This is a genomic window from Dellaglioa sp. BT-FLS60 (genome assembly GCF_054941065.1).
On sequence record NZ_JBSOLI010000004.1, the window covers coordinates 1 to 42,444 of the forward strand.

Genomic DNA, 42,444 nt, shown 5'->3' on the forward strand with positions numbered 1-42,444 from the left:
TTAAAAATTTTAGCCAGTATCGTTTACGTATTTTGAGTACAATTAAATTTTAAGCAAAAAAAGAAACCTGTTATCAAATAACAGATTTCTCAATGACAATTTCACCAACAACAGTTGACGAAGAGCCGTAATAAAAAAAGCGATTAGACTTTAAGTCTAACCACTTTTCCCAGTTTAAAATTTAACTAATGTTTAACGCACCATAGTAAACAACACCATGCCGCGAATCAATTGTCACAATTTCTTCATTCGTGATTAATTTGGTCGCATTTTTTGCACCAACAATAACAGGAATACCAATAGATACACCCATAATTGCTGCATACGAAACGAGACCACCATCTTCAACGATTAAAGCACTTGCTCTCTCAATTGCTGGTAAGTAATCTTCATTAATCGTTTTCGCGACTAAAACAGAACTCTCAACAATTTTTTGACTGGCATCAACTGCAGAACTTACAATCACTGTTTTACCAATAATTATTGCATCACCAATACCTTGACCGCTAACTAATTTTGATTCAATTGCTTGAATCTCCATGTAATTAGTCTACTAATTGAACTTTCAAACTGTTTGTTGTTCCTTTTTCACCAACTGGAAGACCAGCAGTAATCAAGATAAGGTCGCCTTTTTTAGCAAAACCTAATTCTTTAGCTTTTTCAGTTGCTAAGCTAAACAATGCATCTGTTGATGCTGGTTTTTCAGCGATAATTGGGTGAACACCCCAGTTAACTGATAAACCATGACGTGTTTGTTCGTCAAATGTAATAGCTAAAATATCTGAATCAGGACGGTATTTAGAAATCATACGTGCAGTTTGACCAGATTTTGTAGCAGCGATGATTGTTTTAATACCTAAGCTATCAGCTGTTTCAGCAACAGCACGACCAATAGTTTCAGTAACATCATTTTTGCTAAATTCATTTAAAACAAATGAACCATGTGCACGTAATGCATTTTCAGTTTTTTCATCAATACGAGCCATTGTTGCAACTGATTCTACAGGGTAGTCACCATTAGCACTTTCACCTGAAAGCATTGTTGCATCTGTTCCATCAAATACGGCATTAGCAACATCAGAAGCTTCAGCACGTGTAGGACGTGGGTTTTCTTGCATTGAATCAAGCATTTGAGTAGCAGTAATAACTGGTTTGCCCAAAGCGTTACATTTTTTAATTAAGTCTTTTTGAACTAAAGGAACATTTTCAGCAGGAATTTCAACACCCATATCACCACGGGCAACCATTAAACCTTCAGAAACTTCCATGATGGCATCAATATTATCGATACCTTCTTGTGATTCAATTTTAGGGAAGATTTGAACATGTTCCATCCCTTTTTCTTCAAGTAAAGCACGGATATCTAAAACATCAGCTGGTTTACGTACAAAACTTGCAGCGATGAAATCAATTTTGTGATCTAAACCAAAACGAATATCATCTGAATCTTTTTCAGTAATACCAGGTAAGTTAATTGATACACCAGGAGCGTTAACACCTTTACGTGAACCTAAACGACCGGCATTCATAACAGTTGTTACTAATTCGTTAGCAGCTGTATCGATTTCATCAATTCTCATATCGATAAGACCATCATCAAATAATACATGGCCTCCAACATGAACATCTTCAATCAAACCTGGGTAAGTAACAGCAATCTTTTCATGTGTTCCTTCAAGAGAATCATCCATTGAAATACGAACAACATCGTTAATTTCAAAGCTAATTTTACCTTCTTTTTGAACAGTAGTACGGATTTCTGCACCTTTAGTATCAAGCATGATACCAACCATTTTACCAGTAATTTTTTCTGCTTCATGAACTAATGTCATACGACCTAAATGTTCTTCATGGTCACCATGAGAAAAGTTGAAACGGAAAACATTAGCACCGGCTTCAATTAACTTAACAATTGTGTCAAGGTCTGAACTGGCTGGACCAAGTGTACTTACGATTTTAGTTTTTTTCATTATTATGATCTCCTCTTAGTTTACTTATTATTTATAAAGAACAATAACAGTCTTATATTATCTTGGTGTTGATAGTCGTGCGTTTAAGTCTAAAAGACTTAAATCTGTATGATGTTTATGTTCTTCAAGCGTTGCAATAATATCTTCGGCAACTAATTTGTTGTCTTTGATACCAATAGCTAAACCGCCCTTACCTTCCATAAGAAGCTGAACAGCATAATCACCAAAACGACTTGCTAAGACACGATCTTTGGCAGTTGGTACACCACCACGTTGTGTATGACCCAAAATAGTCACACGTGTTTCGAAATTACCATATGTGTCTAATTCGGCAGCAAAAGCACTAGCACCCATGACACCTTCAGCTAAAACGATAATTCCTGAATCCTTGCCATGCTCACGATTACTGTTAAGTTTATCTGCAATTTCTTGCATATTATACCCTTTTTCAGGAATAACAATAACGTCAGCACCACCAGCAATACCAGCCCATAAAGCAATATCTCCAGCATTTCTACCCATTACTTCAACGATAAATGTCCGTTGATGTGAACGAGCAGTATCGCGAATACGATCAATTGCATCAAGAGCTGTGTTAACAGCTGTATCAAATCCAACTGTGAAATCTGTATCAGGAATATCATTATCAATTGTTCCTGGGATACCAACAGCGTTAAATCCACGTTTTGTGAGTGCTAGAGCACCATGATATGAACCATCCCCACCGATAACAACTAAAGCATCAATACCGAACTTTTTAAGTTGTTCGATACCTTTTAATTGTCCTTCAGCAGTTGCAAATTCAGGATAACGAGCTGAGTATAACATTGTCCCACCACGTTGAATAACATCATCAACGTCAGCGTATTCAATTTTATGAATGTCCCCAGCAACTAAGCCAGCAAAACCATAATTAATACCGTATGCTTCTAATCCTTCACCTATTACACGACGTGCAACGGCACGAACTGAAGCGTTCATACCTGGCGCATCTCCACCACTTGTTAAAATACCAATGCGTTTCATTTCTTCACCTCAATAAGTAATTTAAGTACATATTTCACTCACTATATTAACACTTTTCAGAAAAGTTGTCTTGTTAAATGTGAAAATACTTTCCAGTATTTTCAAGAATAAATTACTTAATGACAACATTTTCAGAACCCAACATACTTGTAAGCGCTGTATGCGTTTCTTCGTCATCCCTTAACCAATAAGTTCTATCCAAACTAATTTTACGATTGTCTTTTTCATAGTACAAAATAACTGGTGTCTGCCCCAAACGCATTTTCATTAGTTGCATTAATTCTTCAATTTTTTCATTAGTTGTTGTTTTAGCAATTTTTAAAAACCATTTTTTGTGTGTCGCTTGTTTAATATAGTCATCTACTAAATCTATTTTTTTAACAATAATTTGTAATCCTCTGCTTGTTTCAACATCCCCTGACACAACAACAATTTTATTTTTTTCAAGCAAAGATTCCTTTTGTCGAAATAAATCAGGAAATAGCGTTAAATCAATCTCACTTGTTTCATCAGAGCCATTCACAAAAGCCATTTGTTGCCCTTTTTTTGTTCGAATAACTTTAACTCTCGTAAGGTTAACCAAAATAGTGACACGTTTTTTTTCAGATATCTCTGAAATTTTTTGTAAGTTACTTTGACTTAATTGTTTACGATATTTTTCAACAGGATGCCCTGACAGGTAAGCTCCCAAATATTGAGCTTCTTTTTCTAAACGAAACATTAATGGAAAATTTGATTGTCTCACAATCTTAGGGGTTAATAATTCAAACAAATTAGTATTATTCCCACTTAAATCAATACTACTAATTAATTCTGGTAAAGCACTAATTAACTCAGCACGATTATATTCAAAATGATCAAAGCAACCGGAATAAATGAGCGCTGATATATTAGCCTCATTCAAATACTTCTTATCTATGCGATGTAAGAAAGCTTGAAAATCTGTAAAAGGTGCTTCTTGTCGTAATGTAATAATATGTTCAATAAAATCTTTTCTAAGTCCTTTTACACTACTTAACCCAAATAAGACAACATTTTTCTTCAAACTAAAGCCAAATTCACTCACGTTTATATCAGGTAATTTAATGGTTACATGATACTGCTTAGCTTCTACCAAATAATCTTTTATTTTTTGTGGATTGTTACCCACAGAATTTAAAATGGCTTCAAAAAATGCGGCCGAAAAATTCGCCTTGATATAAGCCAACTGAAATGCAATCTTACTGTAGGCAACGGCATGTGATCGATTAAATCCATAATTAGCAAATTGTTCAATATAACTATAAACCGTCTTAGCCACATTCTCTTGAATGCCGTTATCCTGTGCCCCATTAATAAACTGTGTTCGCATTTCATCAATAATTACTTTTTTCTTTTTACTCATTGCTCGACGAAGCAAGTCGGCTTCACCCAACGTGAAATTACCCATTTTTGATGCAACTTGCATGACTTGTTCCTGATACACTAATACCCCATAAGTAGGTTCAAGAATTTGTTTCAAGCTATCATCCGGAAATGTTATTTTCTCAAGGCCATGCTTCCGGGCAATAAACGTATCAATATTCTCCATGGGGCCCGGTCGATACAATGCATTGACCGCAGCAACATCCTCGAAAGAGGTCGGTTGCAATTTTTTCAAAACATTTTTAATACCACTTGATTCAAATTGAAAAACGCCAGAAGTATCGCCTGCTCTAAAAAGAGCTAACGTTTTCTCGTCCTCTAAATTAACGAGGGCTGGATTAAAATCGGCTTGATAATTTTTTTTAACTTGGGTTACGGCTTGGTCCAAAATATTTAAATTACGTAACCCTAAAATATCAATTTTTAATAACCCAACATTTTCAACTAAATCTTTAGAATACTGCGTCAGTAAGATATCATCACTCCCATTTTGCAACGGAGCAACTTCACGTAAATCAATTTGACTCAGGACGACTCCCGCAGCATGCGTCGAATAATGTCTCGGAATGCCTTCAATATGTTGCGCAACGGTAAAAATACCTTTATTTTTAGGACTATCATTCACTAAATTACGTAACTTTTGTGATTGCGTTAATGCATCCGTCAATGTAATTTTCAAAACATTAGGAATTGCTTCACTCCAAGCTTTCATTTCAAAAGGCGAAATACCGAATACACGGCCAACATCCCTTAAAGCTTGCTTAGCCGCCATTGTCCCAAAGGTAATAATTTGAGCCATATGATAATGACCATATTTCTGATGTAAGTAATCCAGAATCATCCCTCGTTTATCATCTGGTATATCTAAATCAATATCCGGCATTTGAACACGTTTTGAATTTAAAAAACGCTCAAATAACAAGTTATATTCAATTGGATCGACATCTGTAATAGTCAATGTATAGGCCGTCAGTGAACCAGCTGATGACCCTCGTCCAGGACCAGTAATAATCTGTTGTGAATGGGCATAATTCATAATATCCCAAACAATTAAAAAATAATCTTCAAATCCCATTTTTTGAATCACGCTCAGTTCGAGATTCAATCTTTGCTTATATTCTTCAGAGACACCATTTGGAAATCGTGAATACAATCCAGAAATGCAAAGTTTTCTTAAATAACTATGTGCCGTCTCATTATCTGGCAATGGATACTCGGGCAATTTGGGTTGTGAAAATGTTAATTCTAGTGCCGTTTCGTCGGCTACATTTTGTGTTTCTTGGATAGCCTCTACCATTGATAATTCTTGATATTCTTTTGTTATTTCTTCAGGATTTCTTAACGAATACACGCCCAACGGCTGTTCTGCAAATCTATCAGCTGAAATCGTTGCACCATCATTAATAGCCTGAAGAACCTCCACATCAAATTGGTTTTCAGGTTCCAAATAATTCACTTCATCTAAAGCAATAACTCGCATATCAAAGTCACTTACTAAAGCTTTAATAGACTGTGCCGTAATCGTATCCATCAAGTGAGATAGCCCCACCCGGACATTTTCTGAGCCAATTAAATTTTGGTATTTGGTTAATAATTCTTTAGCATCAGAAATCTGACTTTGTTGAATTAAATAACTAAATTCACTTTTTTCACTGGGAGATAGCATGAATAATCCATCTAAATAGTTTACTAATTTATCCCATGTTAATGTCCCCTCACTTAATGTCATCTTTAACGTTGATAGTTGCATTAAATTCTGGTAACCTTGTTTATTTTTTGCAATAAAAGTTAATTCATATTCATGTTCAGTTTCAACTAAACCGGAAATATCTAATGTCAGTCCGATGATTGGTTTGATTCCAGCTTTTCGACAAGCATTATAAAAATCAATCGCACCGTACAATGTATTATTATCCGTTAAAGCAAGTGCGCTATACCCTTTACTCTTAGCATTTTGCACCAGATCATTAATCTTGGTTGTACTTTGTAGTAAACTAAATGAACTTTTAACCTTTAATGGAACAAACATAATTAACCCCCTCTCAAGTATCTATTAATGCTATTATACAAAACTTTTTACCAATACCCAATAGACGTCAAAAAGCTTTTGCAAAAATAATTATTTGTGCTAAACTTATCTTTGAATGTGAGGTGTTGTTCTATGATGAAACAATTAACAATTCTTTTTTGGGGCTTCATTTTTGGTGAAGTAATCGGTTATATCGTAAGTTCACTAACTGGTACAACATTTGCACCAGTTTTATTAATCGGTATTGTATTCGCAGTCACTGGCTTAATTGCTGTGAACTGCCTTTACGCCATTATCAAAGATCCTAAATCTGACAAATAAAAAAAGATAAACTAAATTAGTTTATCTTTTTTTATTTGTCTTAAAATTTATTATTTGGTTTCTTCAGACACTAATTTGATAATTTCTAGCACAACATCCGTTGCTTTTTCCATTGTTTCAATGGAAACAAACTCAAATCGTGCGTGCATATTTTCTGCACCAGCAAACAAGTTTGGCGTTGGTAGTCCCATAAATGAAATTTTAGAGCCATCAGTCCCACCACGTACTGGATAAATATCTGGTTTAATTGATAAGTTTTCCATGGCTTGCTTAGCAACATTCACAACAGTCATGTCCTTCTCAATCACTTCACGCATATTATAGTATTGATCAGCCATATCAATTGTCACACGTTCAGTATCAAAACCTGCATTCATTTTATCAGCAATTGACAACATAAATTTCTTACGATCTTCAAATTTTTGACGGTCATGATCACGAATAATATAAACCATTTTTGCTTCATCAACGGTTCCATCTAGAGAAACTAAATGATAAAATCCCTCTCGTCCTTCCGTTTTTTCAGGTACTTCATCTTGTGGTAACAAAGCATCAAATTGGTTAGCAAGTTTAATGGCATTAATTAAAACACCTTTAGCGGTCGCTGGATGCACTTCTTTACCTTGAATTGAAATAACTGCTTGAGCAGCATTAAACGTTTCATATTCTAGCTCGCCTAGTGGTCCACCATCAACCGTATAAGCTAAGTCGGCTCCGAAATCTTTTACGTCAAATTTATCAGCCCCAACACCAATTTCTTCATCAGGTCCAATACCAACTTTGATATCACCATGCTTAACTTCAGGATGCGCTACTAAGTAAGCTACAGCTGTTATAATTTCAGCTACACCAGATTTATCATCAGAACCTAATAACGTTGACCCATCTGTTGTAATCAGTGTGTTCCCTTTATAATTCTTTAAATTTGGAAATTCTTTAACGGTTAATTTAAATTTACCTTCATCATCAAGATTAATATCAGATTCACCATCATAATTTTCAACGAATTGTGGCTTAACACCTTCTGCCGTAAATGCAGCTGTATCCATATGTGAAATAAATCCAACCGCTTTAACTTCTTCACCATTTTCTAAATTACTTGGTAACGTTGCTAAAACGTACCCACTTTTTTCAGAAATACGTGCATCAGCTAATCCAATTTCCAAAAGTTCCTTTTTTAATTCTTTTGCAAAATCAACCTGAGTTTGAGTTGAAGGAGTCGTTTTTGAATTTTCATCAGAGCGCGTTTCCGTTTTTACATACTTAATAAAACGTGGAATTAATTCTTCATATTTTGTCATAGCAGCTTATCTCCTAATAGTTTATTTAATATCTCTAATCATACTCTAATTTTGAACTTAAATAAACTGAAATGGATCTGTATTAAGGGTTGAGGCAATTATTTCAATTTGCCATTTATTTTCTACATTCCATTCTTCAAATAACCATTTAAGTTGGCCCTTACAGATACTTTCAATATGATGTCCTGGATCGATAGCTGTTAGGCCTTCAGCCAACATATCATGAGCTGTATGGTAATAAATATCGCCTGTCACATAGACATCTGCTTGATTTTTAATGGCTTCATGATAGAATTTACCACCATCACCTCCTAGGACAGCAATCCGTTGAACTGATTGTGCTAAATCATTCGAAATAATTCGTAAGCCGCTTAAATGAAATTGTTGCTTACAGTAATCAGAAAACTCAGCCACCGTCATTGGATCAGCTAATTTTCCGACACGCCCCATCCCATAATCCGCACTATTTGTATGTACCAATGGTACCGTTTCTTGTAATCCCAATTGTTCTGCCAACCAATCATTCATGCCACCAGAAACATTATCCAAATTAGTATGCGCTGCATAAACAGTTATATTATGGCGTAACAAGTCTGCATACATTTTATTTTGAGGATTTGTGGTGTCCAAATTTTTAGCTGGTCTAAACATTAATGGATGATGCGCAAAAATTAAATCAACCTTATTATCAATCGCTTCTTGAACAACTTCTGGACGGACATCTAACGTTGTCATCACCTTAGTAACATCATTGTTCAAATTCCCCAACTGCAGACCAACTGGATCACCTGTTTCAGCCATACTTTTGGGAGCAAATGCTTCAAACCGATTAATTAAATCAAGTATTTTGGTCATTTAAGCATCTCCTCAATTTCTTTTATTTCAGACTCTAAAACATCTTTTTTAGCCAAGGGAACTTCAGTAGCAGCTGCAAAATGTTTTAAAACTTCCCGTTTCTTTTTCATTTGCTTTTGCCATTTCATTTTAAACACATCACTTTGGTCCATTCTTAATTTTGGCCCATATTTCAAATCTAATGCAGAATAGGTTATTTTATCACTAACTTTTTCGGCCACAATAATCTCATAGACATGATGATCATCTTCAACAATATCCTCATCGATAATTTGATACGAATTATTCATTAACCATTCACGTATTAATGCTTGTCCAACATTAGGTTGAATAATTAATCGCCGTACACCCATTAATTTTTCTAAATCAGCAGTGAAAATCGTTTTAATTAAAGGGCCGCCCATCCCTGCAATTGTAATCGTATCGATATTATCACTTGGTTTAATTGCCTTTAACCCATTCGCCAATCTTGGCATAATCATATGATCTAGCCGCTCTTTATTAATTTCTGTTACGGCATTTTCATAGGGGCCTTTAGCAACTTCACCAGCAACTGCATATGAAATTATTTTATTGATGGCTAAATAAGCAGGTAAATAAGCATGATCTGAGCCAATATCAGCTAATCTTGCATTTTTTGGTACAAATTTTGCAACTTGAACTAATCGATCTGACAAATGTCGTGCATCCATATATTGATCCTCTTCTTTCCATATTATCCTTTCTTATTATAACTAAAAAGAGCACAGTATAAAACAAATTTCGTTTTATACTGTGCTCTCAATTGTTTATTCTAAGAAATCTTTTAGTTGTTTTGAACGAGAAGGATGACGTAATTTACGTAATGCTTTAGCTTCAATTTGACGAATACGTTCACGCGTCACACCAAAGACTTTACCAACTTCTTCAAGCGTTCTTGTGCGACCATCATCAAGACCAAATCGTAAACGTAAGACATTTTCTTCACGATCAGTTAATGTATCAAGCACATTTTCTAATTGTTCCTTCAAGAGCTCATAAGCAGCATGGTCAGCTGGGCTTGTTGCATCTTGATCTTCAATAAAATCACCCAAATGAGAATCATCTTCTTCACCAATAGGTGTTTCTAATGAAACAGGTTCTTGAGCAATTTTTAAAATTTCACGAACTTTTTCAGCGGGCATAGCAGGCATGTCCATTTCAGCACCGATTTCTTCAGGAATAGGTTCACGAACAAGCTCTTGCAATAATTGACGTTGAATTCGAATTAATTTATTAATTGTTTCAACCATATGAACTGGAATTCGAATGGTACGGGCTTGATCAGCAATAGCACGCGTAATTGCTTGTCTAATCCACCATGTTGCATACGTTGAGAACTTGAACCCTTTACGGTAATCAAATTTTTCAACAGCCTTCATTAATCCCATGTTACCTTCTTGGATTAAATCAAGAAATTGCATTCCACGTCCAACATAGCGTTTAGCAATCGAAACAACTAAACGTAGGTTAGCTTCTGCTAATTTTTGTTTAGCCTCTTCATCGCCTTCTTCAATTTTTAAAGCTAAGGCAACTTCTTCCTCTGCTTTTAAAAGGTTAACACGACCAATTTCTTTCAAATACATTCTAACGGGATCATTAATCTTAATACCAGTTGGTGCAGAGGTATCTTTTAAGGCTTTCTTAGTCACTTTTTCAGCAGCTTTTAAACTATGTTCACTTGGGTTTCCCTCTTCATCAACAACAGCAATACCAGCATCTTCAACTTTTTGAAGTAATTTATCCATACGAGTAGCATCTAAATGAAATGGTGTTGCTAGTTCATTCGTTAAATCGTCATACTTAATTTCTTTTTTAACTTTGTAGGCTTTGATTAACTTCGTTTGTGCTTTTTTAAACCCTTTTTCATCAAACTCTGCTTCTTCAACTTTTTCTACTTTTTTTACCATTAATAATTCCTCCCTTAGATGGATGTTCGTGGTACTTGTTGTTTTTGATACAAAGCAATTAATTTAAATGATAGTTCATTAGTCATTTCTTTATTACCCAACCGATTGGCCTCTGCAAGGTCCGAACGAACTTGACTAATAGCGCGTTCAACAGGAGAATCATTCATAATAACTGATACACAATCGTTAAGTTCATCCTCTGAAGCGTTATCCGCAACTGTCATAAGTTCAATTTGCATGACAAAGCGTTTCAAAGGTTCTTCTGGTAAGTAATCTAAGAAACTAGCAATTTCATATTGTTCATGTCCTTCGAAATAGCCTTCAGCTAACGTATATATCAGCTGGTAACCATCATGTACAAAGCTAAACCCATCAATTGCTCGAATCTTTAGCCAAGCAGTATGGTCATGCAATACACGATACAATAATAAGCGTTCAGCCCGTTCCACACGACCCATTTTTTCATCACGCATGATATCTTGGTGTTGTTCAACAGGTGGCTCATCTGTCCGAGCTCTCGAAGGCTGACTCATTTGTTGTTGCGGCACTCTTGGCTGAACAGCGACTAAGTCAACAAGTTGTTGTCTTAGAATTGCTTTATCAATTTTAAAATCATCAGCCAACTGATTAATATAAATGTCTTGTTCAAAAGGCGTTTTAATGGTTGTTAAAACTTGTAAAACCTGTTCAATATAGTCAATTTGCTCACTTTCATTTTTTAAATTTCGATTTCGTTTCAAAAAATTCATTTTAAACGAAATTGCTGTCTCTCGAGCAGAGTGAGCTAACTCAAGAAACTTATCTTTACCATTTTTTGCAACAAATTCATCTGGATCCATGCCATCAGGAATAACCAGCACGCCAACCTTCATTTTTGTTTGATTTGCCAACAAATCTAAAGCACGATTAGTTGCATTTTGACCTGGCTCATCCCCATCATAACAAATGTTTAATTGTGATGTTGACCGTTCCAACAAATAAATTTGTTCATTTGTCAGACTTGTTCCCATAGAGGCAACCCCATTTTTAACACCAGACCGATAAGCTGCTAGAACATCCATGAATCCTTCGAACAGAACAACATTACCTTCCGTCCGAATTTCTTTTTTTGCCAAATCATAATTAAATAAAATATCTCGTTTATTAAAAATGGGCGTCTCAGGACTATTTAAATATTTAGGTAATTCTTTATTTTTCTCAAGTAATCGACCTGAAAAAGCAACAACCTGACCATTTTGATTTCTAATTGGAAACATGACACGGTTAATAAATCGTTCACGCAACTTTCCTTCTTGATTTTCAATAAATAGACCAGATTGTCGTAACAATTGATACTCTATTTTCTTTTCATCTAAAAAAGCCTGTAAAACTGATTTTTCAGGTGCAAATCCAATTTGAAAAGTTGCAATGTCTTCATCAGTCATCCCTCGATGATGCAAATAATCTAACGCTTTTTGACCCATTTCTGTATTCATTAAGATATGTTGATATAACTTAGTCGCATCGTCATGAATTTGTTTTAATTGCCGATTTTCCGTTGATTCCTGCGTTTCAGCTAATTGTGATTGCGCATATTTACTATCCATTTCTATACCAGCAAATTCTGCAACTTTATTAACCGACTCTGGAAAACTAAGACCATCTAATTCGGTTAAAAATTTGAAAACATTCCCACCTCGTCCACAACTAAAACAATGGAAGATTTGTTTCTCTTCGCTTACAGAAAATGAAGGTGTTTTTTCCTCATGGAACGGACACAAACCCATAAAATTATTACCAGATTTTTTTAATCCGACATACTGACTAATCACATCAGTAATATTCACACTTGTTCGAACATGTTCAATGACATTTTCGGGTATTCTCATTCCAGTTATTCACCTCCAAAACTAACAATACGAAGTTAGACATCTTTTTTGAGCACTCATAATAGTAGCATTGATTTGACATAAATACAACAATTAGCTCTGACTAATAGACACTTTTGTCAAATATGCCTATTCCTAATCTTTTACCAAACAAAAAATAGGAGTTATCCTCTCAGATAAGTTCCTATCTCTCTATTATTTAATATTTAATTTATTCAAATTACCTAATTTTGAACTCATTTTAGCAATTAAACTCAATTGATTCAAACGGTTCTTTTTAATTTTTACATCATCTACCATAACCATTGTTTGATCAAAATAATTTTCAATTAATGGTCGAATATCATTTAATGTATTATATAATTCTTCGGGTGTTAAGTCTGCCAAACGACTTTGTATTGTATCAACACGTTCAAACAGTTCTTTTTCAGCAGTATTGTCAAATAAGGTTTGCTCAATTGCTAAATCAGTTGCATTATTTTTATCTGATAACTTCAACACACGGTTAATAGCTTCAATGGTTTCCTTAAAATCACTATCTTTTTTATGAGTTTCAAGAGCGACTGCAGCTTCTGCCATTGTTAATAAATCTGCACCAGCGCTTTCAACGACACTTTCAATAATATCGTAGCTCACTTTTTGATTTGAGAACCATTGCTTCATCCGATCGTTAATAAAGCTCAGAACGTCTGAATCATTTTCACCGACAGACATCTTCGTGAATAATTCTGGATGAAGTGTTGCTAATGCTTTAATATCATTTAATACTTCAAGTGGTGAAAAACGCCATTGACGAGCTTCAACAATTCTAACAACACCGAATGCTTGACGACGCAGCGCATAGGGATCGTTTGAGCCGGTTGGAATTAATCCCACTGAGAAGAAACTTGATATACTATCTAATTTATCAGCGATAGCCAAAACTGCCCCAATTTTTGATTTAGGTAAGGCACCATCAGCACTAATTGGCATATAATGTTCAGAAATTGCTTGCGCAACAGCTGGTTCTTCGCCCATCAATAAGGCATATTTCTCACCCATAATTCCTTGAAGTTCTGAAAATTCACCAACCATACCTGTAACTAAATCAAATTTATAAATCTCACTTGCTCGTTGTAAGAGCGCTAGTTCATGATCATTTAAACCAACACGTTTACCAATAATTTGTGCCATTAATTGCACACGTGCCATTTTTTCATACATCGATCCGATTTTATCATGGAAAGTGACACTTTTTAGTCGTTCCACATAATCATTAATCGTTTGTTTCTGATCTTCTTGATAGAAAAATGCTGCATCTTCCAAGCGTGCCGTAAGAACTTTTTCATTACCTGCTTCTACATTGGCAATATTAGCTTCTGTCCCGTTACGAACTGAGACAAACATGGGTAAGATTTCATCATTTTGACCGCGAACATAAAAGAATCTTTGATGGTCTTTCATTGAAGTCATTAAAACAACATCCGGAATATCCAAGTATTTCTCATCAAAATGACCAGAAAATACAGTTGGAAATTCAACTAAATTGTTAACTTCTTCCAAAAGATCTTCATCTACAATGATATGCCAGTCTTGATTATTTTCAAGCGCAGCAATTTGCGTTCTAATCATTTCTTTTCGTCTATTAGAGTCAACGATGACATATTGTTCTTCTAATTTTCCAACATATTCAGTTGCTGATGCAAGATCAACGGCTTCACCTAAGAATCGATGTCCTTGCGTTTGACGACCAGATTCAATATTTAAAATGCTAAATGGAACAACCTCATCATCAAGTAACGCAACTAGCCAACGAATTGGACGGACATATTTAAAATCATAATTTGCCCAGTGCATCATAGTTGGAAAAGTCATTGCTTCGATTACATTTTTAATTTGACTTAAAATATCTTTAGCTAATTTCCCAGCAATAAATTTATTCACATAAACATATTCGACACCCTTTAATTCTTTGAAGGTGATTTCATCGGTTGTAACCCCTTGCCCACGAACAAATCCTTTAGCAGCATTTGACCAATTACCTTCATCATCTAATGCAATCTTCTTTGCAGGGCCTTTAGCTTCTTCTTGAATATCTTCTTGTTTATCAGCTAAATCAGTCACTTCAATTGCGAGTCGTCTAGGCGTTGAGAAAGCTTTCACTTCACCAAACGATAAACGTTGTTCCGTCAAAAAATCACTCACACGTTTAGCTAATTGATTCTGACTTGGTGTAACAACATGGGCAGGTATCTCTTCTAACCCAATTTCTAATAAAAAGGAATGTGTCATCTTATTTGTCCTCCTTTAATAACTTTGCACGAAGTTTTTCGTCTTTTAATAAGGGATAACCCAGTTTCTTTCGTTCTTGAACAAAGACCTTAGCAATTGATTTTGCCATATTTCTAATTCTTGCTAAATAGCCAGCACGTTCCGTCACTGAAACGGCACCACGAGCATCCAATAAATTAAAGGTGTGACTACATTTTAAAACATAATCATAGGCTGGATGGACTAAGCCATTCGTAATTTGCTTTTTAGCTTCAGTTTCATAGACATCAAATAAATTAAATAACATTTCTTGATTACTTTCTTCGAATGAATATTTAGAATTTTCGTACTCAGGTTCCTTGAAAATATCACCGTACATAACACCGTCAGCCCATTCAAGATCATAGACACTCTCAACATCTTGAATATATGAAGAAAGACGTTCTAACCCATATGTCACTTCACTAGTCACTGGATGAACTTCTAGTCCACCAACTTGTTGGAAGTAAGTAAATTGGGTCACTTCCATACCATCAAGCCAAACTTCCCAACCAACACCAGCACAGCCCATTGATGGATTTTCCCAGTTATCTTCAACAAAGCGGATATCATGTTCAGCAGGATCAATACCTAAGGCACGCAAACTATCTAAATATAAGTCTTGAATATTTGCAGGAGAAGGTTTCATCACAACTTGAAATTGATGATGTTGATATAATCGGTTAGGATTTTCACCATAACGACCATCTGCAGGACGTCTTGAAGGTTCAACGTAGGCAGCATTCCATGGTTCTGGTCCAATTGCGCGCAAGAATGTATAAGGACTCATAGTTCCTGCCCCTTTTTCCGTATCGTATGCTTCCATGAGCATACAACCCTGATCAGCCCAAAATTTTTGTAATGTCATAATAATATCTTGAACAGCTAACTTTTTTGACATGATATTCCTCCTTAGTTTTAGACACAAAAAAACCTATGCAGTCTTATAGACCACATAGGGACGATTTTAATATCGCGGTTCCACCCTACTTCTGGTTAAAGTAACCAGCAGCTTCATTAACAAAGGACTCCGAAAACGCCAATAACAATAATTAATCACTTAGCTCACACCAATCCTAAGTTCGCTTTAATAATTATTCTTACCTTTTTTCATCATAATCCCGCTATTTATTTCTCTATAATCATAGTTTAGAAATCATTATTTGTCAATTACATTTCAGTCTTTTTCTTTAATGAAACGGGCCATGAGTCCATCCCATCAATAAATTTTTTACTTTTTAAATTTAATCCAACACTATTATCATAAATAACATCAATAATTCGCCGTAATTCTTTTTTTGTAGGCTCAGCAACCTTAATTGAATTTAATTTATCGAGATTCACAACAGAAAATTGTCTTAAATAATAAATTGTTTTTTGAGTGGCATGTAATCGATTATTATCAAGGTACCAATGTTTAGAACAAAGTAACCCACCGTAAGATTCTGAATAGTCAAATTCCCCTTGAGTTTCACCACCAACAGTACATCCTTGCAACTGTGGTTGCACACCAAAAACCGTTAATAATTGAATTTCAATAATATTTGTTATAATTTCTGCATCAAACTCTTCATCAATCAATCGAATAGCCGTTGCGACCTTTTGAAACCAAACTGGAATGGGGTCGTTATCTTTAAATGCAGCATCGATCAAACTAAAGATATAAGTTGCATAGGCATTGCTGACGATATCTTGTGAGATAGTTTGAAATTGTTCAAATTCTTTAGCCGCATTGATAAATGAAAGCCCATTATCATTTAAATTACCGCTATAGGTCCCAATTGTAAACGGCAATAAAGCAGACGCCAATTTAAAACCACGTTTTCTTGCACCCTTGATAAAAAACATTTTTTTACCATATCGATCAGTTAAGAATTTAACCAATAAATCACGTTCCTTATATTCTTTACGATAAAGTAAAATTCCTTCAAAATCTGCATTGTTCTGAACGATACCACATTCCCCCTTCCATAACTAAATAAAAATCGGAACAAATATTAACTTTGTTCCGATCATTATATTACTTTTAATAGTCGTCTTCACGATAACCGAATGCTTTCAAATCGGTTTGTTTATCACGCCAATTTTTTTGAACTTTAACCCAAAGTTCCAAATAAACGCGATCTCCAAGCATTGTTTCGATATCTTTTCTAGCTTTAACTCCGATATCCTTTAGCATTTTACCACCTTTACCAATGATAATTCCTTTTTGAGTTGAACGTTCAACGATGATTGTTGCAGAAATATGCAATTTTTCTTCGTCTTCTTTTTTTATGTCTTCAACTAATACAGCAACTGAATGAGGGACTTCTTCTCTTGTTAATTGTAAAACTTTTTCACGAATTAATTCACCCATAACAAATCGTTCTGGATGATCTGTAATTTGATCTTCAGGATAAAATTGAGGACCTTCAGGTAGTTCACTCATTAATGAATCAACTAGCTCATTAACATTATTTCCTTTAAGCGCCGAAATTGGGAAAACTTCTTTATAATCTAATGATTCACGATAAGTCTCCACAATAGCTAATATTTCATCGGGATGAATTTGATCAATTTTATTAATAACCAAGTAAATTGGTTTTTTAGTATCCTTTAAGCGATCAATGATAAAATTATCTCCAGGACCACGTTTTTCTGTTGCATTAACCATAAATAAGATTGCATCAACTTCTCCAAGTGTTGAAAGTGCCGATTTAACCATAAAATCGCCTAAACGACTTTTTGGTTTATGAACACCAGGTGTATCAATAAAGACAATTTGTGCATCATCAGTTGTATAGATACCTTGAATTTTGTTTCTAGTTGTTTGTGCCTTATCACTCATAATTGCAATTTTTTGACCCATAACATTATTTAAAAATGTTGATTTACCAACATTAGGACGTCCTAAAATGGCAACAAATCCTGAATGAAATTTTTTATTTTGCATTAATTAATTCTCCTCTTATTTAAGTATCTTCTCTTATAATTGACTAACCAAACACCAATGCCAACAGTTGTGGGATAAAAATGAGACATCCAACAATCATCGCAAATAGCGCAGAAAGTAAGACGGCTGCTGCTGACATATCTTTCACTTTTTTTGCAATTTCGTTATATTTATTTCCAGTTGTCAAATCAACTAGATTTTCAATAACGGTGTTCCAGACTTCATTAATAATGACCATACTAATACTTAAGGCCAACCACAACCACTCTGTTTCAGAAATCTGAAAAATCGCTGCGCAAATCGAAACTAAAACCATCATTGCCACATGTTTTTTCATATTTCGTTCTTCTTTAAAAACCGTAACAAGGCCATCTAATGAATGTCCTAATGATGACAAAAATGTTCGATTTTTTTTAACCTGGCGCTTATCGTTTAAGGCCATAAGCATCTAATATTTCAGTTTGTAAGCCAAACATTTCTTTTTCATCTTCAGGTTCCATGTGATCATAACCATTTAGATGTAAGAAACCATGCACTGTTAAAAAACCAAGTTCACGTTCATAAGAATGACCATAATCAATTGCTTGTTCAGCCACTTTTTCAGTTGAAATCATGATATCACCAATATTCTTTGCTATTTCTGGCATATCCATATCTTCATCATCAGGAAAAATAATTGGCATATCATCACCATCTTCTTCAATTGCAAAACTGATAACATCAGTTGGTCTATCAACATTCCGATAATCTCGGTTAATTTTATGAATTTCTTCATTATTCATTAAGGTCACTGACATTTCAGTATCATCAGGTAAGTCTATTTTTTTACCCGCAAAATCAAGAATTTCTTTAATTAATGTAATATTTTTTTCTGGTTCTGCTTCAGTGTGGTCAAAAATTTCTAAATCCATAATAGCCCTCTTTAAATTCGTTTTATATGTCCTAAAGTTACCTAACTCAAATAATAGCATATTTCTGAAACTAACTAAAGTAAATCTGTATTTCTTTATATTTTGATTCATTTAAAACAAAAAAAGAACTACAATTCAATAGAATTGTAGTTCTTTTTGCTAGTTTAATAATGATTTAACTGTCTCACTAATAACCTTGCCATCAGCACGTCCCTTAAGTTTAGGAATAACCGCACCCATGACTTTACCAAAATCGGCCTTTGAAGTTGCACCAACTTGTGAAATAACTTCTTTCACAATATTAGTAATTTCGTCAGCTGATAATTGCTCAGGTAAATATTTTTCGACAATTGTAATTTCCATATCAAGACTTTCTAAAAGATCATCTCGACCAGCACTTTTGAATTCTGCATAAGATTCTTTACGTTGTTTTAACTCACGAGCTAATAAAACAGTTTCATCGTCAGTTGACAATTCATGACCCGCTTTAATTTCTTCGTTTGTAACAGCTGCTTTAAGCATTCTTACAGTGCTTAAAGTTTGTTTGTCTTTTGCTTTCATCGCTTGTTTTAAATCGTTATTAAGTGTTTCTAATAGACTCAACGTGATTCCTCCCTAGACTAGAAGCGTTTCTTAGTTGTTTTACGCTTTCTTGCTGCTTCGGATTTCTTCTTACGTTTCACACTTGGCTTTTCATAGAATTCGCGTTTACGGTATTCTTGTAATGTACCTGTTTTAGAAACGGAACGTTTAAAGCGACGAAGAGCATCATCGAGAGATTCGTTTTTACGTACGACTGTCTTTGACATAGATATCCCTCCCTCCGAGCTTGAATGTAACCGTCTTTTTATGCATTAAGTTGCATCGTCAAACTGTCCTTATTCATTATAACTAAAGTCTCAATCGCCGTCAATAAATCTTTTATAAAATATTTAAGATAACGTTATCAATTGTATTTTGTATCATTAATTTGTATAATTCAATCATACAAATTAATGGCACATCTAGGGGGATTAACCATGCAAAAAATTATTCTTTATATTATTTCGGATTCAATTGGTAATACAGGCTTAACACTAGCTAATGCGTTTACGGCACAGTTTCCAGATATTGATTTTGAGTTTCAAAGACACCCATTTACTCGTACACTGTCACTATTAAGTGGTCTTTTAAAATCTGCTCAGCGTGATGACGCAGTTATTGTTCACACCTTTGTTGACCCAGATTTAAGCGATTATGTAACTCAATTCAGTCTTGAACACAACCTTTCAGCCATTGACGGTATTTCAAACTCAATTGCTGTTATTCAAAAAAAATCTGGTTTTGATCCTATTCGAATTCCTGGTGGTAATCATAACTTAAACCAAAGCTATTTCGATAAAATAGAAGCTATTGAATTTGCTGTTAGATATGATCAAACAGCTGATGTAACTGGACTATCCAAAGCAGATATCATTATTTTAGGTGCTCCAAAAACGTCAAAAACGGCCTTATCACTATTTTTAGCTATGCAAAATTACAAAGTTGCTAACTTTCCGTTAACTGTAGATACTCAGATTCCTAAAGAACTTTTTAAAATTGAGTCTCAGAAAATTATTGGACTGAAAAATACATCTGCTACTTTAAATACCGAAACCGAACTTATCACTAATCTCTACAAAAAAATTAAATGTCTCGTTATTGATGTTGCTGATAGGTCTATTGAAGAAACAGCTACGTTAATAACTGAAAGTTTAAGTAATTAATAAAAACTCCGAAATAAATTTTTCGGAGTTTTTTTGTTAATTTAAACCAAGTTCAGTTAATAAATTGGGATTAAACGTCTTTTCTTTAAACATTGCTATTTCTTTTTGATAAGGTGATTTTTGCGTTTTTTTATCTAATCCAACGTATGGGGTCTCTAAAATTTTGGGGACATCATTAAATCGGTCATCATGTACAATCCTATTTAAAGCTTCAAATCCAATTTCACCAAAACCAATGTTGGCATGTCTATCTTTATGACTACCTTGAACATTTTTTGAATCATTAATGTGAAAAACTTTTAAACGATCAATCCCAATAACATCATCGAACTCTTGAATTACAGATTCAAAATCAGTTTTAATCGCATAACCCGCATCACTTGTATGACAAGTATCAAATGTAACAGATAATTTATCATTCAGTTTCACATCATCAATAATTTGTGCAATTTGTTCAAATGTTCGTCCAACTTCCGTGCCCTTACCCGCCATTGTTTCAATAGCTATTTGAATCTTTTGGTTAGGCGTCAATACTTCATTTAATCCTTCGGCAATATGCTTAATAGCTGCATCATCCCCGGCACCAACATGTGCACCAGGATGAAGCGTCATTTGCGTAGCGCCAAGTGCTTCTGCACGATCAATTTCAGCTTTTAAAAAATCAATTGCAAAAGAAAAATTCTCAGGTTTAATAGTATTGCCTAAATTAATAATATAAGGGGCATGAACAACAATATCACTTAACCCATGTTCTGCCATAAAGGCCTGACCTTTGGGGATATTCATCTCAGAAATATCTTTTCGTCTTGTATTTTGAGGTGCTCCCGTATAAATCATAAACGTACTTGCCCCATTGCTTGCAGCCTCTTCAGCAGACCCTAGCAACATATCTTTCCCCTTCATCCCAACATGTGATCCTATCAACATCATTCATTACCCCTTTTCGTCTTTTAAAGTTACTGATAAGTATACCATTGATTATAAAAAAAGATTTAGAAAACCCACCTTACGGAAAGTTTTCTAAATCTTTTGTTTTTAAATTAAATCAACGAAATGCGCTCTAAATTTATAATGTAAATGCGATCCCACTAAGAGGAACATCAATGTAATGACCCAAAACAGTAACATTTGAGTGGGGTTATTAAAGAACCAGCCTTCACTCAAGAAACTTTGTCTAAATCCTGCAACCAAATAATTAAACGGATTGATTTCTAGAATTCTAACAAAAATCTTGGGAAAACTCCCAGAATTTAAATTGAACAAAATACCTGACATGTAAAATAACACTCTCATAATTGATTGAAGTGCAATATAGTAGTCACGAGCTAAAATAGAAATAGTTGAATTGAAAATCCCGAAAGCAAATAAAAAGGCAATCATACAGATAAAGTAATAAATATACTGTAACCAATACAACGTTGGTGTAACACCTGATATTAGTAAAACAATCAGACTAAATCCAAACATAACCCAATATGCGGTCATTTGACTAATCATTCGAATTGTTGGTAGTACACTAACTGGAAACTTCATTTTAGCAACTAACCCGACCTTCTCGTAAACACTACGAGACATCCCAAGCACACTTGCATTCATAAATAACCATGGTGAAATACCAATCATCATCCAAGCAAAGTAATTAACCCCATCAATTTGTTGTCCAGCATGTAATGCCACACCGAAAACAAGATAGTAAATACCAATTTGAATCATTGGGTTTAAGAACTCCCAAGCAATTCCCAAATAATGACTTTGATAAGTTGCTCGATCTTCATATTTTGAAACTCGGAAAATAATTGGTAAATTTTCAAATTGTTCTCTTATAATTGAAATAACTTTTTTCACTGTGTTAACGCTCCTTAATTAATTAAATGTAGTAATCTAAAACACGCTTCGTCGCATAGCCATCGTTAGCTGTATTCCATAATAAATTAAATGTCGCTAATTGTCTATCACTATTTTGGCCTTTTTTATAAGTCCTGACTAGTTCATCCATCGTTTGCACAATTATCCCTGGTGCCCAGTCATAAAAGTCTGATTGAATCCCAATACTATCTGCATATATCTGATAATCAAAACAATAAAATAACACTTGTTCAGCGTTAGGTAACAAACTAAAATCAAAAACAACAGATGAATAGTCAGTTATTAAACAGTTTGTAATAGCCAATAATTCACCAGTTGAATACTCATCTGCCCATATAATGTCTTTAGATAAGCGCTCTTTCAGCTCTATTTCTTTGTCTTTCAAGTGTGGGTGTAGCTTGATGATTAGCTTAGTATCATCATTCAATAAATCTTGAATATTAGAAAAATCATCGGGTATTTCTAATATAACATCACCATTTGTATCCTCTCGATACGTTGGTGCATATAAAATAATCTTTTTATTAACTAAATCCGGATAACGAGTAAAAATTTTTTTCATGGTTTTGTCTTGCCACTGACTATCTTGAAATTTATCTGAAGCAGGATAACCAAGTTCTAAGACTTTATCAGGAGCAATATCATAACTTTTAATAAAGACTGAACCCATTTTAGCCGATGCTACAATAAAATTATCAAATTTATTGTAAACCGCTTGAAACCGTTTTTTATCTGTAGATGAGCGCCTAGCTGTCTTGGGTTCATCCCACCCAAATGACTTAATTGCACCATTTGCATGCCAAAGTTGGATAATTTTAGTTGTTTTTTTAGTATGCATTGTTGCTAAAAAAGCAAAATAATTATCAACAAAAATTAACTCACTTTTAGCAATTAAAGGCATCAATTTAAAAATAAAAGAAAGATTTTCAACAAATAACTTTGTTTCAATCCCCAATCTTTGACTATTTTTAACTTCCGGCGCCATGGCTGGCTGATAATAAACAATTAAGTGCTGATTATTATCTAGACACCTTTGATTTAATTGTTGAATAAAATGACTATTCCCTCCAAAACTCATTAAATAAGCAACATTAGCGCTTTTTTTAGAGAAATTAATGAGTGAGATAATTCGAATAAGAAATAAGTAGATTGTTTTTTTAATTTGCATAACTCATTAATCCTTTAATTTTTAATTTATAACGATTGCTCATAAAAGCGACCCCAAATTTGAACATTTTCTGAAATACTTACAAATGCAACTGGATCTGATTCTTCCATTGCATCATGTAATTCATTTTGTTCATATCTTGAAATAACAGTAATTAAAAGTGTCTTATCATCGTGATGGTAGGCACCCTCAACATCATTAACAATCGTGATACCACGGCGCATATGATTTTGAATAGAATCAATGACACTTTTAGGACGACTTGTCACAATCATAACCTGCATTTTTTGTTGTCTTGTATAAACCATATCCATAACCCTAGCGTTCACAAACAGCCCCAAAGCTGAATAAAAAGCAAATGGCCAACCGTAAACAAAGCCAGCAGCTAAAACAATAAAAGCGTTAAAAATAATATTTATCGTTCCAATACTTTTACCTGTTTTCTTTTTAATTGTCAATCCAATAATATCTAAGCCACCTGTTGAAATACCATTTCTAAGCGCTAGTCCAGTCCCAAATCCATTAACAGCTCCCCCAAATATGGCACAAATAATAGGATCAGTCGTTAAAGTTACTGAACTGATTGACTTAATCATAATACTTGAAAAAACAACCGCTAAAAAAGTAAATACAGTAAAACGATGACCAATTTTATTCCAAGCCAAAACGAACATTGGCATATTTAATAAAAACAGTAATAACGCGGTCGATATTTGAAAAGGGGCATATCGACTAAGTAATGTTGCTATTAACTGTGCTAATCCTGTAATACCAGAAGCATATATTTTACCAGGCGTCCAAAAAAAATTCATCGCAATGGAAACTAATATCGCATAAATAAATGCCGTTGACGCCTTAGCTGCATATGAATGCCTTTTCCAAATTTGTTGCAGATCATCCATGATCAAAAAACCTCACATTCATTTTGACAATTTATGAGTATTATACCATTCATTACGTCCAGATACCGTCAGACATTCAATTACCAATCAAATCTTAATATATAGAATAAGGGTCTTTTCAAAATTCATTTGAAAAGACCCTTATCATTTATTTATCTTGCCATATTGCTTGTTTAAATTGTTGACGTCCACCGTTTTCTTCCATAGCAAATCTTCTTGGATTCTTTTTATAAAATTCTTGATGATACTCTTCTGCAACATAAAATGGACCCGCATCTTCAATCTTTGTGACAATTGGTTCTTTAAAAAGATGACTGTCTATTAATGCTTGCCTTGATATTTCTGCAATTTTCTTCTGCTCACTACCCAAAGTATAGATAACTGGGCGATAGGACTCACCCCTATCTTGAAATTGACCCATCGCATCAGTTGGATCCGTTTGGCGCCAATAAATAGCAACTAATTGAGCATAATCAATAATTTTAGGATCAAATGTTATCTCAACAGCTTCTGTATGTCCCGTTGTTTCAGAAACAACATCTTCATATGTTGGATTTTTAGTATGCCCTCCGGTATATCCGGACACAACATTTAAAATTCCCGCTTGTTCTTCAAATGGCTGAACCATACACCAAAAACAGCCACCGGAAAAAATTGCCTTTTCACTCATTATTATCCTCTCCTTTTTATTGTGCTAAGCATAGCCCAAACAACTTAAAATTGATATTTTTTTGCCTAAAAAAAAGATTAATGACTTTAATCATTAATCTTTAAACCTTTTATTTCAAATCATTATTATTAATTTTTAATGATAACTCATCTAATTGTTTATTTGCGACTAAACTAGGCGCATTTGTTAATGGTTCTGATGCTTTAGAATTTTTAGGGAATGCAATAACTTCACGGATATTGTCTTTTTTAACTAATAACATAGCGAATCTATCTAATCCGATTGCTAAGCCACCATGAGGTGGAAATCCATAATCAAGTGCATCTAAGAAGAAACCAAATTGTTCTTCAGCACTTTCTTTAGTAAACCCTAATGCTTTAAACATTTTTTCTTGAATATCACGTTTATGGATACGAATTGAGCCACCACCTAGTTCGTAACCATTTAAAATAATATCATAACTTTGCGCATGTGCTTCATGCGGATTTTCATCAAGTAAATGGACATCTTCTTCATTTGGCATTGTAAAAGGATGATGTGCGGCGATGTATTTGTCAAAGTCTTCACTATATTCAAATAATGGCCAATCAACAACCCAGAGAAAAGCAAAACGATTACTGTCAATCATATCCATTTCTTTAGCAATTTCGTTACGTAAGTAACCTAACGATGCACGAACGACACTTGCTTTATCAGCAACAAATAAAATTAAATCACCAACATTTGCCCCAGCAGCTTCTTTAATAATATCTGCATGATCATTTAAAAATCTAGCAACTGGACCACTAAATCCTTCTTCAGTCACTTTAACCCAAGCTAAACCTTTAGCACCAAAACGTTCAATATAAGCTGTTTTAGCATCAATTGCTTTACGTGAATACTTATCAGCACCACCAGGAACTGCGATTGCATTAACAAGTCCACCATTTTCTAAAGTACTCGTGAAAACTTTAAAATCAATATCTTTAACTGCGGTAGACATATCTTTTAATTCCATTTCAAATCGAATATCTGGTTTTTCAGAACCATATCTTGCCATTGATTCATTCCAAGTCATGCGTTGCAATGGTAATTCAAGATCAATATCCAACGTATCTTTCATTACTCGTTTTAATAACCCTTCAGTTAAATCTTGAATTTCTTCAGCAGACATAAATGATGTTTCCAAATCGATTTGCGTGAATTCCGGTTGACGGTCACCACGTAAATCTTCATCCCTAAAACAACGCGCAATTTGGTAATATCGATCGAATCCGGCATTCATTAATAATTGTTTAAATAACTGTGGTGATTGTGGTAAGGCGTAAAAATGTCCAGGATAAACACGTGAAGGCACAAGATAATCACGAGCTCCTTCAGGTGTTGATTTGGTTAAATAAGGTGTTTCAATATCGATAAATTTTTGATCATCTAAATAGCTATGCACAGATTGTGTAATCCGGCTACGAATCATCAATGATTTTTGCATTTCAGGACGACGTAAATCTAAGTAACGGTATTTTAATCTTGTATCATCTGCGACATTAATATCATCTTGTATTTCAAATGGAGGTGTTTTTGCTTTATTCAAAATAACTGCATGATGAACTTCAATTTCAACTTTACCCGTTCTCATTCTTGGGTTAATGGCTTTATCTGTTCGTGCAGTAACTTGGCCTTCAATTTCAATTACAAATTCATTACGTAGTTCTTCAGCAATTTTTAAAGCTTCTGAATCAAATTCTTGACTAAAGACTAATTGGACAATACCTTCACGATCACGTAAATCAATAAAAATTAAATTACCTAAATCACGTCGTTTTTGTACCCAACCTTTTAATGTAATTGTTTGACCAATAAATGTTTCATCAACTAGGCCATTATATGTTGTTCTTTTCATTCTCCATCAGCCTCCATTTCTAATTTTAATGCTTCTTCATACACTTTTGAAAAATCAGTATAGACATCACTTAATTTTACTGTAACTTCTTGACTCGTTTTCATATTTTTAAAATTTAAAGTTTGTGTTTCTAGTTCACTTTCACCCAAAGTCATAACAAAATGAGCATTCATCCGATTAGCCGATTTAAATTGGCCTTTTGGCTTACGATTTAAGTAGTCTCGTTCAATTGAATAACCAGCTTTACGCATTGATTGAACAAGTTTTAACGTTTCAGTATTTGTTTCGTCACCAATACCAACAACATAGACATCTAAATCTTGTTCAACAGGTAATTTTGCATCCTCGGCTTCAAGTAACAATAATAACCTTTCAATACCTAATCCAAAACCAATTCCTGGTGTTTCAGGTCCACCTAATTGCTCAACAAGACCATTATAACGACCACCAGCACAGATAGTTGTAAATTTACCACCAAAGGCTTTAGAGTCAGACATAATTTCAAAAATAGTATGATTGTAGTAATCGAGTCCACGAACCATGGTTGAATCAACTTCATATGGAATTTTCAAAGCATCGAGTAACGTTTTAACCTGATTAAAATGTTTCTGTGATTCTTCACTTAAATAATCAAGAATTGAAGGTGCCTCTTTAACAATTTCTTGATCCCCTTTATCTTTACTATCTAAAACACGTAAGGGATTTTTTTCTAAACGTGCTTTTGAATCATCACTTAATTGATCTGTAAAGGGACGTAAATAAGCAACCAATGCATCACGATAATTATCACGACTATCGTTATCACCCAAGGTATTAATGGCTAATTTAAGATTTGTTAACCCAAATTTTGATAATAAATCAATTGCCATTGCCATAACTTCAACATCAAGTGTTGGATTATCGACACCAAAAGCCTCAACACCAATTTGGTGAAATTGACGTAAACGACCAGATTGTGGTCTTTCATAACGAAACATTGGTCCAATATAGTAAGTTTTGAATGGTTTTTGTATTTCCGGACCATAAAGTTTGTTTTCAACATACGCTCTAACAACCCCTGCTGTCCCCTCTGGACGCAACGTAATATGACGATCTCCTTTATCTTTAAAATCGTACATTTCTTTTGTTACAATATCGGACGTATCACCTGAAGTTCTTGAAAAAACCTCAAAGTGCTCAAAAAGGGGTGTTCTAATTTCATCATATTGGTAACTTGAAAAGACTTTTCTAGCCGTTTCTTCTACATATTGCCATTTTTTTGATTCAGCTGGAATAATATCCGCTGTTCCTTTGGGACGTTGAAATTTCATTATAAATCCTCCTATTTGGGGTCATCGCATACAAAAAGCACCCTCATCTAAACAACTCGACAAGGGTGCTTTTGCACGGTACCACCTTAATTTTTTACTAATAGCTTAACGCAACTTTAAACGACATATGTTTTCAACATACGCACCTCAAAAGTGTCTTTCAGCTAATTAAAATGGTGAATATTTCAGCAAATCATTCACTCTCTGTCCATTTTAACCAGCTTAATTTCTTTTTCATCGGCTTTAATATTTTATTAACTTTAAAGTTACCCGAATACAACCCTAAAGTCAAGTACAGCTTATCTTTCAATATTTTTTTAAAATTGATTCTTACTATTAGTCAAATATTTGGTATAATACATCTTGACTCAATTTTGTAAGCAAAGGAGTACATGATGGCAACAAGAAGAAAACACGGCGTAAACGCAAACTGGCCAAGAATCATTTTATTCATCATCATTTTTTGTACCTTAGGCTTAGGCATAATAAAAACAATCACTTACTTAAATCAAACGGTTGTTGAATCAAACAACATTAATGTACGTACTGGTCCAAGTACTTCCTATAAAGTTACGAATACCTTAAAAAAAGGTGACCGCATTTCAATTATTCGAAAAAAAAATAATTGGGCCTACATCGCATTACCAAATAATAAAAAAGGTTGGGTTGCCAATTGGCTTCTCTCTAAGAAAAATGCCCAGGTAACTAAATTATCTGAAGCAACAATCGTCTTAGACCCTGGACATGGTGGCAATGATTCAGGTGCCCTTTCAATTAAAAATAAACAAGAAAAAGTATATACACTCCAAATTGCAAAAAAAGTAGCTGCTCTCCTTAAGAAAAAAGGAGCTAACGTCATTTTGACCCGAGACTCTGATTCATACGTCGGCTTAACACCCCGGGCAAAACTTGCTGAAACAAATCACGCAGATGCCTTTATTAGTTTCCATTTTGATTCATCTCCTAATGACAATGAGGCAAGTGGCCTAACAAGTTACTACTATAATCAAACAACCGATTTACCACTTGCAGAAGCATTGAACGACGAATTAGACAATACTGGTCTCTATAACCGTGGGTCAGAATTCGGAGATTTTCTTGTTTTAAGAGACAATACACAACCATCTGTTTTACTAGAATTAGGTTATATTAATACAAAATATGATTTCAAATTAATTCAAAGTAATCAATTTCAGAAAAAAACCGCTCAATCAATCGTGCAAGGCTTAAATAATTATTTCAAAAATAAATAAGACGATAACTTTTTAGTTGTCGTCTTATTTTTCAATTAAATCAGTCAAGTTTAAAATACGTTTATCTGGTTTCTCGATTGTTGAAATCATTTGGTCAAAATCAAACAAATAACCTTTCATACCTGCCCGATGACCGGCTGCTATATCTAACTCACGGTCACCAATCATTGCCGCTGTTTGAAGATTAATGGCATTTTTTGCTACAAGGTAATTAAGTGATGCTGGATTGGGTTTTCTTGGGAATTTTTGATTTGAAGTCACAAAATCTGAAAATAAATTTAAAATTTGATTTTCTCTAAGCATCTCAATCGCACTCTGGTCACGATGAGTGAGCAAAAAATTATGACCATTATTACGAATAACCCATTCACAAACTTCTTTAGCTCCCGGAAATAGTTTTGCATTTGTTTGCTCTTGTCTTTCCAAATCGTCATACGTCTTTTTCAATTGTATGACATCTAGATTAGTATGAGTATCGTGATAAATTTGAATGGCTTGTCGAACAGATTTTTCTCGCATAAGTTGATAAATATCTGATTTAGTGGCTTCTACATGTTGCCAGTGAAGCGCTCCTTGAAAAGCTCTGACCATTCCTGGATAAGTATCAAAAAGAGTGCCATCAAAATCCCAAAAATAATTGTTTATCATCTATAATCCTCCAAATTTTGTTATATCAAAAAGATGCATTAGAATAACCTCTAATACATCTTTTATTTTTGTTCAGAATCATAAATAATGGTTACAGGACCATCATTTATCAACTCAATAGCCATATCTGCGCCAAATTGTCCTGGTTTAACAACAGCTACTATCGCGGCTAATTTTTGATTAAATTCTTCATAATGCTTTTTAGCTGAATCAGGTTCTTCAGCCATCGTAAAACTAGGGCGATTACCTTTTTTCGTTGATGCATACAAAGTAAATTGTGAAATTGAAAGAATCTCTCCCTTAACTTCTTGAATACTTAAATTCATTTTACCTTCATCATCTTCAAATAATCTAGAATTAGAAATTTTTTTAACCATATAGTCTATTTCATCTGACGTATCACCCGTTTTAAAGCCAACCAATAACAGGTATCCAGCATTAATACGATTAAACGTCTGATTATCTATCGACACACTGGCACTTTTAACACGTTGAACAATCACTTTCAATTTTAACCCTCCATTAAAAAATTAATGAATCTTCCTTTTAACTGCATAAACATCTTCTACACTTTTCAAAGTTTCCATAATTCTTTCTAACTGAACAATATCTTTCACACCAACTGAAACATCCATCGTAGCAATTTTATTATTATCAACTCGCCCATTCACTGAACTCAATTGTTTAGTTGTATTATTCAATGATTGTAAAATATCATTTAAAAGGCCAGAACGGTTATAACCTTGAATTTCTAAATCTGATTGATAAATACCTTTATCATCCATGAGCGTATCCCATTTAACATTAATAATACGTTCCCCAGATTCTTCAGATTTTGCAACATTAGGACATTCAACTCGATGAACTGAGACGCCGCGTCCTTTAGTAATATAACCAATCACATCATCTCCTGGAATCGGATTACAACAATGACTTAATCGAACGAGCAAATTATCAACACCATCAATCACAATACCACCATCATGACTACTTTTATGGTCCTTATCAGCAGTTTCAGGTTTTTTAATTGCTTTATGATCTTCAAGAATTGCCTTTTGTTCATTAACTTGTCGAACTTCTTCTTCCTTAGAACGAATATCTTCAGTTAATGTATTAGCAGTCCCAAGCGTTGCAATTTCGCCAAATCCAATTGCGGCATACAAGTCATCTGCTTCAGTTAATTGTTTCTTATCCAAAAGGCGTTTCATATTTTCTTTTGTAATCACTTTTTTGGGATCAAATCCTAAATCAATTAATTGATTTGTCAATAATTCTTCGCCTTTTGACACATTAGCAACACGATCTTGTAGTTTAAAGAAACGTTTAATTTTGTTACGTGCTTTATTTGTATGCACCAAATTAACCCAATCACGACTTGGTCCCATCGAACTTTTACTTGTTAAAATATCAACAATATCGCCATTTTTCACTTGATAATCTAGTGGGACAATTTTTCCATTCACTTTTGCGCCTGTTGTATGATGACCAATTTCAGTATGAATACTATAAGCCATATCAAGTGGACCAGCGCCCTTAGGCAGTTCAAAAACATCGCCTTTGGGTGTAAAGACGTAAACACGGTCACCGAAAATATCACCTTTAACACTTTCCATAAAGTCGGAAGCATCATCCGTTTCATCTTGTAATTCAATAATTTCTTTAAACCAATTTAATTTTGAACCGGCATCATCTTGTTGAACTTTTTCTTTTACGCCTTCTTTATAAGCCCAATGTGCTGCAACACCAAACTCAGCTATTTCATGCATTTCTTTTGTTCTAATTTGAACTTCAAAGGGCCGACCTTCCGGCCCAACAACTGTTGTATGCAAAGATTGATACAAATTAGCCTTAGGAATTGCAATATAATCTTTAAATCGACCTGGCATTGGCTTCCATCTTGAATGGATTGCCCCCAGAACGGCATAACAATCCTTAATCGAACCAACAATTACTCGGACAGCCAAAAGATCATAAATTTGAGAAAATTGTTTGTGCTGATCTTTCATCTTTTTATAAACAGAATATAAATGTTTTGGCCGTCCGTAAATCTCACTTGACACTTTCAAATCACTAATAGAAACTTTAATTTCTTCAATCGCACCCGAAATATATTCTTCGCGTTCTTCACGTTTAGAATTCATCAAATGGACAATCCGATAGTATTGTTGTGGATTCAAATAACGTAATGCACTATCTTCTAATTCCCATTTAATGGTGCTAATACCCAAACGATCTGCTAATGGTGCATAAATTTCCAATGTTTCATTCGCAATTCGACGTTGTTTATCTGGGCGTAAGTGCTTTAATGTACGCATATTATGCAACCTATCAGCTAATTTCACAATAATAACACGTAAATCTTTAGACATGGCTAAAAGTAATTTACGGTGATTTTCAGCTAACTGTTCTTGATGAGATTTATATTGAATTTGTCCCAATTTAGTAACACCATCGACAATAACCTCAACATCTTTGCCAAAAAGTTCACCAACATCCCCTAAGGTTACCGGTGTATCTTCAACAACATCATGTAAAAATCCTGCACTTACCGTCTCAGGATCCATTTTTAATTCTGCAAGAATACCAGCAACTTGTATCGGATGCATAATGTAGGGCTCACCAGATTTACGATATTGATTCTTATGAACATACGTAGCAAAATCACATGCCTTTTGTACAAACTTAACATGTTCTTCATTCATATAGCTTTCGACGATTTCCAAGACGTCTCTGGCACTCCACATTTCTTCTTTTGTCATACCTAAGCACCTCTTTTTGTATAAAATAAAAGTACGCGATTACATAGTGCAGTCTGCGTACTCCTGTATTTATAAAACTTTCGTATTAATTTTTTGAAATTCCCCATGTTAATAATGATAAGCAAAGATAAATAATGGCAAAATAAATCGTCACGCCTTGAAATAAGTGACATAAGACCCCAATCGCAAAAATAATTGGAAAATAAAAGTTAAAAATTAATCCATGACTATTCATGCCAACTATCACACCAATAATCATAGAAAAAATCACATTTACGACAAATAAAGAGACACCAATTTTCACGACATCATTCGCATTTGCCAAAGTCAATATCATTGGAACTACAATTCCAATAGCGACACTGACAGCTAAATACCATCCAGAAGTCATACTCCATACTTTTTTCAAAAAAATTTCCTCATTTCGTTTTCTTCTGTTTTTATTTTAACTTAATTCACTAAAAAAGGAAAGACTCGCTAACAGGTATAATGGCGCCGTTTCAGCACGTAAAATTCTAGGTCCTAACCCTACTTTTTTATAACCAGCAACAGACATTTTATCGATTTCTGCTTCAGAAATACCACCTTCTGAGCCAAATAGTGCAATCATCTTTTGACCAGGTTGAATCGAATCAAATGATTTTTTTAATTGACTAACTTCACCCTGCTTAGCTGACTCTTCATAGGCAACAATCTGAATATCATACGATTGCTGAAGCACCTGTTCAATCTTATTGGCATATGATACCGTTGGAATCATTGTTCGATGGGATTGTTCTGCAGCACCTTTAGCAATTTTTTGTAATCGCTCAATTTTCTTAACCTGCTTTTTAGGGTCCCATTTAGCAACAGAAAAATCACTATTAAAAAATACAAAATTATCTGCACCCATTTCAGTTCCCTTTTGAACAATCCAATCGGCTTTATCTTTCTTTGAAAGAGCTGATGCAATTGTCACGTTAATTGGTAATTCAACTCGTGTTTCTAATGTTTTTTGATAATCAAAACTAGCAGAATCATCTGTAACTTGTACTAGTTTTGCAACGACAACTTCCCGTGATTGCTTGACTAGCTCCACTTGATCACCAACTGCTAAACGCATCACTTTAATGGCATGATGAAAATCTTCATCTGTTAAAATTAACTCATCAGATTTTAAAAAATATCTTTGCATCCTTGCTACCTAACCTTCCAAATCCTTTTTAATTGCAATAATTGAGAACCAATCACCCTGATTTAAAACTTGTTGTATTTCAAATCCACCATCTAATAAGGATGTCTTAATTAAGTTAACTTTATCTGCGATGATTCCAGACGTCACAAAATAACCGCCTGGATTTAAGCTTTTTTCTGCTTGTGGAATCAAAGGAACAATAATTTCAGATAAAATATTTGCTACAATTAAATCAACTTTCTTATCGATGCCATTCAATAAATCGTTAGCTGCGACATGAATATCATCCGCAATTGGATTTAAATTAAAATTTAAAATCGCAGCATCTACTGCAATATCATCTAAATCATAGGCATCAATATGACCGACGCCTAAGTATTTGGCAGCAATGCTTAAAACACCTGAACCTGTTCCAACATCAATCATAGATTCATTTCCGCGAATCACTTGTTCTAACGCTGTTAGCGCTAATCGCGTAGTTGGATGGGTTCCTGTCCCAAACGCTTTTCCAGGATCTAGACGAATCACTTTTTCATCAGATTGAACGGTTTGATAGTTCTCCCAACTTGGCACAATTGTTAAGAAACGAGTCACTCTAACTGGATGGTAATATTGTTGCCATTCTAGACCCCAACCTTGATCATCAACTTCAGTTAACTCAATCACACCTTTACCAGGATTAAGGCCAAAATCAACTAACCGATTAACACGACTTTGGATAGTCGGTACTATTTCAGGCATAAAAATAGTTTCAGGGAAGAACGCAGAAATTTTGGCTCCTTCAACCTGGTGCTCAACTGATTCAAAATCATAACTAGCTGATTCATCCTGTCTTAATTTTTCAAAATCCTTTGAGTCATCAATTTGGACACCCTCAGCGCCACTTTCAATTAAAATATTTGAAACTGCTTCTACAGCCTCACTACTCGTTAAGACACTTAATTCTGTCCACTTCAAATTGAAATCCTCCTAAAATTTTGGATAGACTAAACGCATACTTTTTTGTGTACTTTGCGCTTTTTGAATTTTTTCAAAATCACTAGTTGACCAATCTAATTCAAAGAAATTAGCGTCATCATCATTCAAAAAGTCTAATAAATCGCTTTGCCCATTATCTAGCACAATCTGTAAATAGTTAATAAAAGCTGACCCCTCTGAACGCTCCCAGCCAGATTTTCCTTGGAATGGTAACGTTGTTAGATAATCACTTTCAACTTCCTTTGGATCAAAGCGTTCCTCATCATATAATAATATTGCGTCTCCAAATGAAATAATTGGTAATTCCGAGTTAACACCCTCAATATCAAGGATTGCTTGTTGCGATTTATTTTCAGCATAAAATGTTAAATCCACCGTAAACGTATGCTCTTTTTTCTGCCAATCCAACACAATATCACCATCAAAGTCAATACTTGGTAATTCTTTCTTTAAGTAATCAAACAATGTCTCTTGTGCCATATCGTCACCCCATATTTAAATTAATTTTAAATGCACTAAATATTGTTTCGTTCTTTATTGTTTATTATAAAGCATTGTACCCATTCATGCATTAATTATAGAGGTAAACGATAACAATTTATTGATTTTTTTGGTAAACTAAAGGTATCAAAATATTGGGGAGGTTTTATTTTATGGGAAGAAAGAAAATGATTTTGGATTTAGATACTGGTATTGATGATGCTATGGCTATTGCTTATGCACTTGCAAGTGATGAAATTGATTTAATAGGTATTGTCGGCTCATACGGTAACTTACAAATGTTAGAGGGTGTCCAAAATAGTTTGGACCTACTTTCGTTATTAGGACGCGCTAACATCCCTGTTTATCTTGGTGAGAAGCATTCAATTACAACCGAATCTTTCGATACTATGCAAATTAGTCAAGAAATTCATGGTATGAATGGTATAGGCGATGTAACCATCCCATCATCAAATCAGTCATATGCTTCAGAGTCAGGTATTGATTTTATGATTGACTCTGCAAAAAAATTTCAGTCAGATTTAATTATCGTCCCTACTGGCCCACTAACTAATTTATCATTGGCCATCAAGAAAGCACCCGAAATTGAAAAATTAATTGGTAAGGTTGTTTTAATTGGTGGCGCACTTACTATCCCTGGAAATGTAACCGCTGTTGCCGAAGCAAATATTAATCAAGATCCTGAAGCTGCTAATGCCGTTTTCCAAAGCAAATTACCACTTACAATGGTAGGTCTTGATGTCACACTTAAAACACTTTTAACAAAAAAAGAGACACAACAATGGCGTGAACTTAACACGCCATCAGGTCGTGCCTTTGCAGATATTGTTGACTATTATATTGAAGCTTATGCAAACTTAAAAACAAATTTAGACGGCTGTGCCCTACATGATCCCCTTGCCGTAGCCGTTGCAATCGATCCCTCTCTCATTACTGCTCTACCAATTAATATGAAAGTTGATACAAAACCACCTTTCAATGGTCGAACAATTGGTGATGAAACACGATTAGATTCAAGCAAGGCCACTACAAGTGTTGCCGTAGCCGTTGAAACCAAAAGATTTTTATCAACATTCATGACAAGATTATCAACATTATTCTCAGAAAATTAAATTCAATGAGGTTCACTTATGTTATATCTGGGTCCAGTCATTATTTTTATCTGGTTCATCCTTACAACCATTATTTATATTTCTATAATGATGAAAACTAACCATCGCCAATTTTCATATACATCATTATTTTTTGGTTCATTATCCTGGGAGAAAAATAGTCGAAATTGGTTGTTAATCCTAGGCTTATTTTCACTCATCTGTTTGAACCCTATTACAGATACATTTACCTTTTTTATACTATTTGGCGGCTACATTACTATTTTGGCATGTTTAAATTTATTATTACACCTTAGTAACCGTCGACAAAATTTTTTAGTACTTATTTTTTCAATCTTATTAATTGGCTTAGCACTCTATCCATTCTTATTCACTTTTAAATAAGGGAAAATAATTGCTTTAAAGTCTTTTAAAGAAGATAATGTAAACGCTAACTAAGATTATTTATCAGAACTATTATCCACAATAATATTTATTTAAGGAGTCTATTATGCCACATATAATTGGTGTTGATATTGGAACAACAAGTACAAAAGCAGTTTTATACGATCTTAAAGGAACAGTGATTGCGTATGCTAATATTGGTTACCCACTCTACCAAGAAGAAAACGGTATGGCTGAACAAGATCCTAAAGAAATTTATGCTGCCGTAACCAAAGCAATTGCTCAAGTTAATACAAAAGCAAACTTAAATCCTACTGATTTAAAAGGGGTTTCTTTTTCTGCTGCCATGCACAGTTTAATACTACTCGATAAAAATCATAATCTCTTAACTCGTTCAATCACTTGGGCTGATAATAGAGCTAGTAAATGGAGTGACGATTTAAACGAATCAGGCATTGGCCATGAGCTCTACCTTAAGACTGGAACGCCTATTCACCCGATGTCACCGTTATCAAAATTAATTTGGTTAAAGAATGAAAAACCAGATTTATTTAATCAAGCGGCCTATTTTGTCGGAATTAAAGATTATATTTTATACCAATTGTTCGATCGTCTTGTGATTGATCATTCATTGGCATCCGCAACTGGATTATTTAATATCTTTAATTTAGATTGGGATGAACAAGCCTTATCTGTTGCTGGCGTTACCCCTGAGCAATTACCAGAACTAGTTGAAACAACCTATCAACTCTCGGGATTGAATGAACAATTTGCTAAAGCAACTGGTATTCAACGTGATGTTCCCTTTATTGTTGGTGCAAGTGATGGTGTACTCTCAAATCTTGGTGTTAATGCGATTGATCCAGGTGTTGCAGCTGTTACCATCGGTACAAGTGGTGCTGTCAGAATGGTTATTGATCATCCTGTAACAGATCCCAAAGGCAGATTATTCTGTTATGCACTTACTAAAAATAAATGGGTCATTGGTGGACCCGTTAATAATGGTGGTATTGTCTTCCGTTGGCTTAGAGATGAAATATTTACGCCTGAAAAAATTACAGCTGAACAAATGCAAATTGATCCCTATGAGGTTATTACTCAGATTGCAGAAAAAGTACCTGCTGGTTCAGATGGCTTACTTTTCCATCCCTACCTTGGTGGTGAACGAGCACCACTTTGGGATGCAGATGCTAGAGGTTCTTTCTTTGGCTTAACACGACAACACACACGTGCCCACATGGCTCGTGCTGTTCTTGAAGGAATCGTCTTCAATTTAGATATGGTTATGCTAGCATTAGAAGAAGTTGCTGGGAGTCCTACAAGAATCCAAGCAACTGGTGGCTTCGCTCGGTCTTCATTATGGCGTCAATTATTAGCTGATATTTTTGAACAAGAAGTCACAATTCCTGAGAGTTTCGAAAGCTCTTGTCTTGGTGCAGCTGTCTTAGGTATGCAAAGTTTACATTTAATTGCTGATTTATCTGCCGTTGAAAATATGATTGGCTCAATGCATGTTCATAAACCACAAAAAGAAAATTTTGAAGTATATCGTGAACTGTTGCCTATCTTTATTCGATTAAGTCGATCATTAAGTTCTGAATATAAAAATATTGCTGATTTCCAACGAAAACATTACCATCAAATCTAGCATTATCGGAGGAAAGTTATTATGCCACTTTTAATTGTATTTATCGGGATTCTTTTTTTACTTTTACTAATTATTAAATTTAAACTAAATACTTTTGTTTCATTAATTATCACATCGTTTGTTGTTGCCATCAGCTTAGGGATGCCATTAGATAAAATCACAGCTTCTATTGAAAATGGTATTGGCAGTCAATTAGGTCATTTATCCTTAGTTTTTGGTTTCGGTGCTATGCTTGGGAAACTAGTTGCTGATTCAGGTGGTGCTTACCGAATTGCTACAACATTAATTAATCGATTTGGTCGAAAATGGATTCAATTAGCAGTTGTTTTAGCATCATTCATTATTGGTATTGCCCTCTTTTTCGAAGTCGGTATTGTTCTATTAATTCCAATCGTTTTTGCCATCGCAACTGAATTAGGGATTTCTGTCTTGTATCTTGGCATTCCTATGGCAGCTGCACTCTCAGTTACCCATGGCTTTTTACCACCACATCCTGCACCAACAGCAATTGCAGCAGCATTAAATGCTAATGTAGGGATGGTTCTTATTTACGGATTAATATTAGCGGTTCCTGTGACGTTAATTGCAGGCCCCCTTTTCGCTATGGTTGCCAAAAAATATATTCCTTCAGCATTTAAGCAAAAAGGAAATTTAAGTGCACTAGGTACCCAAAAAGAATTTAAACTTGAAGAAACTCCTAGTTTTGCAATCAGTACGTTAACATCATTATTTCCTGTTGTTATCATGGCTATCTCAACGTTCTACGATATGATTGTTAATAAAGGAATCACACCGAAAAATCCCAACTCAGTAGATTCATTTTTCATGTTCATTGGCTCTCCTGGTGTTGCTATGCTTCTCTCACTTTTATTTGCCATTTATTCGATGGGTATCGCACGTAAAATCCCTGTCAAAGAAATCATGTCATCCCTTGAGGTTGCTGTTAAACAAATCGCAATGTTACTTTTAATTATCGGTGGTGGTGGCGCATTTAAACAAGTTCTTGTTGATGGTGGTGTCGCAGATGTCATATCAAAGATGTTTGAATCTTCTTCATTATCACCACTATTGTTAGGTTGGTTAATCGCAGCCCTTCTAAGAGTTTCTCTCGGATCCGCAACGGTTGCTGCTTTAACAGCGGCTGGCCTAGTTAGTGGTTTAATGTCAGGTACGGGCGTTGATCCAGCGTTGATGGTTATTGCCATTGGTTCTGGTAGTTTAATCGCTTCTCACGTTAATGATGCAGGTTTCTGGATGATCAAAGAATATTTTGATTTAACCGTTAAAGAAACATTGGCCACATGGACAGTCTTGGAAACAGTGGTTTCCGTTTCAGGACTCGCTGGCGTTATGATTATTAATTTATTCGTATAAATAAGTAAAAGCTAAATTATTTTATATAATTTAGCTTTTTTATTATGTTGTTAAATTCTGACATGTGTTAAAATAGAGACCATTCTAAAAGAAGTCATCGGAGGTTTAGTTATGGGTTCTCTATTTGCTATATTATTATTGCTTAGTGGCGTGGTTATCGCAAATGTGATTGCCATCAAGTTTTCCAAAGTTCCCCAAGCATTTTATCAGATTGGTATTGGATTAGGTTTATCTTTATTGCCAAATTTTCAACATTTTGAATTAAAGCCAGAACTATTTTTTATACTAATTGTCGCACCACTTATTTTTAATGAAGCTCAAAATACATCTAGACGCTCATTAGCTAAAAATATTTTAGTCACACTTTCATTGGCAATTGTTTTAGTTGGTGCAACCATTATTGTCACTGGGTTTTTAGCCCACACTATTCTCCCAGCTCTTTCGCTCACCTTAGCATTTGCATTAGCAGCAATTGTTACTCCAACGGATACAGTTGCGGTCTCTTCAGTAACAAAAAATTTACCGATTCCTGAATCTACAATGAATATATTAGAAAATGAATCATTATTTAATGATGCGTCTGGTATTGTTGGTCTTAGTTTGGCATTAACTGCCTTCAGTTCTGGCACATTTTCTATAAATGAAGGTTTAAGTGCCTTTAGCCTATCTTTTTTTGGTGGCCTTTTTATTGGTGCGTTACTAGGGCTAGTGTTTGTTAGAATAAGATTAACCTTACTAAGCTGGCATATTGAAGATACAGCTGTGATGATTCCTATCGAACTCATCACACCTTTTCTAATTTATTTCGTATCTGAAGAACTAGGTTGTTCCGGTATTCTAGCCGTTGTTGCCGCAGGTTTAATTCATGGCGTTCAAAAAGATCGTCTACGTTTATCTTCGACTAAATTACAATTTGTATCAAGTAGTCTTTGGAAAGTGCTGACAGATGCTTTGAATGGTTTCGTGTTCGTCGTTTTAGGATTAACATTACCAACTGTTACATCAGATTTATTAAAAAGCTCAGGATCCAATGCATTAATTTTATTTGCCATTAGTATCGGCATTTACATTATTATGACGTTAATGCGTCTTCTCTGGTCTCATTTCTTATTAAAAACGCCTTCATTAAAAGATGATTTTACCTTTGCATTAAGTGGTATTCATGGAACAATTACACTATCAATGGCATATTCATTACCTTTAACGACAAATTCAGGGTCTGTATTCCCAATGAGAAATGAAATCATTTTTATATCTGCACTCGTCATTTTAATTAGCATGTTGGTTCCAACCTTTCTATTACCCCATCTCATTCCGAAAAAGAACGAAATTACTATTTTAGAAAATATTGGTCAAATTCGTTCTCAAATGGTAGTCTACACAGTTGAACAGCTTAATGTTACGAATCTGCCCAGTCCAGAACGACAAACAGTCATTGAAACACTATACAATCAACAAAACTTTTTAAAACGACCTGAAAGAAGTAAATTTTTTGAATTAATAGAAAAAACGCAAGAAATTGAAGAAAATGTGTTACACGAACTATTAGTCAGCGGCCAAGTTTCTGAAAAAATGGGGATTTGGTACGAAAAATACCTAGAAACAACCTATCAATCAACACGTGGGTTTTCACTTAAAAATTTAATCATGCATTTATTTTTTTATTTCCTTCGTTTTTTTAAAAGTCATACGATTAAGAAACGTAAAAAGATACTTTCTCAAATTACTGAGGAACAAAAAAAGGCATTTAAGAACTATTATGGGACATCCGGAGAGAATACTAGAGCAGAATTTAATTTAATGGAGGCATCTGGTTACCAAGCGGCGATTACTTATCTAACCTCTGTTACAACAAGTGAAAATTCAATGACCGTTACAATGGTTAGACAATTTTTGTCAATCCGTCACCGACGATCGTCCGCAACTGAAACTCAACTTGTTTTACAAAATAATATCTTTATAAGCGCATTTCAATTAGAATATAATTTTGTTCAACTTCAATTGGAACAAAATTTGATTAATCCTACAACGGCTAATCTGTTGAGGGAACAAATTTCTTATGATGAAATGGTTTATATACAAAATAACGAATCCTTTTCATCATAAAAAAACGGGTCTACAATATCTGTTGTTGGTAATAGAAATTAATTCTATTACTAATAACAGTTTTTTTGTATAATGACAAAAAAAGACCCAAAAGCCATAAGACTTTTGGGTACGGTTTATCCAAATCCATTAT

The 42,444-nt window shown here is 34.4% G+C and carries 36 protein-coding genes, 1 pseudogene and 1 other annotated feature; of the genes and pseudogenes, 7 read left to right on the forward strand and 30 right to left on the reverse strand.

The features are described from left to right. Nucleotides 1–181: 181 nt before the first annotated feature. The 3 genes and pseudogenes from pyk to dnaE form a co-directional block, all read right to left on the reverse strand. Nucleotides 182–1,970 (reverse strand): annotated as a pseudogene (gene pyk / locus ACVQ8P_RS00100) (pyruvate kinase). Between the two features lie 57 nt (nt 1,971–2,027). Beyond that, complete coding sequence (gene pfkA / locus ACVQ8P_RS00105) at nt 2,028–2,996, reverse strand: 6-phosphofructokinase (protein WP_462296830.1); 969 nt, start codon at nt 2,994–2,996, stop codon at nt 2,028–2,030. Nucleotides 2,997–3,108: 112 nt separating this feature from the next. Beyond that, nucleotides 3,109–6,429 carry a DNA polymerase III subunit alpha gene (dnaE, locus tag ACVQ8P_RS00110; protein WP_462296831.1) on the reverse strand — a complete coding sequence of 1,107 codons (3,321 nt, stop codon included), beginning with the start codon at nt 6,427–6,429 and terminating at the stop codon, nt 3,109–3,111. Between the two features lie 132 nt (nt 6,430–6,561). Between dnaE and ACVQ8P_RS00115 the strand changes: the two genes are divergently transcribed. After that, complete coding sequence (locus ACVQ8P_RS00115) at nt 6,562–6,750, forward strand: YjzD family protein (protein WP_462296832.1); 189 nt, start codon at nt 6,562–6,564, stop codon at nt 6,748–6,750. A 50-nt stretch (nt 6,751–6,800) separates the two neighbouring features. Here ACVQ8P_RS00115 and pepT read toward each other — a convergent pair whose 3' ends face one another. From pepT to rpsU, 13 genes are all read right to left on the reverse strand, one after another. Further along, complete coding sequence (pepT, locus tag ACVQ8P_RS00120; protein ID WP_462296833.1) at nt 6,801–8,051, reverse strand: peptidase T; 1,251 nt, start codon at nt 8,049–8,051, stop codon at nt 6,801–6,803. A gap of 57 nt (nt 8,052–8,108) precedes the next feature. Then, nucleotides 8,109–8,906: a Nif3-like dinuclear metal center hexameric protein gene (locus tag ACVQ8P_RS00125; protein WP_462296834.1), complete on the reverse strand. Its 798-nt coding sequence runs from the start codon at nt 8,904–8,906 to the stop codon at nt 8,109–8,111. Continuing rightward, complete coding sequence (locus ACVQ8P_RS00130) at nt 8,903–9,598, reverse strand: tRNA (adenine(22)-N(1))-methyltransferase (protein ID WP_462296835.1); 696 nt, start codon at nt 9,596–9,598, stop codon at nt 8,903–8,905. Before ACVQ8P_RS00130 ends, ACVQ8P_RS00125 begins: the two co-directional genes overlap by 4 nt. Nucleotides 9,599–9,694: 96 nt before the next feature. After that, nucleotides 9,695–10,834 carry an RNA polymerase sigma factor RpoD gene (gene rpoD / locus ACVQ8P_RS00135; RefSeq protein WP_462296836.1) on the reverse strand — a complete coding sequence of 380 codons (1,140 nt, stop codon included), beginning with the start codon at nt 10,832–10,834 and terminating at the stop codon, nt 9,695–9,697. A gap of 14 nt (nt 10,835–10,848) precedes the next feature. Beyond that, complete coding sequence (gene dnaG / locus ACVQ8P_RS00140) at nt 10,849–12,702, reverse strand: DNA primase (protein ID WP_462296837.1); 1,854 nt, start codon at nt 12,700–12,702, stop codon at nt 10,849–10,851. A 195-nt stretch (nt 12,703–12,897) separates the two neighbouring features. Then, nucleotides 12,898–14,973 (reverse strand): glycine--tRNA ligase subunit beta, encoded by a 2,076-nt coding sequence (gene glyS, locus ACVQ8P_RS00145; RefSeq protein ID WP_462296838.1) that lies wholly within the window; start codon nt 14,971–14,973, stop codon nt 12,898–12,900. A 1-nt stretch (nt 14,974) separates the two neighbouring features. Continuing rightward, nucleotides 14,975–15,892, reverse strand: a complete 918-nt coding sequence (gene glyQ, locus ACVQ8P_RS00150; protein ID WP_462296839.1) for a glycine--tRNA ligase subunit alpha — start codon at nt 15,890–15,892, stop codon at nt 14,975–14,977. A 269-nt stretch (nt 15,893–16,161) separates the two neighbouring features. After that, nucleotides 16,162–16,944: a DNA repair protein RecO gene (gene recO, locus ACVQ8P_RS00155; RefSeq protein ID WP_462296862.1), complete on the reverse strand. Its 783-nt coding sequence runs from the start codon at nt 16,942–16,944 to the stop codon at nt 16,162–16,164. A gap of 73 nt (nt 16,945–17,017) precedes the next feature. Then, on the reverse strand, nt 17,018–17,923 hold the full coding sequence (era, locus tag ACVQ8P_RS00160; protein WP_462296840.1) for a GTPase Era: 906 nt from the start codon (nt 17,921–17,923) through the stop codon (nt 17,018–17,020). 43 nt (nt 17,924–17,966) lie between these two features. Beyond that, nucleotides 17,967–18,371 carry a diacylglycerol kinase family protein gene (locus ACVQ8P_RS00165; RefSeq protein WP_462296841.1) on the reverse strand — a complete coding sequence of 135 codons (405 nt, stop codon included), beginning with the start codon at nt 18,369–18,371 and terminating at the stop codon, nt 17,967–17,969. Continuing rightward, entirely contained in the window at nt 18,349–18,834 is a 486-nt protein-coding gene (gene ybeY, locus ACVQ8P_RS00170; protein ID WP_462296842.1) for an rRNA maturation RNase YbeY, read from the reverse strand. Before ybeY ends, ACVQ8P_RS00165 begins: the two co-directional genes overlap by 23 nt. Before the next feature lie 159 nt (nt 18,835–18,993). Beyond that, the gene (locus ACVQ8P_RS00175) at nt 18,994–19,437 is read right to left on the reverse strand and encodes a GatB/YqeY domain-containing protein (RefSeq protein WP_462296843.1); all 444 of its coding nucleotides are present in this window, start codon (nt 19,435–19,437) and stop codon (nt 18,994–18,996) included. A 17-nt stretch (nt 19,438–19,454) separates the two neighbouring features. Next, on the reverse strand, nt 19,455–19,643 hold the full coding sequence (gene rpsU, locus ACVQ8P_RS00180; protein WP_057973588.1) for a 30S ribosomal protein S21: 189 nt from the start codon (nt 19,641–19,643) through the stop codon (nt 19,455–19,457). Between the two features lie 210 nt (nt 19,644–19,853). On the opposite strand from rpsU, the gene ACVQ8P_RS00185 reads away from it, so the two are divergent. Beyond that, entirely contained in the window at nt 19,854–20,579 is a 726-nt protein-coding gene (locus tag ACVQ8P_RS00185) for a kinase/pyrophosphorylase (protein ID WP_462296844.1), read from the forward strand. 36 nt (nt 20,580–20,615) lie between these two features. On the opposite strand, the gene ACVQ8P_RS00190 is transcribed toward ACVQ8P_RS00185, so the two are convergent. The 7 genes from ACVQ8P_RS00190 to hisS form a co-directional block, all read right to left on the reverse strand. Continuing rightward, nucleotides 20,616–21,506, reverse strand: coding sequence for a deoxyribonuclease IV (locus ACVQ8P_RS00190; protein WP_462296863.1), 891 nt, complete (start codon nt 21,504–21,506; stop codon nt 20,616–20,618). Nucleotides 21,507–21,614: 108 nt separating this feature from the next. Next, nucleotides 21,615–22,424 (reverse strand): ABC transporter permease, encoded by an 810-nt coding sequence (locus ACVQ8P_RS00195; RefSeq protein ID WP_462296845.1) that lies wholly within the window; start codon nt 22,422–22,424, stop codon nt 21,615–21,617. Between the two features lie 22 nt (nt 22,425–22,446). After that, nucleotides 22,447–23,613, reverse strand: coding sequence for a CDP-glycerol glycerophosphotransferase family protein (locus ACVQ8P_RS00200; protein ID WP_462296846.1), 1,167 nt, complete (start codon nt 23,611–23,613; stop codon nt 22,447–22,449). 26 nt (nt 23,614–23,639) lie between these two features. Then, nucleotides 23,640–24,515, reverse strand: a complete 876-nt coding sequence (locus tag ACVQ8P_RS00205; RefSeq protein ID WP_462296847.1) for a YitT family protein — start codon at nt 24,513–24,515, stop codon at nt 23,640–23,642. Between the two features lie 148 nt (nt 24,516–24,663). Then, the gene (gene msrA / locus ACVQ8P_RS00210; protein ID WP_462296864.1) at nt 24,664–25,188 is read right to left on the reverse strand and encodes a peptide-methionine (S)-S-oxide reductase MsrA; all 525 of its coding nucleotides are present in this window, start codon (nt 25,186–25,188) and stop codon (nt 24,664–24,666) included. 106 nt (nt 25,189–25,294) lie between these two features. Beyond that, on the reverse strand, nt 25,295–27,064 hold the full coding sequence (gene aspS / locus ACVQ8P_RS00215; RefSeq protein WP_462296848.1) for an aspartate--tRNA ligase: 1,770 nt from the start codon (nt 27,062–27,064) through the stop codon (nt 25,295–25,297). Beyond that, complete coding sequence (gene hisS, locus ACVQ8P_RS00220; RefSeq protein WP_462296849.1) at nt 27,061–28,374, reverse strand: histidine--tRNA ligase; 1,314 nt, start codon at nt 28,372–28,374, stop codon at nt 27,061–27,063. Before hisS ends, aspS begins: the two co-directional genes overlap by 4 nt. 58 nt (nt 28,375–28,432) lie before the next feature. Beyond that, nucleotides 28,433–28,621 (reverse strand) — a binding site (T-box leader). Between the two features lie 148 nt (nt 28,622–28,769). Here hisS and ACVQ8P_RS00225 point away from each other — a divergent pair. Continuing rightward, nucleotides 28,770–29,627 carry an N-acetylmuramoyl-L-alanine amidase gene (locus tag ACVQ8P_RS00225; RefSeq protein ID WP_462296850.1) on the forward strand — a complete coding sequence of 286 codons (858 nt, stop codon included), beginning with the start codon at nt 28,770–28,772 and terminating at the stop codon, nt 29,625–29,627. 24 nt (nt 29,628–29,651) lie between these two features. Here the strand turns inward: ACVQ8P_RS00225 and ACVQ8P_RS00230 are convergent, their stop codons facing one another. From ACVQ8P_RS00230 to ACVQ8P_RS00260, 7 genes are all read right to left on the reverse strand, one after another. Further along, nucleotides 29,652–30,275 (reverse strand): HAD-IA family hydrolase, encoded by a 624-nt coding sequence (locus ACVQ8P_RS00230; RefSeq protein WP_462296851.1) that lies wholly within the window; start codon nt 30,273–30,275, stop codon nt 29,652–29,654. 62 nt (nt 30,276–30,337) lie between these two features. Further along, nucleotides 30,338–30,784 (reverse strand): D-aminoacyl-tRNA deacylase, encoded by a 447-nt coding sequence (gene dtd, locus ACVQ8P_RS00235; RefSeq protein WP_462296852.1) that lies wholly within the window; start codon nt 30,782–30,784, stop codon nt 30,338–30,340. 21 nt (nt 30,785–30,805) lie between these two features. Next, entirely contained in the window at nt 30,806–33,034 is a 2,229-nt protein-coding gene (locus ACVQ8P_RS00240; protein ID WP_462296853.1) for a RelA/SpoT family protein, read from the reverse strand. A gap of 85 nt (nt 33,035–33,119) precedes the next feature. Next, nucleotides 33,120–33,443: a hypothetical protein gene (locus tag ACVQ8P_RS00245; protein ID WP_462296854.1), complete on the reverse strand. Its 324-nt coding sequence runs from the start codon at nt 33,441–33,443 to the stop codon at nt 33,120–33,122. A 36-nt stretch (nt 33,444–33,479) separates the two neighbouring features. After that, nucleotides 33,480–34,208: a 16S rRNA (uracil(1498)-N(3))-methyltransferase gene (locus ACVQ8P_RS00250; protein WP_462296855.1), complete on the reverse strand. Its 729-nt coding sequence runs from the start codon at nt 34,206–34,208 to the stop codon at nt 33,480–33,482. A gap of 9 nt (nt 34,209–34,217) precedes the next feature. Next, the gene (gene prmA / locus ACVQ8P_RS00255) at nt 34,218–35,165 is read right to left on the reverse strand and encodes a 50S ribosomal protein L11 methyltransferase (protein WP_462296856.1); all 948 of its coding nucleotides are present in this window, start codon (nt 35,163–35,165) and stop codon (nt 34,218–34,220) included. Nucleotides 35,166–35,177: 12 nt separating this feature from the next. Next, on the reverse strand, nt 35,178–35,666 hold the full coding sequence (locus ACVQ8P_RS00260) for a DUF3013 family protein (RefSeq protein ID WP_462296857.1): 489 nt from the start codon (nt 35,664–35,666) through the stop codon (nt 35,178–35,180). A 173-nt stretch (nt 35,667–35,839) separates the two neighbouring features. On the opposite strand from ACVQ8P_RS00260, the gene ACVQ8P_RS00265 reads away from it, so the two are divergent. From ACVQ8P_RS00265 to ACVQ8P_RS00280, 4 genes are all read left to right on the forward strand, one after another. Next, nucleotides 35,840–36,799 carry a nucleoside hydrolase gene (locus ACVQ8P_RS00265; protein ID WP_462296858.1) on the forward strand — a complete coding sequence of 320 codons (960 nt, stop codon included), beginning with the start codon at nt 35,840–35,842 and terminating at the stop codon, nt 36,797–36,799. Between the two features lie 490 nt (nt 36,800–37,289). Next, nucleotides 37,290–38,831, forward strand: a complete 1,542-nt coding sequence (gntK, locus tag ACVQ8P_RS00270) for a gluconokinase (RefSeq protein WP_462296859.1) — start codon at nt 37,290–37,292, stop codon at nt 38,829–38,831. Between the two features lie 21 nt (nt 38,832–38,852). Beyond that, on the forward strand, nt 38,853–40,205 hold the full coding sequence (locus ACVQ8P_RS00275; RefSeq protein ID WP_462296860.1) for a gluconate:H+ symporter: 1,353 nt from the start codon (nt 38,853–38,855) through the stop codon (nt 40,203–40,205). Between the two features lie 111 nt (nt 40,206–40,316). Continuing rightward, nucleotides 40,317–42,311 (forward strand): cation:proton antiporter, encoded by a 1,995-nt coding sequence (locus ACVQ8P_RS00280; protein ID WP_462296861.1) that lies wholly within the window; start codon nt 40,317–40,319, stop codon nt 42,309–42,311. Nucleotides 42,312–42,444 lie beyond the last annotated feature (133 nt).

What these genes read in the sequence shown, in the direction of transcription:
- hisS (WP_462296849.1), bottom strand. Translation starts at nt 28,374, where the DNA reads ATGAAATTTCAACGTCCCAAAGGAACAGCGGATATTATTCCAGCTGAA.
- ybeY (WP_462296842.1), bottom strand. Translation starts at nt 18,834, where the DNA reads ATGGATTTAGAAATTTTTGACCACACTGAAGCAGAACCAGAAAAAAAT.
- dnaE (WP_462296831.1), bottom strand. Translation starts at nt 6,429, where the DNA reads ATGTTTGTTCCATTAAAGGTTAAAAGTTCATTTAGTTTACTACAAAGT.
- ACVQ8P_RS00260 (WP_462296857.1), bottom strand. Translation starts at nt 35,666, where the DNA reads ATGGCACAAGAGACATTGTTTGATTACTTAAAGAAAGAATTACCAAGT.
- ACVQ8P_RS00190 (WP_462296863.1), bottom strand. Translation starts at nt 21,506, where the DNA reads ATGTTGATAGGATCACATGTTGGGATGAAGGGGAAAGATATGTTGCTA.
- era (WP_462296840.1), bottom strand. Translation starts at nt 17,923, where the DNA reads ATGCAAAATAAAAAATTTCATTCAGGATTTGTTGCCATTTTAGGACGT.
- ACVQ8P_RS00275 (WP_462296860.1), top strand. Translation starts at nt 38,853, where the DNA reads ATGCCACTTTTAATTGTATTTATCGGGATTCTTTTTTTACTTTTACTA.
- ACVQ8P_RS00280 (WP_462296861.1), top strand. Translation starts at nt 40,317, where the DNA reads ATGGGTTCTCTATTTGCTATATTATTATTGCTTAGTGGCGTGGTTATC.
- dnaG (WP_462296837.1), bottom strand. Translation starts at nt 12,702, where the DNA reads ATGAGAATACCCGAAAATGTCATTGAACATGTTCGAACAAGTGTGAAT.
- ACVQ8P_RS00130 (WP_462296835.1), bottom strand. Translation starts at nt 9,598, where the DNA reads ATGGATGCACGACATTTGTCAGATCGATTAGTTCAAGTTGCAAAATTT.
- glyS (WP_462296838.1), bottom strand. Translation starts at nt 14,973, where the DNA reads ATGACACATTCCTTTTTATTAGAAATTGGGTTAGAAGAGATACCTGCC.
- ACVQ8P_RS00265 (WP_462296858.1), top strand. Translation starts at nt 35,840, where the DNA reads ATGGGAAGAAAGAAAATGATTTTGGATTTAGATACTGGTATTGATGAT.
- ACVQ8P_RS00115 (WP_462296832.1), top strand. Translation starts at nt 6,562, where the DNA reads ATGATGAAACAATTAACAATTCTTTTTTGGGGCTTCATTTTTGGTGAA.
- ACVQ8P_RS00225 (WP_462296850.1), top strand. Translation starts at nt 28,770, where the DNA reads ATGGCAACAAGAAGAAAACACGGCGTAAACGCAAACTGGCCAAGAATC.
- ACVQ8P_RS00240 (WP_462296853.1), bottom strand. Translation starts at nt 33,034, where the DNA reads ATGACAAAAGAAGAAATGTGGAGTGCCAGAGACGTCTTGGAAATCGTC.
- glyQ (WP_462296839.1), bottom strand. Translation starts at nt 15,892, where the DNA reads ATGTCAAAAAAGTTAGCTGTTCAAGATATTATTATGACATTACAAAAA.
- rpoD (WP_462296836.1), bottom strand. Translation starts at nt 10,834, where the DNA reads ATGGTAAAAAAAGTAGAAAAAGTTGAAGAAGCAGAGTTTGATGAAAAA.
- gntK (WP_462296859.1), top strand. Translation starts at nt 37,290, where the DNA reads ATGCCACATATAATTGGTGTTGATATTGGAACAACAAGTACAAAAGCA.
- ACVQ8P_RS00125 (WP_462296834.1), bottom strand. Translation starts at nt 8,906, where the DNA reads ATGACCAAAATACTTGATTTAATTAATCGGTTTGAAGCATTTGCTCCC.
- ACVQ8P_RS00230 (WP_462296851.1), bottom strand. Translation starts at nt 30,275, where the DNA reads ATGATAAACAATTATTTTTGGGATTTTGATGGCACTCTTTTTGATACT.
- pfkA (WP_462296830.1), bottom strand. Translation starts at nt 2,996, where the DNA reads ATGAAACGCATTGGTATTTTAACAAGTGGTGGAGATGCGCCAGGTATG.
- ACVQ8P_RS00165 (WP_462296841.1), bottom strand. Translation starts at nt 18,371, where the DNA reads ATGCTTATGGCCTTAAACGATAAGCGCCAGGTTAAAAAAAATCGAACA.
- ACVQ8P_RS00205 (WP_462296847.1), bottom strand. Translation starts at nt 24,515, where the DNA reads ATGGATGATCTGCAACAAATTTGGAAAAGGCATTCATATGCAGCTAAG.
- ACVQ8P_RS00185 (WP_462296844.1), top strand. Translation starts at nt 19,854, where the DNA reads ATGCAAAAAATTATTCTTTATATTATTTCGGATTCAATTGGTAATACA.
- ACVQ8P_RS00250 (WP_462296855.1), bottom strand. Translation starts at nt 34,208, where the DNA reads ATGCAAAGATATTTTTTAAAATCTGATGAGTTAATTTTAACAGATGAA.
- ACVQ8P_RS00200 (WP_462296846.1), bottom strand. Translation starts at nt 23,613, where the DNA reads ATGCAAATTAAAAAAACAATCTACTTATTTCTTATTCGAATTATCTCA.
- aspS (WP_462296848.1), bottom strand. Translation starts at nt 27,064, where the DNA reads ATGAAAAGAACAACATATAATGGCCTAGTTGATGAAACATTTATTGGT.
- rpsU (WP_057973588.1), bottom strand. Translation starts at nt 19,643, where the DNA reads ATGTCAAAGACAGTCGTACGTAAAAACGAATCTCTCGATGATGCTCTT.
- pepT (WP_462296833.1), bottom strand. Translation starts at nt 8,051, where the DNA reads ATGACAAAATATGAAGAATTAATTCCACGTTTTATTAAGTATGTAAAA.